Raw genomic sequence first — 56,922 nt, forward strand, 5'->3', positions numbered from 1 at the left:
ATTACCTAATTTCTTAGAAAAGTGCCCGCCGTTTCCCAAAGTCATTTTCATTTTGTTTTTATACAACATTGATGTTGTTGCAGCTTCTGGATATAAAAACTCATCTACTATGTTTGTTGGTAAAACTAAATTTGCTCCAACATATCCAGTTTGGACACTTGGGTAAGTAATTCCTTGAACGTCGTTGTGTGTTAAAACTAATTCGGTGTAAGCAGTTGATATTTTATAATCATTATGACTTACAGCAATACGAGCATATTCGTTACTTATAAAAATCAAAAAATCTTCAAAAAATTCTGAATCAACACCTTTCAATTCTTTTGCAAACTGTTTTTGCTTTTCATAAGAAGCCTTAATGTCTTCATTATTTTTAATTGCTTCTTCTGCATAAACTACTTCCGCAATAATTAACTCTTCTTTATTCCTCCATCTACTAATTGTAAAAAGTTCTCCATCCATTTGGACAGAGTTAGTGTCTAAAAATAATCGTGAAGTTTCTGCAATTGCTGTTACTCGTGCTTGGTCAAGTTTAGATGTTTGAATAGCTGAATAAAATAAGACTTCGTGAGGCTTATTTGCTCTTCCAAATTTGCTAAGTTTTTTAATAACATCTGGATTTTTTATATATCCTAAATCTTCAATAGATTTAAAAAGTGGTGTTCCATTATTCGCTCTTGCTCTCTCAATAGAACTTTCTTGTTGAAGTTTAGCTAAAGGGATAGGTATTTTGCTGATTGAATTTTTAAGTATTTCAATCAGTTTTTCATATTCAACACTTTCTAAGTTTTTTGAATATTCTTGTAGTTTTTTAAATGCTTCTATGTAGTTCATTTTAATTATGCACAACTAGTTTATAAGCAGAATAAACTTACTATTATACTCCTTTTTTGGCAGGATAAGCAGAAGTTTTAGCAATTTTATTCTTTTTTCATTTTTGCGAACTAAATATACTAAAAAATCCCAAGCTACTAGCTTGGGATTTTGTTGAATGAATTCTCTATTAGAAAATGCATTAGTTAAAGGTTAAAATAAAACGATATTGATTGTTGTACAATTACTTTACATCAATTACGAATTCGTTTCTAGGAATTCTAACTTTTTTCATTGGTTTAATCCAGTCCTTTTCATCGTCGGCATAACCAATGTACATTAGTGATACACTTTTTAAGCCCATTTTATCTAATTCTAAAACTTCATCAACTACTTTATTGTCAAATCCTTCAGCAGGACAAGTGTCTACTTTTAGCTCTGCAGCTTGTGCTAAAGCTAACCCTAAAGCAATATAAGTTTGTCTTGATGTGTGTGCAAAATTAACTTCGTCAGGAAGATCTAAATATACTTTTTTAAGCATGTCCGTATAGCTACTAAATCTACCTCTAGGCAATCCTCTTTCGTCTGTAGTATAGTCGAACACTTTGTCTATTCTTTCCTCTGTATAGTTGTCCCAAGCAGCAAAAACTAATACATGCGAACAGTCTTTCATAGAATCAGGGTTTAAAGCTCCTTGTACTAGCTTTTCTTTAACCTCCTGATTTGATATTGAAATAACTCTAAATTGTTGTAACCCCGATGAGGTTGGTGCTAATCTAGCAGCTTCAATAATTTTTTCAATATTTTCTTCACTTACTTTTTTATTTGGATCAAAAGCTTTTACAGCATGTCTCCAGTTAAGATTTTCTATTAATGACATTATATTAATATTTAATTATTTGTTGTATTTAATTTTACTTCAATATTTCCTCTTGTAGCATTTGAGTAAGGACAAACTTGATGAGCTTTTTCGGTTAAGGCTTTTGCTTCTTCTAAAGAAACATCAGGAATATTTACATCTAATGCTACTGCAAGTCCAAAACCACCATTTTCTATTTGACCAATACTTACTGTTGCTTTAACAGTAGTTGTACCAGTATTAATTTTAGATTTTTTGATGACTAAGTTTAACGCACTATCAAAACAAGCTGAATATCCTGCTGCAAAAAGCATTTCAGGATTTGGATAATCGTCATTAGCTCCTCCCAGCGCTTTAGGATGTCTAACATCAAGTTCTAAAACTCCGTTTTCACTTTTTACATGTCCGTTTCTTCCGCCAGTTGCTTTGGCGCTGATATTATAAATTGGTTTTATTTTTTCCATTAATCTGATTTAATATATGTTCTATTATATTTTTGAGTTCTGTTAATTTGTCAACAGAAATATTTAGAGAAGTCATAATTTGACCAGGAACACATTCTGCTTTTTCTTGGATATTTTCCCCCAGTTCTGTTAAATTAATTTTCACAACGCGTTCGTCCGTTATCTCTCTTTTTCTTTCTATAAGTTTTTTATGCTCTAACCTTTTAAGCAAAGGAGTAAGGGTACCACTGTCCAAATTAAGTTTAGAACCTATTTCTGATACACTTTGATCACCTTCTTCCCATAAAACTAACATTACTAAATATTGAGGATATGTTAAATCTAGCTTTTTTAGTATGGGACGGTATAAACTAATTACTTCTTTCGCTAGCGTATAAACCGGAAAGCATACTTGATTGGTTAATTTTAATTGTTCTGACATAATTGACTTATAAATAAAGGCACAAATATATTGCACAATTAAATTGTGTGCAATTTAATTATTGTAAAATTATGTGAAAATTATTTTAAGAATGTTAATTCGCTTGTTTTACTGAATGATTAACTGTTTAATGCGGTATTGAAATTTTGATATTCGTAGGTTATTGTTTGGGTGTAAAGTTGTGTAGCTAATTTTTCATCTATAGGATTTTCTTTCTGATATTCAATTGTCCTAAAAAGTACTATTATTTAATGTGTTTTTTTATGTCATATTCAAATTTGAGAACTTTTAAATTCCACAAAGTCAAAGTTTGCGTTGCGGTAATTTTATTATTTACGCTACTTACGACTAACTTGTCTTTAAATGACTTGATAAATTTTGTCCATAATTGACCTTTTGAATCCCTAAGCAAAAAATAAAATCCACTATCCCCAATTTTTTGTCCGGATGAATCCAAAATGAGTTCACCTTTCTCACCAACTTTAGGAGATAAAATTACAGAGGCATTGCCATTTGGTAAAGGAAAAACGGCTTTGATGCAAGTTTCTTTATTTGGTAAAGAACAAGTTTCATAAACTCCTGAATAAACTACTTGACCTGTCGACTTAAAGGTTCTAAGCCAGATAGTTCTTTTGACTTCATTAGTTTTTGAATCAATTAGTTTAATTATTTCGTTAGTTAGCTCTAATCCATTTTCTAAGTTTTGAGTAGGAACATTCAGTTGTTCAATTCTATTACTGAAAATCATTCTGACCAAGGAGCCAAAAACTTTGAATATTGGATTCCATTTTGCTTTAAGGAGTAGGTCGTAATTTGAAGTGTTTTCATAGAAGTCTATTACATCTGGAGATAGTCTTTGAAAATCAGTATTTGGTAGCCTTAAATGTTTGATTGAATCTAATAATCCCTTATCCTTTTTTTGACTCTCGACAACCAAGTTTTCATTTTTTGCTAATTGGTCAATAAATTTAATCCCGATTCCACGAGTTTCTCCAAATGGTCCTATAAGCCATTTGAATTTTAAAGTGTCAATTTTTTTTCCGAAAAGGATAACCCATTGTTGAGTAATCCAATCTTGTATGTTCTGATTTTTTTTGGCTATCCCCATTATTGCCTATATTATATGTTAGGAATAAAGTTGGATTGACCTTTCCACTTTCCAAATTCTGATAAAGGTTTAAACCTAAGAGTGGTAAACTCAAAATGGAAATCCTTTCTTTTTCTTTCTTTCATTGCGTCCGAATGCCTTTTCGGTTTTTCAACTTGACTATGACCACGAACCATATTAGTCATTTCTTTTTCAGTCTTCCAAATTGAAAAGGTCGATACTGTGTTGGGAAATTTAACTGAAGCCAATGAGAGAGTTGTTTCTGGGTGATCTCTAACAAGTTTTTCAACCGGTCTGCCCCAATGTATAAATCTAGGAACTGCAAAAGGTTTCATTCTTGCTATTGTAACAGCAACTACAGGAGAGTTCGGACTATCTAATTCGTCTTTATGATTTGGTATTTTGAACCCACTAAACTTTCCCCATTCTCTAACAAAAGATAAACGTACATGCCAACCTTTTGCCAGGATTCTTCCAAAACTGTTTTGTTCTAAATAGTTTTTAAGTGCAGCTTCATTTTCCCATTGCATAAAAACTGCTACTTGTCCAATTAAAAACCTAGAGGGAGAAAAGATTGGTGAACCTAGTGTCATTGCTGTCATATATTCCGAATGAATTAGTCCTTTTGTGTTTTTGGAGATAGGATTCGAGAATATTCTTTTTACCGCATCAAAAAAGGGAAGTTCGACTAAATGATAAGAGAATATGCTCACTTTGATTTTAATTGAATTATTAGTTCTATGTGGTTCGTCTAATTACACACAACGTATTTGTGTATGATTTTTTGCGGGAAAAGGACGTGAGTTCTTTTCCGTTGTTTCGGAAAGATAATTAATAAGATTGAATTTCCGGCGAGGAAATTCAGCCGCAATTAATTATACACCTTGTTAGCAACTGGTTTATATTCCTTCGTATTTAGCTCCAACAAATTTCAATTTCTTTATCCCTCCATTTAAACAATCCGCAAAATTCGTTTTCCATATTTTTAACTCAATAAATGAGTCATTCTTTTCTACAATTCTATAGGTTCCAATTCGAAAGTTCATTTTAAATCTTAAAAAAAAGATTTTTAGTCTTGATTTTTCTTCCATTATCTTTTCTCCATTAATAAATTCCATATAATCAAATCGGTCTATATTTTCTCCGACTATCTTTTGGATATTATTTTTGTTTAAATAATAGATGTTTTTGGTTGTCAACAGTATTTTTCGTCTTCTGTTAAATTTTATTAGAGCGACTTCTAATTCATTATTTTCAAGATTAAAATCCTCTGTTATTAAATTATTTGAATTATCGAAAAATGTTATTCCTTTAGAATTTCGATAATATTTAATTTTCAACAGTATTTGTTTTCGAATATCTTCTTTACTCTTTCTGATTTTCAAAGGATTTTTTAGTTTGGATACTTGTTGCTAACGGTCAAGTGTATGAGCAGTAGCTGATTTTAAGCACTAATTGTTCAGTTTGCAATATACTTAAATTAAAACAATAGCGGTTCAAGTTTACACTTAAACCGCTATTGCTTATACACATTGTTCTCTGCTGGCTTTCTTCCGTTTCGCTTGTCAGTCAGCGTTGGGAAAACCATACTCTTTGCCAAGTTTTGGCTTGTGTGTCGGCTGGTGCGACTTGGCAATGTGTATGGTTTTTAGCGTTGGCTAAATTATTTCAAGTTTTCATTAAAATATCTTTCCAATTTGTCAAAAGGTATCATATCCAACTTATCATACAAATCGGTATGTACCCCATTTGGAATAATCATTAGTTCTTTTGGCTCGGAAGCATTTTTATAGGCATCTTCACTAAAATATTTAGAGTGTGCATTTTCACCTGCGATTACCAACATTGGTCTTGGCGAAATTTCTTTAATGTAGGTCAAAATCGGCATATTCATAAAAGACAGGCTATTGGTAGCTGTCCAAGCACCGTTTGAGTTCAAAGAGCGTTCGTGAAAACCCCTGTCAGTTTTGTAATAATCATAATATTCTTTTACAAACTGGGGTGATTCTTCGTTGGTCTGTGCCAATCCGTTCTCGGGATACTTGGGTGTTCCGTTTTTAGCATCTTCCCAACGTTGCAAGCTCATTTGTTCTAACATTTTGGTACGTTGTTCGGGTGTTGTTGAACCAAAATAACCTTCTGCATTTACTCTCGACATATCGTACATACTCGTTGTGGCTACTGCTTTTACCCTTTTATCAGCCGCTGTGGCATTCAGCGCAAAACCGCCAAAACCGCAAATCCCAATAATACCCAATTTGTTTCTGTCAATATTATCTTGTAAACCTAAAAAGTCGATTGCTGCACTAAAATCTTCAGTGTTGATGTCAGGTGATGCTACGTTCCGTGGTTCGCCACCGCTTTCGCCTGTATAGGACGGGTCAAATGCCAAGGCTACAAAACCACGTTCTGCCATTTGATTCGCATATAAACCGGAGGATTGCTCTTTTACCGCTCCGAAAGGCCCGCTAATCGCCAATGCAGGTAAATTATTCCCACCATTTTTTGGAATATACAAATCGCCTGTAAGTTCAATCCCATATCGGTTTTTAAAAGTTACTTTTTGACGTGTTACTTTATCACTTAACTCAAAAGTGTAGTGTTCTGATGTATTGCTCATTGCTTCTGTTTTTTGTGTTTGTTCATCTTGCTTGACTTCTGATTTTTGCTGACAAGCTCCCAATAGTATCAGGGAAAAAGTCATTGCTATTAATTGTATTTTCATTTTACTCTTTTTTATACTGCTCATCCGTTACGGCTTCTTGCCAATCTACAATTCCTTTTTCCGTGTTGGGTACGATGTACAATTGTTGTAAACCCACATCAGGACTTGCTCCGTGCCAATGCCTTACATTTGGCGGACATTTCACTACATCCCCTTTTTTGATGACTTCAATGGGCTGCCCTTCAATTTGGTGATAGCCAACACCATCTGTAATAATCAAAATTTGACCCGCTGGATGCGAATGCCAATTGCTTCTTGCTCCGGGTTCAAAATACACGTTCCCTACTGCCGTAGTAAATGTAGTATCTGGTGCTACTAATCCAATATTGTAAGCGTTTCCAGTAAAAAAATCTGCTGAACCTTTTTCGCCTTTAGGGAAAATAACGTCCAATTGGTTTTTGTCTGTTTTCATATTTTCTTGATTTTTTTCGGTGTTTGAATTGCAAGCGGTTATCAGAAATAAACTTCCTGTGAGTATTGCAATCGTTTTGATGTACTTGTTCATATCTTTTAATTTTTGGTTATTGTTCCAATTCAATAGTTACGGTAATTTTTCCGTTTGTTTTGAAATACTTTATTCCGTTTGTGACTTTCCCCAAGGAAATCAATCCGTTGGAATAGCTGAAATCCTTATAAAACAGAGCGATATTTCCCCACGGTGCATACAGTGTAATATCGCCTTCGGACGGTTTGAAACCTTTGGGTGCATCTTCGGTGGAAAGTTTTTTGGACGGATAAAATATCTTTTCCGTATTGGCGTAATCGTCCATTTCCACAGTAAGTGGGAGCATTGTGGTAAAATCCCTGCTCGTAGGATTGTCGTACATAATTGCCGTTGCCGTATTTTCTCCTATCGTTATTTTTAGTTTCATAGATTCCTGTTTTGGTTTATCCAATTCTTTATCCTTATTACAAGCGTACAGTTGCGTACAACCCAACAAAATAATAATTGTATAAATCAGCTTCTTCATACTTATTCAATGCTTTTTATGATTTTAGCAGGGACACCGCCTACAATTGCATTGTTGGGAACATCTTTTGAAACGACTGCACCCGAAGCAACAACAGCATTTTCGCCAATGGTTACGCCTTGTAAAATTGTGGCATTTGCACCAATCCAAGCGTTCTTTTTGATGTGGATAGGTTTCGGCACGAGTGAGTGTCTGTTTTTGGGTTCTAAAGGGTGTCCTTCGGACAGCAAACTGACTTTTGGTGCAATCAGTACATTATCTTCAATGGTAATGCCACCTAAATCCAAAAACACACAATCGAAATTGATAAAAACGTTCTTGCCGATTTTGGTGTGCTTACCATAATTGATGTAAAGTGGTGTGAATACGGCTGTACTTTTGTCAATTTCAGAATCTGTGATTTGACTAAATAATTTTCTGACTTCATTTGGGTCAGTCGAATTGTTCATTTGCACGAGCAGTTTTTTCGTGTCGTATGAAGCATTTCTTAATTCCTGTCGTTGATTGTCGCTGGACGGAATAATTTCTCCGTTTCTCAATCGCTCAAAAATATCTGACTTATCCATCTTTGTATTTTTTATAATACAAAGGTCGGGCGATTTTAATAGGTGCTGTTAAAGATTTTCAAACCAATGGTTATGAAATTCAAACTTTTTCCAACCGAACGGAAGATGGACTTACTCCTGCTTGTTTTTTGAAGAAATTATTAAAGTACGTTGGGTACTCAAATCCCAAAGCGTATGCGATTTCCGAAACATTCCAATCGGTGTTTTGCAAGATTGCTTTGGCTTCATTGGTAATACGTTCCGAGATGTGGGTTGTAGTGGTTTTTCCCGTAACTTCCTTTACGGCACGGTTCAGGTAATTGACGTGTACCGAAAGGTCTTTTGCATAATCTTTAGCGGTTCTTAATAGAAGTGGCCTGTCGGGACTTTCCACAGGGAATTGCCTTTCCAAGAGCTCCATAAAAACATTGGTCAATCGTTCTGCTCCGTTTTTGTCCTGGTTGTAATTTTCAGACGGTTTTAATTTTAATGATTCGTGCAAAATCAAGTCGATATAATTGCGAATCAGGTCGTCTTTATGTTCGTAATCAGATTGTTGTTCTTCAATCATTTTTTGGAAAATACTGTTTAAAAACTGTCGCTGATGTTCCGAAATATCCAAAATCGGTGTGCCGCCCATTTTAAACAAAGGCGATTTTTGCAAGGTTTCCGAATGTTTCCCCGAAGTGTAAAAGTCTTCCGAAAATAGAATGGTGTAGCCCACATACTGGGTAGAAAGTGTTTCCCAAGAGTAGGGAATGTTTGGGTTTCCGAAGAACAAAATGGTTCCTTCGGCATCAAAACTTCTGTCGGCATAATGAATACGACTTTTGCCTGTGGTCAAACAGATTTTATAAAAATCCTTTCGGCTATATACTTTTGTAGCATTACCATCTTCTTCAATCTGAAAGACATTGAAGCCTTTTAGTTTTAACTCGCTGTTGTATGTTGATAAGATTCTTGACATAGCGCAAAGTTAAGAAATTCAAACAAATCTATATTCTGTTTAAGTGATTGTTCTCTTTCGTGCGTTGGCGAGAAACAGCTCTTTTGTTTTTTTTGAAGCGTTGGCTTTTGTGTCGGCAAAAACCAAATGTGCTGTTTGTGCGGTGGGTTTTTCAGCTTGCAGAGAACGGTTTTGGCTATGGTTTCGTTGCGTGAAAATCCGCGAGGATTTTCCGCCGTAAACCGAAGATAGCAAATTTGCGAGGACTTTCCGATAGGAAAGTCAGAAGCAATGAACTATAGCCAGTGTTGTATGCAGTTTTTTTAATTTCCATTTTTTGATTTTGGTCCAACAATTTGAATTTCGTCAGAATCCGTTTCAGGTTTTTCCAAAACACTTTTTAAGTCTCTAATAACTTTGTCAGTTTTTTCTAAATCCACAATTTTTGGAAGTCCAATGTCAATGACGTTTGTCGTATTAGAGACTCTAAATCCGTTTCTGAATTTTTCTTTGATAAATCGATGTCCATTATCGATTGATAAAATTCTTATGAAGGTTTTATTGTCCGATTCAAAACGGAATATTCCTTGAGGATGAATATCAGTCAGAATTACTTTATATCCGATTTCTTCAGAGTTTTGAGTTTTAAATTTAAAAATCAAAGTGTTTTTATTTTTGACAAACTCAATATTATACTCATTTTCTTTGTCAGTCAAATTCTTATAAGATTCAATTAGAGAATCCATTTTCATTTGATTTGTATTTTGGCTTTTTGCATTTTCGATAATCATTGTTATAAATGCAAAACACAACAAAATTTTTACTGTTTTCATATCAATTACTTACGTTTCTCAAATTGCATACAACGGTTTGGCTATGCGCAGTGTCCCGGAGGGCATTGCGTATAGGTGTTGTTGTATGCCGTTTTTATTTATACATTTTCAATGCGTATTCCACATTTTCGTTATTCAATTCTTTTAATTTTTTTAGAGCAGTATTTGATTTCTCCGAATCAATTGATTTTAATGCGTGTACACATTTTCTTAAAATCGACTCTAATTCATCATCGTACGGTCTGAAAGTTTCCTTATCTAAAGCGATATTGACAATTGGTTCTACGAATCGGTCATCCTTGAGACTTTCTAGATAAATGGTGTTCACTATGTCTTCGTGTTGACTATGCCACTTTCCAGAAAGAGCCTTTTCAATCAAGTCATATTGACTCGAATCAATGTCTTTTGTTTTTTTGAAATCCAGAGATTTAATCAAGTCTTCCTCGCTCTGTTTATCAACTGCTATTTTAAGTGACTTATTCATTATGTTTTAATTCTGACTAACGGTTAAATTTAGTATAATTTTCCTACACAAAATTTAACTCGTTAGCTTAAGAAATTAATAGAGTTTCTTTATGTGGAGAATGGCATACAACTCGTTATATGCCAAACCTTAGTTGTTTTATCCGGAGAATAGTATGGGATATATAAAGTTTTAGCAATTTTATTCTTTTTTTATTTAGCAGCCTAAATATAGCAAAAAAAAGGAGCCTACAGGTTTAGGCTAATAAATTACTAGGTAAAAAGTTAATGTAATATATTCGTACTATAATAAACAAAAAAGCCCTCTTAAAAAGAGGGCTTAAAAATATATTGTAGAAAAAATATTAAGCGAATAAACTATCAATTTTTTCTTTTTCTTCTTGTGCTAAAGCAGCATCAACTAAGATACGTCCACTATGCTCATCAATTGTAATTTTCTTACGGTTAGCAATTTCTAACTGCACCTGTGGTGGAATTGTAAAGAAAGAACCTCCAGCAGCACCACGCTCAATAGCTACAACAGCCAATCCGTTACGTACTTTGGTTCTAATTCTTTTATAAGCAGATAATAAGTGATCGTCGATAGACTGAGAAAACTCTTCTGATTTTTCCTTTAATAACTGCTCTTCTTTTTCAGTTTCTTTTAAAATAGCATCTAATTCACCTTTTTTGTGAGTTAAATGGTTTTCTTGTTGTGCTAATTTCTCTTTAGTATTCTCGATAACCTCGTTCTTTTGAACGATTTTAGCTTTGAATTCTTTAATTCTTTTTTCTGATAATTGAATTTCTAATTCTTGATATTCAATTTCTTTAGTTAAAGAATCAAACTCACGGTTATTACGAACGTTCTTTTGTTGTTCTTCGTACTTCTTAATTAATGTTTTAGATTCGTCAATAGCTAATTTTTTATTGCTAATATCGGTTTCTAAATTTTTAACATCTTCAGCTAAATTAGAAAGTCTCTTGTTTAATCCGGCAACTTCATCTTCTAAATCTTCAACTTCTAAAGGTAATTCACCGCGAACGTTTCTAATTTCGTCAATTCTAGAATCGATTAACTGTAAATCATATAACGCTCTTAATTTTTCTTCTACCGTTACTTCTTTTTTTGCCATCTGTTAAATATAGTGTATTGGATTTGTACTCTTTTCGCTTAAAATAATTGCAAAAGTACTAAATTTTTTGCTAAGATAATCAACTAAAAGATTTTTTGTAAATTGTTCGCTTTCATAATGTCCTACATCTGCAAGTAATATTCTTTTTTCTGCTTTAAAAAACTCATGGTATTTAAAATCAGCACTTATGTAAGCATCTGCACCAGCTCGCATTGCGTTTTTAATAGCAAAACTTCCTGAACCTCCTAATACAGCTACCTTTTTAATAGGTTTGTCAAGTAGTTCAGAATGTCTAACACAGTCTGTTTTAAACGTTTCTTTTACAAATAATAAAAAGTCTTTTTCGTCCATTGCTGATGGAAGTTCTCCAATCATACCCATACCTACGTGTTGGTTTTGATTGTCTAAGGTTATAACTTCATAGGCAACTTCTTCATACGGATGATTTTTAAAGAGAGCTGAAAGTATTTTTCCTTCTAAAAAAGAATCAAAAGTTACAGTAATGCATGTTTCTTCTTCAAACATCAATTTCCCTTTTTCGCCTACTGTTGGATTGGAATTTTCGTTTCCTTTATAACTTCCCTTTCCTTCTACATTAAAAGAGCAGTTGTCATAATTACCAATATTACCAGCACCTTCTTCAAATAATTTATTACGAAGGTTGTCAGCATTTTGAGAAGGAACATACGTTGTTAGTTTTTTGATGATTCCTTTTTTAGGAATTAAGGTTTTCATGTTTTTTAACCCTAAAACTTCTCCCATTTTTGCTGAGACACCATTATTTACATTGTCTAATGCAGTATGAGTAGCATAAATAGCAATGTTATTTTGAATAGCTTTTAATACAACGCGTTCTACATAATTGTTGCCGTTAATCTTTTTTAGTCCGCTAAATACAATGGGATGAAAACTTACAATAAGGTTACAGTTTTTAGCAATTGCTTCGTCTATAGTTTCTTCAAGGGTATCTAGCGTAACTAAAACTCCTGTAACTTTAGTACTGTAATTACCTATTAATAAACCAACATTGTCAAAATCTTCGGCATACGAGAGTGGTGCCAGTTGTTCAATATAGTTGGTGACGTCTTTTATTTGCATTTGGGTACGTTTTCAAAATATTACTATAGCAAAGTTACAAAGTAGAAAAATGAAAATAAAAGTATCCTGTACATTAATGCTTAAATTATTACTTTTGGTGTAATGAAGCTACTTCGATTTTTATTATTTCCGTTTGCTGTTTTGTACGATGCTATTACGAGAATTCGTAATTGGTTTTTTAATCTAGGTGTTTTAAAATCAACTTCTTTTGATATCCCAGTAATTGCTGTTGGAAATTTAAGTGTTGGTGGAACAGGAAAATCTCCGCAGATTGAATATTTGATACGCTTATTAAAGGATGATTATAAAATAGTGGTGTTAAGTCGTGGTTATAAACGTAAAACAGAAGGGTTTCAATTGGTAAATGATACGCATACAGCTGAAGATGTTGGAGATGAACCGCTGCAATTTTATAAGAAATTTAAAAATGATATTACAGTGGCTGTGGATGCTGATAGAACAAACGGAATTCAGCAGTTGTTACAGAAAGATATTCCGCCACAAGTAGTATTGTTAGATGATGCTTATCAGCACAGAAAAGTAACTGCAAGTAGTTATATTTTACTAACTAAGTATAATGACTTATATGTTGATGATTTTGTATTGCCAACAGGGAATTTACGTGAAAGTAGGAGAGGAGCTAAACGAGCGAGTGTAATTGTGGTTACTAAATGTTCTGAGAATTTATCGAAGGCAGAGCAAGAAAAGATAGTACGAAAGATAAAACCGAAGTCGTATCAAAAAGTGTTCTTTACAACGATTGCTTACGATGAAAATTTAAAAGGAACAGAAGAACTAGCAATTTCAGACTTGAAAGGTAAAGAAGTGTTGTTAGTGACAGGAATTGCGAACCCTAAACCATTATTAAAATTCTTGGAAGAAAAGGAAGTACGTTTTATACATTTAAATTTTCCAGATCATCACAATTTTACTCAGCAAGACATTTCAACTATTAAGAAAGCTTTTGATGAGTTACCATCTGAACAAAAAATCATTTTGACTACTGAAAAGGATTATATGCGATTGGAGGGTAAAATTGATAATCTTAATTATATTTCTATAAAAAGTAAGTTTTTAAGTGAAGAAAAAGCTTTTGATTCTTTGGTGTTAGAAGAAATAAGAAGAGTAAAAACAAAGTAATTTTATTTACTTGTTAATAGGCTTCTAAAAGCTTTGGTATATATTTTTCTTGAATTTTCTTTTTCTTCTTTTGGTATTGGTAAAGTAAATTTCATAATTCTATTAGCATCATATCTTTCAAGGCTAGTACCTTTAGTCTCATCTATAAAGCAAATACTGTGTTTGTTGTGATTTTTGTTTAACGATACGTTTTTCATATAACTAAAGGTTTTAATAATATAGTATTCGTTCATGAGAACTAAGCCATATTTAAAACATTGAATCTCTCTTAGAGGACAGTCTAAAGCGTGTTTTAAGGGAGATATTGAAAATCTGTACGAGAATATTCCCCAGAAAATAGAAATCATTAATAAGTTGTAACCTACAGCTAAAGCAAACTCACCATCATTTTTTAAGTTATAACCCCAAAGTATTAAGGAAATGGAAATGAAGAAAATGCACAGAACAATTATAGTATGTTTATTCTTTCTTTTTGTTAGGTTTTCTTGAATAAAAAGAATCCATTCACTTTTGGTATATTTAAAATTTAATATAGGTTTTATTCTTTTGTGTTTAATATCATAAATGAAACGTCTTTTGTTAGAATCTATAATGTATTTGATTAAAAGAGAAGAGAATAAACCATAGAAAAAAGCAAAAATAAAATAGTCGGTTCTAGGGTTTTGAACCCCTATATAGCCAATCAAGGCTAAGTAAGTGGTTCCAAAAGGTATAATTATAATTAATTTAACAAGAGTAATAAGAGTACCGTCAACATAATTTCGATTCATTTTTATAGCATTTTTTAATGATATAAAGTATTATGGCAGTTATACATGCTTTTCATCAAAAGCATCTTTTGCTTCTGTTCGTAGTTGTTTTATGTCTTGCTCTTCTTTACGTGGACAAATAACCAATACATCATCTTTTTCAACTACAATAAAATCTTGTAACCCTTGAACCACTACTTTCTTACCGTTTTGAGTGCTAATCATATTTCCGTTAGCGTCTTTAAAAATAGTATTAGCACCAACAGTTGCGTTTTGATACTTGTCTTTACTTAATTTATCGTATAAAGATCCCCAAGTACCTAGATCGTTCCAGCCAAAATCTACAGGGAGCACATGTACTTTTTCAGAACGTTCCATAATTCCGAAGTCAATAGAAATGTCTTCACACTTTTCATAGTTGTTCTTTATAAAATCGTCTTCAAGATCAGTGTTGTATACATTATTTCCATTGTCTAAAATGTTAACCATTTTAGGGAGGTACTTTTTAAAAGTATCTAAAATACTTGAAACTGACCAAACAAAAATGCCGGCGTTCCACAGATAATCACCACTCGCTAAAAATTCTGTAGCTTTTTCTAGGTTAGGTTTTTCGGTAAAGGTTTTTACTTTTTTTATTTCAGAAGAGTTTTCTTCAAACTGAATATAACCATACCCTGTATTAGGATGATTTGGTTGAATTCCTAAAGTCATTAACATGTCTTCTTTAGCACAAGCCTTAAAAGAAGTCTCAATATTCTTAATAAATTCAGTTTCGTTTTCTATCCAATGATCCGATGGAGCAACTAACATCACTGCATTTTCGTTCTGTTGACGGATTTTTAAAGCAGCATATAAAATACAAGGAGCAGTGTTACGCATTGTAGGTTCAAGTAGTAGCTGTTTGTTGCTAATTTCAGGAAGTTGTTCTAATACTAATTGTTTGTAACGCTTATTAGTGGCAATTAAAATATTTTCTACTGGAATTAATTGATTAATTCTGTTGAAGGTTTTTTGTAACAAAGACTCTCCAGTTCCTAATAAATCATGAAATTGCTTAGGGTACTTTTCAGTACTTACAGGCCAAAGGCGAGAACCTACGCCACCCGCCATAATTACTGCGTAATAATTAGTATTCATACAAGTATTATTTGTTTAAAGCTACTAGTTTCACTTCTGCATTTTGGTTGAATAAATATACACGCTTGTTTTCTAAATTTAAACATTCATAGCGTGTTCTTCGTTTACTTCCTTTTTTGTATAAGGTGTCTTTAAATTGAAAAACACTACCATTAGGAACTTCAAAGATAAAATTCTTTCCGTTTTCAGATTGACCTCTTCGTAAAGCTAGTGATAAATTCACGTCAGTATCGGTACTAGCTTTCGGATTTTTTAGGTAGTTGGCTAAATATGGTAGTATATCTTTCGGATAGATTTCTGGTTGTAAAAAAGGGAGCATTAAATGTTGGAATACTGTTTTCCATTCTTTACCGTGGGGTTGTACTCTTCCAAATTTTTGATAAGTAACATGGTGAGCAATTTCATGAACTAACGTCAATAAAAACTGATAAGGGTTCAAGTTGTTATTCACTGTAATTTGCATGTGCCCATTTGGTAAGCGACGAAAATCACCGTGTTTAGTTTGACGTTCACTCACTATTTTTAAATTGATTTTGTGCTCAATAATTAAATATTCAACTAATGGAATAGCTTCTTCAGGGATGTATTTAACTAGTGTTTTTTTCAAATGTAATACTTGAATTTAAGGGGTAGAACTAGAAACTTGTAAAACTTTACCGTTGTAATACTTATTGCCAGTTAAAGCAAAATCAAAAATGTAGTTAGCCATTTCTTTTGCTGATAAAGGTGCTTCATAACCAGGGAAAGCTTCCTCCAGCATTTCTGTTTGTACAGCACCTAAGGCTAAGACGTTAAAAGCTATTTGTTGTTCTTTATATTCTTCGGCTAGTAATTCAGATAAAGTAATTACTGCACCTTTGGCAGAGCTGTAGGCAGCTAATCCAGGGAACTTCATGCTTCCTTGAATTCCTCCCATGCTACTTACAGTTATTACATGACTTCCTTTTTGCATAAACGGTAAAAGGTTTCTAGTTAATTCAGCAACTGCAAAAACATTTACTCTATATACCTCTTCAAAATCTTGTGTTGTTAATTGTTCAAAAGGTTTATTAATCAATTTTCCTGCGTTATTGATGAGAATATCTACCTTTTTCCATTCGGTAGTAACAAAACTAACCGCTTTTTCTATATCTATTTCGTTAGATAAATCAACAGAAATAGTTGTGATGTTTGAATGATTTATTTGCTCTAAAGGTTTTGTATTTCTAGATAATGCTAATACTTGATGTCCTTGATTAGCAAATTGCTGTGCTAATTCAAAACCAATACCTCTACTGGTTCCTGTAATAACAACGTTCTTCATGTAACTGTTAAAATTTAAAAAGGCAAGCTACATAAAAATCACTACATTTATTACTTAATCATTCTTAAATTATCATGAAAAAAATATTTTTTTTAGTGCTGTTTTTAACGATGTCGATTGTTTCATTTGCTCAGAATGCCTATATATTCTGCGGAAAGTTAATTGATACAGAAAAAGGTAAAATAAATAAAGAGCAAACCATTGTAGTAAATGGAAATAAAATTATTGATGTATTAAAAGGATATGTGAGCCCTGAAAATTCAGAAGATGTTGTTATAGACTTAAAAGATAAGGTAGTAATGCCAGGGTTAATTGATATGCACGTGCATATTGAAAGTGAACATAGTCCGAAATCAAGGTTGGAAAAATATATTTTAAATGAAGCTGATAGAGCGTATAATTCTGTAAAGTTTGCAGAAACAACCTTATTAAATGGTTTTACGACAGTAAGAGATTTGGGAGGAACTGGAGTGAATATTTCATTAGCAAAGGCAATTAAAGCTGGAAAAATAACTGGTCCACGAGTGTTTACAGCAGGGAAATCTTTAGCTACTACAGGTGGGCATGCAGATCCAACAAACGGTAGTAGTAGAGAATTAATAGGTAATCCAGGTCCGAAAGAAGGGGTTGTGAATTCGATTGAAGATGCTAAAAAAGCAGTACGTCAACGTTATAAAAATGGAGCTGACTGTATAAAAATTACAGCAACAGGAGGTGTGTTAAGTGTGGCTAAAAGTGGCGATAATCCACAATTTAATATTGATGAAATAAAAGCGATTTGTGAAACTGCAAAAGATTATGGGATGCACGTGGCAGCTCATGCTCATGGAGATGAAGGAATGCAAAGGGCTATTATAGGAGGAGTGAAAACTATTGAGCACGGAACTTATATGAGTGATGAAACAATGGAGTTGATGAAAAAATATGATGCATATTTAGTACCAACTATTACAGCAGGAAAAGAGGTTGAAGAGAAAGCAAAAGTAAAAGGATTTTACCCAGAAATTGTAGTGCCTAAAGCATTAGCCGTTGGTCCGCAAATACAAGGAACTTTTAGTAGGGCTTACAAAAGAGGAGTAAAAATAGCTTTTGGTACTGATGCTGGAGTATTTAAACACGGTAAGAATGGAAAAGAATTTGGATATATGGTAGAAGCAGGGATGCCAGCTATGGAGACCATTCAATCTGCTACAGTAACTAATGCTGCATTGTTAGATATGAAAAATGAGTTAGGTCAGATTAAAAAAGGTTTTTTTGCAGACATCGTCGCAGTAGACGAAGATCCAACTCAAAATATTCATACAATGGAAAACGTAGTTTTTGTAATGAAAAATGGAGTGATTTATAAAAAATAAGAGAAAATAAAAAATCCCATTTCTTAACTGTTTAGGAAACGGGATTTTTGTTTTTATGAAGAGATTTACTGTTTGATTAATTCAATTTCAAACAATTTTCCCCAATGCTTTCCTGTAACAAACAAACGATTGTTTTCAGCATCATAAGCAATTCCGTTTAAAACCTCGTCTTGATCTAAAGTTTGTTCTTTTAAAATGATATTACGTAAATCATCCAAACCAATTAATCCCTCAACAACTCCACTATTAGGATCTATGATAGCGATGGTAGATTTAACTTTTCCGTCAGTTTTCCAGTAATTAGAAAAGATTTTACCGTTTATATATTCTATTTCATTTAGTTTGTCTAAAGCTCTATCATGAGTGTATACTTGAATGTTTCTTTTTTCTTGTTGATTTTCAGGGTTTAAAAACCAAATTTTATTAGTTCCGTCAGTTTTTATTAACTCAGAGTCACTGTGTGTTAGTCCCCAACCTTCATTACTATTATCATAATTAAAAGAACCAAGTTGTTTAAAGGTTTCTAAATCATAGATGAAACCTTTACGAGCTTGCCATGTTAACCAATATATCTTATTGTTAAAAATGGTCATTCCTTCTCCAAAGTATTTAGCGTCTAAATCAATTTTTTGCAAAACTTTTCCAGTTTTGATCTCCACTTTACGTAAAGTAGATTGACCTCTACGTCCTGTACTTTCATATAAATATCCGTCTTTGTATTCTAAACCTTGAGTGTAGGCTTCTTTATCATGCGGATAGGTGTTAAGAAGTTTGTAAGAATATACAACAGGTGCTTTTTGTGCTAAAACCTCGATAGAATTGTTTAGTTTTTTAGATTTATTCGGATAAAAAGCCAAGGCAGTAACCTCGTGTTTACCTACGCCAAAATCAGCTGTATTAATTATTACACTAGATTCGTTTTTATTAACACGTTTGTTGTTTATATATAATTGAACAGAATCTATTTGATCACCGTTTAATTGTTCAAATTTTATAGCTGCTTTTTGACCTAAAGTTGTTTTCTTTGTAGTGTCAAGTTTGAATTTGTAATTGGTTTCGCTACAAGAAGTTACGAGTAAAGTAGCTATTCCTAAAGTTAAGAGTGTATAAAAACGCATATGTTTAAGAGTTATTTTCTGTATTTTAAATCTTGTTCTACAAATTAAAGCAAATTATTTGTTTGCAAATTAAAAAAAAGGGTTAAATTTGCACCCTCAAATAGCCATTGCAGGTTTTTGAATTATGAATGATTATAAAGATTTACCAACTTTATATTTTTCAACAAAAATAAAAGATTAAAATTTACAAGAGATGAAAAAAGGTATACATCCAGAAAATTATAGAATGGTAGCGTTTAAAGATATGTCTAACGGAGATGTTTTTTTAACGCGTTCAACTGCTAACACAAAAGAAACTTTAGATGTTGATGGTGTTGAATATCCATTAATCAAATTAGAAATTTCAAGAACTTCACATCCTTTCTACACTGGTAAGTCTAAGTTAGTAGATACTGCAGGGCGTATTGATAAGTTCAAAAACAAATACGCAAAATTCAAAAAGTAATTTTACGTGTTTAATAATATACGAGAAGCTCTGGCTATGTGTCAGGGCTTTTTTTATAGTTAAAATTGTATTTTTGTTCTCAAAAAAAAAGAAATGAGAGATACTATCTTATCTGTAGTTTTAGCCATTAATATTCTGTGTGGGGTATTAGTATACTTTATGCCAGATATGGGAAATGTAATATTGTTAACAATAGCAACCGCTATTACTTTATTAGCAATATATGACGCTTTTATTCAAAAGAAACACTCGTTAATGAGGGTATTTCCTGTCATTGCTCGTTTACGATGGGTTTTTGAAGAAGAGCGTGAAAAAATTCAACAGTACTTTATTGAAGATGATTTAAACGGAAAACCTATTAACCGTGAAAAGAGAAGTATTGTTTATCAGCGTTCAAAGGAAGAGATAGAAACTGTCCCTTTTGGTACTCAGCATAATGTATATGCAAAAGGGTATGAGTTTGTAAAACATTCATTGTTTCCTAAAGACCATCATAATATTGGTGGAGATAGGGTTTTAATAGGATCTGATAAGTGTTCTCAAAAATACGACGCTTCAATAGTAAATATTTCTGCTATGTCTTTTGGTTCATTAAGTAAGAATGCCATTATGGCGTTGAACCAAGGAGCTAAAATGGGGAACTTTGCACATAATACAGGTGAAGGAGGAATATCACCTTACCATTTACAAGGAGGAGATCTAATTTTTCAAGTAGGAACAGGGTATTTTGGAGCAGGAAAAAGTATAGATGGTAAACGTGTTTTTGATCCAGAAGTTTTTCAGCAAAATGCTGTAAGACCAGAAGTGAAAATGGTTGAAATAAAGCTTTCTCAAGGAGCTAAGCCAGGTCATGGAGGAATTTTACCGGCAAAGAAAAACACAAAAGAAATTGCAGCAATTCGTGCAATAGAACCTTTTACACGTGTTGATTCACCTCCAGGACACTCAGCTTTTTCTAGTTTTGAAGAAATGATCAACTTTATTCAACAAGTTAGAGATTTATCAGGAGGAAAACCAGTCGGGATTAAGTTTTGTGTAGGAGATAACGAAGAGATAGAGGCTATGATTAAAGCATTCGCTGATGCTAATAATTACCCTGACTTTATAGCTGTTGATGGAGGAGAAGGAGGAACTGGTTCTGCACCTTTAGAATTTTCAAATTACATTGGAACTCCATTGTTAGAAGGGCTTTCTTTTGTAAACAAAACATTGAAAAAATACGGGTTAAAAGGACAAATAAAGATTATAGCAAGTGGAAAGGCTATTGATGCTTTTGATATTATTAAATACTTAGCTTTAGGAGCTGACGCTATTGGAATGGCGCGTAGTTTTATGTTGAGTTTAGGTTGTATTCAAGCTCGTGAATGTAACATGGATACTTGTCCAGTAGGAGTAGCAACTCAAGAGAAAGATTTGGTAAAAGCTTTAGTTGTTGAGTATAAAAATGTACGTGTAAAGAATTACCATAAAAAAACCATTAGCGCAGTTAAAGAGATGACAGCAGCTATGGGTAAAGAATCTATCACAGAAATTGAGTCAAAACACATTTTTAGGAGGGATAGAAATGGAGAAATTACTTCGTTAGATAAGATTTATTTTCCAGAAGAAGATATGTTAATGTATTAAAAACAGTTTGTTGGAGTTTAATTCTCAAACATATCAGTTAGAACGTTACCCTAAAACGTTTGATAAAAGTTTGCGTGCTTGGAGTAACGCCGAATTGTTAGTCTTAGATTCTATTGTTAATAGAAACACAGAAACGGTACATATTTTTAATGATCGTTTTGGGGTGTGGAATTGTGCTTTACACGACAAGAAAGTTACTACGATTTGGACGTACGCTAGTCAGCAAAAAGCAATTCGTCAAAATTTAGAATTGAACAAGTTGTCTGTAGAAGTTGATTATAAAACTCCTTTAGATGATTTAGAGAGTGTTGATTTAGCACTGATTAAAATTCCAAAGTCGATAGAATTGTTTGAGTTGTTCTTACAGCAAATTCATAAAGCTTCGCATGAAAAAACTGAAGTAGTATGTGGGTTTATGACTAAATATTTTTCAGCTTCTTTTATAAAGGTTGCTGAACAGTATTTTGAAGAGGTAACGCAATCAAAAGCTTGGAAAAAAGCGCGATTATTGATATTAAAATCACCCAAGAAAAAACTACAAAAGAAAGAGCTTGTTAATACAATTGCATGGAAAAATCATGTCTTGCAACAATATTACGGAGTGTTTTCTTCTGGAAGTATTGATGTTGGTACCCAATTCTTTTTAGAAAACTTACAATTAAAACCTAATGAGTTAAAAGTATTAGACGTTGCTTCAGGAAATGGTATTATCGCTTATGAGGTAACGAGTCAAAATCCACTAGCAGAAGTAACTTTAGTAGATGATTTTAACTTGGCCATAGAATCGTCTAAAATTAACTTAGAAGGGAAAAAAGCACAGTTTGTGTGTGATGACACTTTAGAAAAATTAGATAAGAACTCGTTTGATTTGGTAGTGTCGAATCCGCCTTTTCATTTCGAACATGAGAATAACATTGAAGTGGCACTCAATCTTTTTAGGGGTGTAGAAAGTTGCTTGAAAGTAAATGGTAGGTTTTTGTTAGTTGCTAATTTACATTTGAATTATAGTACGCACCTAACAAAGCTTTTTACTTCGGTAAGAGTGTTACAACAAAATAAAAAGTTTCAAATAATAGAATGTATAAAAAAACGCTAAGAATTTTCTTAGCGTTTTTTGTTTGATTTGTAAACTTTAATACTACCAATAATATGATAGGCCAAAAAATAAATCAGTTGAGTTGATGCTAAAATTAAAACTGTCGAATTTGCTATTTGAAAAATCGGAATCTTCTCGGTCTATTTTAGAATAACCTAAACTACCTATATTAGCTTCTAAGGCAATATTTTTGTTTAAAAAATAAGTCATTCCAGGTCTCATTCCTATAAAATATTGGTTGGTGCTTCTTTCGTATGGATCAGGAGTAATATTGTTTGAATAGTCAGAATAACTATAACTAAATTCTCCTTGTAAGGAAATAGTTAATTTCTTTCCAAGTGGAAAGTGTTTTTTGATGTAAGGAAAGATTTGGTACGAGTTACCTTTTCCAATTTCACTCCCTGATTCACTTTTTGAATACCCATATCCTACACCTAAACCTATAATTAAGTTGTCGTTAATAGTGTATCCTACCTTGGGAGAGAAGTTAAAGTTAAAATATTTAGAAGTTTCAGGAGAACCTTCAAATTCATTATTACTTTTTCCAATTGAAAAATTTCCAGCAGTATACCACGTACCTTTTTCAATAGTTAATTTTTCTTTTTTTTCTTGCCCATAAGCAAATGACAATGCAAAAAGCATTGTGCATAATAGTAATTTCTTCATAATTAATTTTTCTTTTAAAGTAGCCGAAAGTACTGCTTATAATTTAACTGAATGTTAGCTTAATGAAAAATCATAGGAAAATTCCTCCTCAATAATCTGTTCTGTACAATTTTTTAAATCGTTTACAAATTCATCAATTTGAGTTTTTGTTACGTTAGGCATACAAATCACATGAGAAATATTTCCTTCAGTAGCTAACTGCCATTTATCTTTAATACTTTGTGGAGTTTTTGGTAATACGACAGTAATTGCATTAGGGTTTCTCCAAGCATTTACTCCAATTTTTTGTAACTCAGCTTCACAGTATTCAGCCACAGCTAAACTATGTTGGTAACGTTGTTGTAAACCCTCAACACCTAATTGCTTTAAGGCATACCATAAAAATAAAGGAGAATGTCCGTTACGAGAACCTGTAATGGTAGTATCAAATGATCCTATATAAGAAATGCCTTTGGCGATTCTGTCTCTGTTTGATCGTTTAGCCATTAATACTCCAGTCGGTATTGGTGAACCGATAAATTTATGACCACTGATAGAAATACTATCTGCACCATCCATAAAATCGAAAGGAAGACGAGGTTGCATAAATGGTCCAAATGATCCTGCTAAAGCAGCATCACAATGAATATAGTGGTCTTGAATCGCTAGGTTACTTAAAATTCCTTTAATTCTTCCGATATCGTCTTTAGCTTCTTTCATGGTTGTGCCAAAAGTAGCCAAAACGATTACTGGTTTATGACGATTCATACGAACAGTATTTTCAAAATCTTCATAATCCATTTCACCATTTTCTTGCGATTTAATTACAATGCTTGGAATATTTAGTAGGTGAATGTTTTTACGTACACTATAATGTGTAGATTCAGAATAGTACACCATAGCTTTAGGAAACAGTTCACGGGCAATATACAAACCATATAAATTACTTTCAGAACCACCATTAGTTACATAACCCCAAAAATCTTTCGGATTAGCTCTAAATAACTTAGCGAAAAAAGCTATAACTTCACGTTCCATTTCATGGGTTTGTACGCGGTAAGTACCTTGTTCAAAAGGATCACCAAGGTTGTTAATTGGGTATTGAAAGAACTTATTTAGTTCAGAATAGTCAAAATCTTTTGATACTGGATACCCTAAAAAAGTATCACGAGCAGTGCTTAATTCTTGCTCTAGTTTATGTAGTTTTTCTTGATTTTCTACTGATAGTTTTTGTTCGCTTTCCATGGGTGAAATTTTAAGCGGGCAAAAGTAAATGAAACAATAGTATTTGTCATTTAAAAGATTAAAAGTTAGATTATTTTTCTAATTAAATTGTTTTAGCCGTTAAATAATCTATTTGTTGTTTGTAAAGCTAGTTTTTAGTGAAGGATTTTAATCTGAGTTGTTAGTTAAGCATAAAAAAAGCTCATCAATTTGATGAGCTTTATAACTTGTAATTTAAATTTGGATAGACCTTAATTAGCAGCCTTATCAACAACAACACGATTTTCACGATTAGCAACTTCCCATGCAGTATGGAAAACTAAGCGAGCTCTGTTTTCTAACATTTCATAGTTAATTTTGTCAGGTGTATCGGTTGGTCTATGATAATCAGCATGTGTTCCATTAAAATAAAAAATAATAGGAATGTTGTGCTTAGCAAAATTATAATGGTCTGAACGATAATAAAAACGGTTAGGGTCGTTATCATCGTTATATTTGTAATCTAAGTCAATGTTTGTATATTTTTTGTTCATTGCTTCTGAAATATTGTGCAATTCAGTACTCAATTTATCAGAACCAATTAAATATACATAATTAGGATTTCCTTTGTGGCGGTCATCAACTCTACCAATCATATCAATGTTTAGATTGGAAACCGTATTTGCTAATGGGAAAATTGGATTTTCAGTATAATACTTAGAGCCTAACAATCCTTTTTCTTCTCCTGTTACGTGTAAGAATAAAATAGAGCGTTTAGGACCTTTACCAGCATCAGCTGCTTGTTTAAAAGCTTCCGCAATTTCTAAAATAGCCACTGTTCCAGAACCATCGTCATCAGCACCATTGTATATTTCACCATCTTTAATACCTTCATGATCTAAGTGAGCAGAAATAACAATTATTTCGTCTGGTTTTTCAGTTCCTTTGATGTAAGCAAGAACGTTTTCAGAATCTTTTAAAGTCATTCCTCTACGGTTGTTACTTAAGTATTCAGAAGGTACTTCTTGAAAATAATCATCACCACCTAATGGAGAAGCAATTCCTTGACTTACGTAGAAATCTTTTAAATATTTTACCGCTTTCTTTTGTCCAGGTTCACCAGTATTTCTTCCTTCAAACTCATCAGAAGCATAAATAAATAAATGTTTTCCTAAATCTTTAGCAGTAATGGTTTTGGCATATTTAGCAGCAAGATCAGTAGTAGTATCATTGTCGGTACTAGCTGTTTCTTTACTAGAACCACATGCTACCAATGCAATTGCACCTACCATGTAAAGTAATTTTTTCATCAATAATTAAGGTTTGTTTAGTTTGATTAGTATCCAAATGTAATAAAATGTTACAGGGATTCAAATTTAATTTTTCTTAATAACGAATTGTTCTAACGTTTTGTTAAAACTTATAAGTTCTTTAGGAAAAAGTTCTTCAAAAGCATTTTGCTCAATCAATTCTTGCGAAGTACCTGTATATAATTGACTTTCTGAAAGTAAAATAAACTCATCTGCTAACTGAATAGCTAGATTTACTTCATGTGTAGAAATGATGATAGTTTTACCAGTATTTTTTACTAATTTTTTTAAGAGAGAAAATACTTTGAATGTGTGGTGTATGTCTAGGTGAGCTGTTGGTTCATCCAAAATAATGATTTCGGTATCTTGGGCTAAAGCTCGAGCAATTAGTACCCGTTGTAATTGACCGTCACTTAACTCGTAAAAACGTTTGTCTTTTATATGTGTAATTTCAGTTTGTTCAATTGCCCAGAGAATCTTTTTTAAGTGTTCTTGTGTGAGTTTGTCAATCCAATTAGTGTAGGGTTGTCGTCCCAAAGCAACTAATTCAAAAACGGTTAACTGACTTAAAGGTAAACGTTCGGTTAGTACTAAACTTAAACAAGTAGAAAGCTCTTGGTTTGAATAAGAAGAAAGTTCTTTTTGATTGATTTTTACAACACCTTTTAAAGGTTTTTGAACTTTAGAAATAGTACGAAGCAAGGTTGATTTTCCAATTCCATTTTTTCCTAACAAAGCAACAAATTTCCCTTTTTCAATAGCTAAATCAATATTTGAAGCAATAAGAGTTTCTTGCTTTTTTGATTTATAACCTATTGAAAGGTTTTCTGTTTGTAAGACGGTATTTTGTTGTTGTTGCTTGATGTTTACTTATTTAATTGTTTATAACCTTAGTTTTATACATATATTTTCTTCTTTCTAATTAAAAGCCAAATAACTACAGGTGCTCCAAATAACGATGTTATTGCATTAATAGGTAAGGTAAATTCGCTTGTAGGTAATTGCGCTATACTGTCGCAAATTAACAGAATAATTGCTCCAATTAAAGCAACTGCAGGTAATAATATTTTATGGTTTGAAGTAGAAAAAATCATTTTAGCAATATGCGGAACAGCTAGTCCAACAAAAGCAATAGGACCTGAAAAAGCAGTGATTACTCCTGTAAGAATACTTGTAATTAGTAAAATAATATTTCTACTTTTTTTGATGTTGATTCCTAAGCTTTTTGCATAGTTTTCACCCAATAAAAAGCTGTTTAAAGGTTTAATAATTGAAAATGTTCCCAGAATTCCTACTAGGTAAATAATTCCAAAAACAGAAAGTTCGGTCCAAGTTAAGTTTCCTAAGCTTCCAAAGCTCCAAAATAAATATTGTTGTATTTGTTCAGCCTCACTAAAAAAAGCCAGTACGCTAATAACTGCGGATGTTAACGAACCAAACATTAATCCAATAATTAATATAGACATGGTGTTACGAACTCTATTTGCAGCTATAATAACAGCGGATAATACTAAAAAAGATCCTGCGCTAGCAGCAATGGCTAATGCCCAGTTAGAGTAAATAGCAACAAGAAAAAATCCTCCAAAAACACTAGAACCTAAAATAAGCAATGCTACACCAAGGCTTGCCCCAGAAGAGATTCCTAAAACAAAAGGACCAGCAAGCGGATTTCTAAATAAGGTTTGCATTAATAAGCCACTTATAGAAAGTCCTGATCCTACTAATATTGCGGTAATAGCTTTTGGTAGTCGGTAGCTTATAATAATGGTTTCCCAACTACTTTTTAATGTAACACCTCCTGACAATAAGTTGAAAATTTCTTTTAAAGGGATAGAAACAGATCCTAAACTAATGTTTGTAATAAATAAAACAAGCAATATTACAAACAAGAGTATAAAATGTGTTGTGTATGTTTTTGATAAGTTCAATTAGTTTATTGATTTTAAAAATGAAACTAATTGCTGAATAGCTAATCCTCTATGGCTAATGTTGTTTTTTTCTTCAGCTGTCATTTCTGCAAATGATTTATTGTATCCTTCAGGTTGAAAAATAGGATCATATCCAAAACCTTGCTCTCCTTGTTTTTTTGATAGAATTTCTCCTTTACAAACTCCGTCAAATAAAAATTGTTCCCCGTTTAAGTTTAAACAAATTGAGGTTCTAAACTGAGCATCTCTATTAGTTTGGTTATGTAATTCATTTAAGAGTTTTTGCATGTTGTTTTCTGCATTGGTAGGTTCACCTGCATATCGTGCAGAATATACTCCAGGAGCCCCGTTTAAAGCAGAAACTTCTAAACCTGTGTCATCAGCAAAACAGTTGTAACCGGATTTTTCGCTAATGTGATTGGCTTTAATTTGAGCATTTCCTTCTAAGGTTGTAGCTGTTTCTTCAATATCATCAAAACAATTAATATCTTTTAAAGAAAGTAACTCAATAGTAGTAGGAAGCATTTTTTGTACTTCAGCAAGCTTATTTAGGTTGTTAGTAGCAAAAACTAATTTCATGTATTGGTAATTAACTAAAGCAAATGTATTCAATTTTTATCATCTTTACTTGTGTTTTTCTTATTTGTAGAAGGAATACTGTTGCTTAAAGCGTTAACATAGAGAAATAAAAAAAGAGGCTTTCAAGCCTCTTTTTTTATCCTTTTATCTTTGCTAATTCTTGTTTTTTAGCGTCTATTTCGTTTTCAATTTTTAGTAAACGAGTTTCAATTTGACTAATAATAGCTTCTTTTCGCTCTATACTTTCTTTAGAAGTAGAAGCATCTTTTTTAGCTTCTTCTAATTTAGACTTCATTTTAGCTAAACCTTCTTTTCCGCTGATTAAAATTTCTTCATTAATGCTAATGTCATCTTCAAGATCGCTTATTAATGTGTTTTTCTCTTTGCTAATGTTTTGCTCCTTAGCTTTAATTTGATTGCTTAATTGTTTCAATTTTTCTTCTTCTAAACGTAACGTTTCTTGCTCTTTTAAGTAAGCTAATTCTCTAGCTTTTCTTTCTTCATCTAACTTTTTACGAGCTTCTTCAAGTTTTTGCTTTTGTAAAAGAATTTCTTTTTGCTCACTACTAATATTATCGTCATAAGCAACCTCAGTGTTTTGAGTTGTGTTTTCAACTTTTTCTACAGGTTGTTCTTTTTTAAGTTTTCTTGCTAGTTTTCTTTCAAGAGTAGCTAGATCTTTTTTATGTAAATCAATTTGAGAATTTAACTTGGTAAGTCTTTGTTGCATATTCGCAACGATTTTTTCTTTTCTTTCTACTTCTTGTTTTGTAGCCTTCTTGCTGTTTTTAAAACGCTCTAAGTTACCTTTTACACGTTTTAAAGCTGTAACGCCGCTCATTAAAATCTCTTCATTAGCACTAATTTGGCTTTGTTTGTTTTTAACTTGAGCTTTTAAAGTTTTAATATCGTCTTGGGCTGAAATTTGTTGTACACTAATAAGGGATACAAAAAAGATTGAAACTAATAATCTTAATGCTTTCATTTTAATAAGTTTTATTTTTCGGGGCGCAAAAATATAGCTTATTACTAAAAGAACATTGTTTTGTTGAAGGTTTTTTAAGAATGAAAAAAAATGCTATTCATGATGGTAAGGTTCGTTACGTAAAATGGTAAAACCACGGTAAATTTGCTCCACAATAAATAAACGAATCATTTGGTGAGAAAACGTCATTTTAGATAACGATAACTTTCCTTGCGATTTTTGATAAACAGCTTCTGAAAAACCATAAGGACCTCCAATAACTAACACCAGTTGTTTAATACCAGAGTTCATTTTCTTTTGTAAATATTTTGAAAACTCTACAGAAGTATGTTGTTTTCCTTTATCGTCTAATAAAACTAACTGATCTGTAGGCTGAAGCTTTGCTAAGATAAGCTCTCCTTCTTTTTCTTTTTGTTGAGACTCACTTAGGTTTTTAACGTTTTTAATGTCAGGAATAATTTCCAACTCAAACTTTACGTAATGTTTTAATCGGTTTTGATATTCGTCAATTAATTGCTGCAACTGTTTATTGTCAGTTTTGCCTATAGCGATTAGTTTTATTTTCATACGGCAAAATTACGAATGTTTTATAAACTCTTAAAGGGATAGGTTTAAGTGTAGAAAAGAGTTATTAATTATACAGGTTGTTGTGTGTGGTTATTATTCTAATTAACTATTGCTATAATTCTCAATGGCGCACCACTACCATTTTTAATTTTCATTGGTAATGCAATTATTTTAAATCCAATACTAGGTAGTTTATCTAGATTGGTTAGATTTTCAAAAGCTGGTATGTTTTGAGTGAGTAATATAACATGACTTTCAAAATATTTAGATTGACCATAATCGATACTTGGTGTATCAATTCCAATAGCATTGATGTTTCGTTGTTCAACTAACCATTTTGCTGCTTCTTTAGACAATCCAGGAAAGTGTAGTTTTTCAACCGCATCTTCACCTCGTTCAGCCGTTCCCATATATTTAACTTTATCAGGATAGTATTTAGAAAACCCTGTTTCTAATAAAATAATACTTCCATTAGGGATTTTGATTTTCTCTTTATTTTCCCACGCTAAAAAATCATCAATTTTTATTAAGTAGTCAGGATTGTTAAGTGTTTTTGAAGAAACATCAATTTTAATAGCAGACCCAATTAATTTTTCGAGAGGAATTTCATCTACAGTTTGGCCTTTTTCAGCAAAATGGATAGGTGCATCTATATGGGTTCCGCCATGCTCTGCAGTACTAAAATTATTTGCGGAATAATAAAACCCTTTATCTGTTTGTCCTTTAAAAACAGTGTCTAATTTAAACTCTTTTGCTGTAACCCAATATATAGTCTCATTAGAATATACATGAGATAAATCTATAATTTTGCCTTCTGAGAAGTTTGTTTGGTCTGATTTATTAGATTCTGGCGTTTTGGTCTGTTTCTCATTACATGCCAACAGTAAAAAAAGGAATAACTGAATTAAATAAAATGGTTTTTTCATTTTTTTAAATTTAAAACTCTAGATGATTTTTAATCACGCACAACATGTTTGTATATGGTTAGGTGCATGTTTAAACACTAAATTTAGCAAATACAAATCAAACTAAAAATCCGATAGGATTTTCAGAAGTAGGCGAGGACAAGCAATTACTTATAGCCATTGTTACCTGCTGTGCTTTATTCATTATTATACTTTTGCTTTTAAAAAGAAATCATCTAATGCTTCCTTTAGTTTTTTATTTTCCATAGACAAAGCTTTTTTTCTAATGTCATTCGGTTTGAAATATGAAACCTTATATTTTGAAGCGGACGAAGAGATGTATTCTAGTTTTTCGATTGCATCATCTGTAAAATCACCTGTTGACCAAAATTCAAATTCAATTTTTTTCTTTTTCCAAGTTTCCTGTTTTTCAGCCCATTTTTTAAATGCTGGAATTTTTTCTCCTAGCCATTTATCTATCGTTTTCAAGTCTATTTTAGAACGCTTTGCTTTACATTCCGCTATAACTATTTTGTCACTGTAGATAGCTAAAACGTCCATTTCGTGGCGAGAATCATTTTCATAAACTTCACGTCCTAAATCAATACTATTATTACTGTCTATAGAATGGATGTGACCAATGACAAACTCAAAAAGTGCTCCTCTTATGTTATTAGCTAAACCTTCATTGTATTTTTTAAGTTCTTTAATTAAATCTAAATATTTTTCAGGTGAGGATTTCAAGCTTGCACCTGCATTGTTTAGAACACTAATTAATTCCTTAAGCGTGTTAGCATATTTTTGACCAAATAATTCTTTAATAAAACCAATTGCTATCCCGTGAAATTTTAATGCAGTTAATGCCTCCTTGCTCAAATCATCTACTATTAGAAAAGGGATAATTCTTGAAGCATTATTAAAACTTTGAATATGTTTTATTTTTTCAATAAAGAATGAAACATCTTTTTCATTTATTGAAGTTCCAATAATAATATCAGCTAATACAAATCCAGGTTTACTTCCTTGCATTAATCCTGTAATATTTGAGACACCTTTAAAAGCCCATCTAAACTTCCCAAATTCTGCATATTTTTCAGCAGTGTTGTATAAAATCAATCCTATATTTTTATTTAAAGTACCAAAGTCGGTCAGAATATTTTCTTTGATTGCCTCAATTGTTTTATAGGTTAATGAATTTAAATTGGTTCTTTTTAGTTTTGGGGAAATATAATAATATTCACTGTTGTAGTTGAGTATATTAGATTTAATAAATTTTTGAATTATTTTTTTGAAAGGTAAATGTCCTTTTAATGCTACTATTGGGTAATTAGTATAACATTCCAAGAACTTTTGATTAATAATACCTCCGTGTAATTCTAGAGCATTTAAGGTATACCAATATTTTTTGCCGTTTTCGAACATTGCTTTGTTCAATGAGTCAAATAAAAGTCCGTCGTCAATATGTTTTTCTAAATAGCACAAGGATAAATTACTAATGAAGTATCCTTTAATTTTAAGTATATTCTTATTACGAGCAACCCTTTGGCTAGCTGTATTGTAATTGATATTTTCTGATTTTTCTATTAGACTAGATAATTCATTTGACATCAAAGGCCCTCTTGTATCTAATATCTTTTCTATTGATGTCATATCACACTGTATATAGACAAACTCTTTAGAGTTAAGAGTGTTCTCATTTTTTTTTTGAGTTAGCCCAATGAATACGTTATTTTTTCTTGAAAAATCGAAAAAAAAGCTGTCATATCAATATTTAGAATAGTTTTTTTCGCATTGCAGGCAACGTTTATGTATAAGAATAGTGCGGTTTTGCGTCCGAGGATTTTCCGCAGGAAAATCAGAGTGACCAAATGCGCGCTGCCTTTGGGTTTTGTACTAAACTACGCATTATTTTTATACAGTGTTAGCAAACGTTTTTTAAATTTCAGTTAGGTGTTCAGGTATTTTGTTGTCAAAAATAAATTCATTTAGGTCAGTCGGATAATCTTGGTTATGAATAATGAACGTCAAATCATCTTCAAAAAGTAATTTAAGTCCGAAACTCATTGTATTTGCATCTTTCCGAACAAGTTCTTTCCAATCCAATAATTTTTTATTGAGATATTTATCAAAATCAGCGTAATGATTTTTTATCGAGTCAATAGGGAATTCAAATCCGTCTTCCATATCAGAGTATAATTGTTTATCCAATTCCTTGATTTCATAAACTTTGGTCATTTCGTCGGTTGTCACTATTCTAATCCATTTGTCAAATTTTAGAAATGTCGAATTGATTTTATCAATCAACTCTCCATTTAAATAAAATGATTGGATTTTACCTTCTAGAAGTCTTTGTCCGATTACAGAATTTAATATGTCAGTTCCCTTTTTCAAAATGTTTGCTAACTTGTTTATATAGACGTATAATACATCGTTATACAACCATTTTGGTAGGTTTATGATTGTATTTTATGTTTGTTTATACTTTTACGAACTTACTAATAATAATTTAATTTTCTTACGGAATCCCATAACCTCCCTTAAGTAACCTATCTATACGGAGGGCCCGCAACCCAACCTACAATAGATTTACGAACTCCTTTGGTAATGGGAGTTACGCGATGCATCATAAATGACGGAAAAACAATGATGGTTCCTTTTTTTCTAGGAGCACTTACAATTTTCTGATTAAACATAAACTGTAAATCACCACCTTCATACTCATCGGGGTCAGATAACTGCATAGAAATACTCAACTTTCTATCAGAAATTTCACCCGCACCAAAATCCAAATGCCAGTCAAAGAAATCTCCTTTTGTGTAGCTAGCCAATTGCAAATTGTTGTGAAAACCTAACAAATCAAACCAATACCGTTCGTTATTACATTGAATAGCTAAACCTGCCAATCGGTTGTATATCCATTCGTTTTCTGGGTTGTTTTCAATAAACACCACAGCACTTTTTCGAAGTTCATCATCATAGGTGTCGGTTCCGCTAAGCGTTGCTTTAATTTTTTGATTGTCATCCCATAGGTTAAGGATTCTTTCTGTTTCATGCGGAAGAAATAACCCATTATAATGCACAAATTCAGCAAAATTATGTTTCAACGGAAGACCAAAAGGGTAGTTTATAGCCATAGTATATAAGTAGTTAAAAGCGAAGAAAAAGTAAGTTTCTCGTTATAAAAATTAGGTTTTTAACAGCAAAGTATAAAAAAAACAGTCAATAACCATAAAAAGCATTCCGTAAAAGCAAGTATTTTAACCAAGAGTGTCAAGTAGTAAGTAATAGCTTTCAGTTTTTTAAAATAATGGCAACCCTTTTAGCCAAAAGAACAAGGTTCATTTTAATAATTATAAAGCTGTTAAGTATTAGAATAAAACTGTAGAAGTTGTAGAACTTTGTTAGCAAAGGAGTGATAAAAATTATCAAACAATAAACTAATAACTCAAAACGGAGAACTAAAAATAGTTGTATTTTTACGTCAATAATTCAAAACTATGATTTCAAAAGAACAATTTAATAAAGAGTTAGATTTAATTATAGCCAATGCTATTAGAGAAGATATAGGAGACGGAGATCATACCTCATTATCATGTATTCCTGCCGATGCAAAAGGTAAAGCAAAGCTATTGGTAAAAGACGAAGGAGTAATTGCTGGGGTAGAATTTGCTAAAATGGTGTTTAATTATGTTGACCCAGAATTAGAAGTAGAAACCTTAATAAAAGATGGAGAAAAAGTAAAGTATGGAGATATTGTTTTTTATGTTTCAGGAAAATCACAATCTATATTAATGGCAGAACGTTTGGTGTTAAATGCCATGCAACGTATGAGTGCTATAGCAACCAAGACTAAGTTTTTTGCAGACCTGTTAGAAGGAACAAAAACTAAGGTGTTAGACACTCGTAAAACAACACCAGGAATCCGTGCTTTAGAAAAATGGGCAGTAAAAATAGGAGGTGGAGAAAATCATCGATTTGCCTTATACGATATGGTAATGATTAAAGACAATCATATTGATTTTGCAGGTGGAATTACACAAGCAATAACCAAGACTAAGAAATACCTAGCGGAGAAAGGACTAGATATTAAAATTATTGTGGAAGCACGCAGTTTAGAAGAAATTGAAGAAATTTTACAAAACGAAGGGGTGTATAGAATTTTGATAGATAATTTTAACTATGAAGATACCCGAAAGGCGGTAGCAATGATAGGAGATACTTGTTTAACAGAATCTTCTGGAGGAATTAACGAAAAGACTATTAGAGCGTATGCAGAGTGTGGTGTTGATTTTATTTCGTCTGGAGCCTTAACACATTCAGTATATAATATGGATTTAAGCTTAAAAGCAGTCGATTAATATAACTTACTTACTACATCATGAAAAAACAACTATTACTCATAGCAACGCTAGTAGTAGCTATGTCGTGTAAAACAGAGCAAACTAAAAAAGAAACCACTTCAAACATGGTAGAAAACCCATTATTAGTAAAAAGCAGTTTACCTTATGGTGCACCTGATTTTACTAAAATAAAAAACGAACACTTTATGCCTGCAATTTTAAAAGGTATGGAAGTTCAAAATGAAGAAATTGCTAAAATTATAGCAAATACAGAAGCTCCAACATTTGAAAATACAATTATAGCTTTTGAAGAAAGTAGCAAAACGTTAGATAATGTTGAGGCAGTTTTTTATGCTTTAGCAGGAGCACATACGAACGATACAATTAAAGACAATCAAAAAGAATTAGCTCCAAAGTTTTCTAAACACAACGATGAAATTTTATTAAACACCAAGTTGTTTGAAAAAATAAAAGCGGTACACGATAATTTAGACAACTTAGATTTAGATGCAGAGTCTAAACACTTGGTAAAAGAACAATATAAAAAGTTTGTAAAAGCAGGTGCTAACTTATCTGAAGAAAAGAAAAACGAGTTAAAAGAAATTAATGCAGAGTTAGCAAGCTTATCTAACGACTTCGGAAAAAAGTTATTAGATGCTAGTAAAAAAGGAGGTTTAACGGTTACCAATAAAGAACAGTTAAAAGGACTTTCTGAAGAAACAATTAAAGGATTAGAGAAAGACGGAAAGTACGAAATTCAATTAATCAATACCACGCAACAACCTTTATTACAAACTTTAGAGAATAGAGAAATTCGTAAACAATTGTTCGAAAAATCTATTCACAGAGCAGATGCGGGTGAGTACGATACAAGCGATTTAGTAAAGAAAATGGCTTCGTTACGTGCTAAGAAAGCACAAATTTTAGGTTTTGACAACTTTGCTAGCTGGAGCTTACAAGGAACAATGGCTTCTACACCAGATAAAGTTTTTGAAATGTTCAACGGATTAATTCCTGGTTCATTAGAAAAAGTAGCTGCTGAAACAAAAGAAATTCAAGCAGAAATTAACAAAGAAGGAAACGACTTTACTTTAGCTCCATACGATTGGAATCATTTTGCTGAAAAAGTACGTAAGTCTAAGTACAACTTAAATGAAGATGAGGTAAAACCATACTTTGAGTTAACCAATGTGTTAGAAAAAGGAGTGTTTTATGCTGCAACAAAATTATACGGAATTACCTTTAAAAAACGTACCGACATTCCTACCTATCACCCAGATGTGGTAGTGTATGAAATTTTTGAAGAAGATGGTAGTAAGTTAGGATTGTTCTACGGAGATTTCTTTGCAAGAGATAGTAAAAGAGGAGGAGCGTGGATGAGTGCTTTTGTAAAGCAATCTAAATTAAGAGGTCAAAAGCCAGTAATCTACAACGTTTGTAACTATCCAAAACCAGCAGAAGGAGAACCAGCATTAATTAGTTTTGATAATGTAGAAACTACCTTCCATGAGTTCGGACATGCGTTACACGGTTTATTCGGAAATCAAAAATATGCATCAATTTCAGGAACAAGTACAGCAAGAGATTTTGTAGAGTTCCCATCGCAGTTTAACGAAAACTGGGCAACACATCCAGAGGTATTAAACAACTATGCATTGCATTATAAAACAGGAGAAGTAATTCCTGATGCATTATTACAAAAAATTAAAGATGCAGGAACGTTCAATCAAGGATATTCAATTATTGAAAACTTAGCATCTTCTAATTTAGATATGCAATGGCACACTATTTCAGCAGATACTACAATTGAAGATGTAGCTAAATTTGAAGAAGAAGCTTTGGCTAAAATGAAGTTAAAGATTGATGAGGTACCACCAAGATATCGTTCAACGTATTTTGCACATATTTTTAGTGGAGGATACGGTGCAGGATATTACTCGTATTTATGGACAGAAATGTTAAGTCACGATGCGTACGATTGGTTTAAAAACAACGGATTGTTAACTAGAGAAAACGGTCAGAAGTTTAGAGAGCAAATCTTATCGAAAGGAAACACGATGGATTATGCAGAAATGTATAGAGTTTTTGCAGGAAGAGATCCACAGGCAGAACCAATGCTAAAAGCAAGAGGGTTACAATAAATGAATGATTTCTTTGACAACGAAACATTTACAAAGGTTGATTTTACAGTAACAAAAATCAACAAAGGAGAATATGACAGCTGTACGTTCGAGAACTGCAATTTCGAGAACGTACATGCTTCAAATATTGAATTTTTAGAGTGTGAGTTTATCAACTGTAATTTTAGTAATACAGTGGTAAACCACACTTTTTTTAAAGATTGCACTTTTGAAAATTGTAAAATGGTTGGGGTAAAGTTTAATGAATGCAACAACTTTTTGCTAGAAATGAGCTTTCATAACTGCCAGCTAAACTTATCTTCTTTTTACCAATTAAAAATTCCTACTACAAAATTTATAAGTTGTAATTTGCAAGAAGTAGATTTTGTTGAAGCTGACCTAAGTAGAGGTCTCTTTAAAGATTGTGATTTAAAAGGAGCAATTTTTGATCAGACGAATTTAGAAAAAACAGATTTTACAACTGCTACTAATTTTGCAATCGATCCTGAAAATAATAGGGTTAAAAAAGCAAAATTTTCTAATGAAAATATTGCAGGACTATTGTATAAATATGATATTGTGGTGGAGTAAGGAAGTAAAAAAAAAATAGCTAAACCCAAATATGACAAAACCAATAGAAGATAACCTAGAAAAAATCCCAGTAATTAACTGGCTTGTGGCCTTCGGAAAAAAAATTAAAATTCCGGGGTTAGAAGGAATGTCTTTGTATGATGTACTTGAAATGTATGTTATTGGTATTGTAAAAGGAGCATTAACTACAAGGGCAGGAGGTATTGCTTTTAGTTTCTTTATGGCAATCTTTCCATTCTTATTATTCATTTTAACACTCATTCCCTACATTCCAATTGAAGGGTTTCAAGAAGGACTACTTTCATTGATGCAAGAAGCATTGCCTCCAAAAACTTTTGAGGCGGTAGATCTTGTAATAAAAGATATTATTAACAATCAATACGGTGGATTATTGTCATTCGGTTTCTTAGCCTCTATTTTTTTAATGACCAATGGTGTAAATGCAATATTTGGTGGGTTTGAATATTCTTATCATGTAACCGAAGTAAGAAATGTTTTAAGAGCCTATTTTATTTCGTTAGCAGTATCGTTGCTAATGTCATTTTTCTTAATCGTAACGGTAACACTCATTATCTTTTATCAAATAGCCTTAACAAGAATTCACAAAATTGGATGGTTAAACACAGGAGATTTAGACTTGTTTTACTACGGAAGAGGTTTCTTGTTTTTAGTAATGATTTTTACCATTGTATCTTTACTCTTTAGGTACGGAACCAAACAAGGTAAAGATGTGAAATTCTTTTCTCCAGGTGCTATTTTAACTACAGTAGTATCTATGTTTACCTTTTACTTATTTGGAATTTATGTAGTAAAGTTTGCTCAATACAATCAGCTATATGGCTCAATTGGTACCCTGTTAATTTTAATGTTGTTCGTGTGGTTAAATGCTATTATTTTACTCTTAGGTTTTGAGTTAAACGCCACGATTTATCGTTTAAAACGTAAAAATAAAGCGACCGCTAAATAACATTATTCTTCATATTTTTTCGGATATTTGCAGGCTAAATAGAACAATAAACAATTATCAATAAACAATAATCATAAACTGATTACTGGTAATTGATAAATGATAATTAAAAGAATATGAAACCAGGAATCCCAAAAGGAACAAGAGATTTTTCATCAACAGAAGTAGCAAAAAGAAACTATATTTTCAATACAATTAAACATTCGTTTGAAAATTTCGGATTTCAACCTATTGAAACACCAAGTTTTGAAAACTCTTCTACATTGATGGGGAAATATGGTGAAGAAGGGGATAGATTGATTTTTAAAATCTTGAATTCTGGTGATTATTTAAAGAAAGTAGATGAAAACTTATTGGCAGATAAAGACAGTCAAAAAGTTACTTCAAAAATTTCTGAAAAAGCATTGCGTTACGATTTAACAGTTCCGTTTGCACGTTACGTAGTACAACACCAAAACGAAATTACATTTCCATTTAAACGTTACCAAATTCAACCAGTTTGGAGAGCAGATAGACCACAAAAAGGACGTTTCCGTGAGTTTTATCAATGTGATGCCGATGTGGTAGGAAGTACTTCATTATGGCAAGAAGTTGAGTTTGTACAATTATATGATGCTGTTTTTAGTAAGTTAGGATTAAAAGGTACGACTATCAAAATCAATAACCGAAAAATCTTATCAGGAATTGCTGAGGTAATTGGTGCATCAGACAAGTTGATTGATTTTACAGTGGCTTTAGATAAGTTAGATAAAATAGGAAAAGACGGTGTAGTTAAGGAGATGTTGGAGAAAGGAATTTCTGCTGAAGCTATTGAAAAAGTTGATCCGTTATTTAATTTTTCTGGAAGTAATCAAGATAAGTTAGCTTCTTTAGAGGCTATGTTACAAGGTTCGGAAGAAGGGTTACAAGGAGTGGCTGATTTGAGAACCGTAGTTAATAAAGTAGAAAGTTTAGGGCTAGATTCAGCAAGCTTAGAATTAGATGTAACCTTAGCTAGAGGATTGAACTATTACACAGGGGCTATTTATGAAGTAGCAGCTCCAGAAGGTGTAAAAATGGGTTCTATTGGTGGTGGTGGTCGTTATGACGACTTAACAGGTATTTTTGGTTTAAAAGATGTTTCTGGAGTAGGAATTTCTTTTGGATTAGATAGAATTTACTTGGTAATGGAAGAGTTAGGACTGTTTGAAGCAGTAGAATTACCAAAGCCTAAAGTATTGTTTTTAAATTTTGAAGAAAGCGAGAGTTTAGAAAAGGTAAAAATTATAAAAACATTACGTAGTAATGACATAAAGGCAGAGATGTACCCTGATATTGCAACAAGCAATAATCAACAAAAAAAGCAGTGGAAATATGCTATAAACAGAGAAATTGAGTTTGTAGTAACTACTGTTGAAAACGGTACACTTGTTGTTAAAGATATGGTGGCAGGAGAGCAAACTACTTGTTCTTTAGACGAATTGATAAATAAAGTGCAGTAAATTACCAACAATGTTGTAAATTTGCGCCCTACTAATTTTTAGATAGAAATGTTTGAAGTGAACAGCAACAAAATGAATGACGATAGAATAGACGAAATAGGAGAGAACCACATAGGTACATCGGCAAAAACACCTTTACGTGCAGATGCTTTCGATATTTCTGACAAAGAAAAAATTGAAAAAATTCAAGAAAGTGTTAGAGAAATTCTTGAAACTTTAGGAATGGATTTAACAGACGATAGTATGAAAGGTACTCCTAAAAGAGTAGCTAAAGCTTTCGTAAATGAGTTGTTTATGGGGTTAAATCCAGAAAACAAACCAGAAGCATCAACATTTGACAATACGTACAAGTATGGTGAAATGTTAGTTGAAAAAAATATCATTGTGTACTCAACTTGTGAGCATCATTTATTACCAATTATTGGTAGAGCGCATGTTGCGTATATTTCTAATGGTAAAGTAATAGGTTTATCTAAAATGAATCGTATTGTAGAGTATTATGCTAAGCGTCCGCAAGTACAAGAGCGCTTAACGATGCAGGTAGTACAAGCAATGCAAGAAGCATTAGGAACGCAGGATGTTGCTTGTGTTATCGATGCAAAACACTTATGTGTTAACTCAAGAGGTATTAAAGATATTGAAAGTAGTACAGTTACTGCTGAGTTTGGTGGAGCATTTAAAAACAAAGAAACCAAGCGTGAATTCTTAGATTACATAAAATTAAATACTGATTTTCAATAGAAAATAAAGTTTAAATAAATAAAAAAGCTCATTCAAAAGAATGAGCTTTTTTTGTTTAGGATTTTACCTTAAGTCTTTTATATCCAATTAAAAAGAAGAATAAACTAAAGATAATTTTTATGCTTAAGTAAAAATATTTATCTGTTGTATTCCAAGAGAAAAGCAACTTGTATAGCTCTTTATTTTCTAAGAATTGAACAATACCATCAAATAGTATAACCAAACCAAAAACAAAATAAAAATAAGGCATTACTTTACTCATTACTGAACAGGGATTTTAATTTCGTATAGTTTTCTACTACGGTTGTTTAAGTGATTTTCACGTAACCAAGAATTATGTAGTTTCAAATCTTTGTAGGTAGTTCCGAACTTTTTAGCAAATAAGGCAATATTGGTAATAGCAGTATCAACTTTTACAGTGTAGGTTTCAGGTAAAGTGTATAAATCTCCTTTATCGAATGTAAAACCGTATTTTTCAGGATTCGTGATGATTTCTTTTAAAGCTAAAATTCTGAATACATAACGCTCAGTTTCATCAGGTAATAAAGCATCGTAATAGCTAGTAACTCCTTGAGCTTCTAGTCTTTTAGAAACACCATAATTCCCTGCGTTATAAGCTGCAGCAGCAAGTGTCCAAGAACCAAAACGCTCTTTTGATTTTTTTAAATATTCAGCAGCTACTTCTGTAGATTTTTCAATATGATAACGCTCGTCTACATTATTGTTGATTTCTAATCCATATTCTCTACCTGTTTGTTTCATAAAGTGCCACATACCTGCAGCTCCTACATTAGATGTTTCATCGATAAAACCACTTTCAGCTAAGGCTAAAAATTTAAAATCGTCAGGTAACCCATGTTTTTTTAATAATGGTTCTAAAATAGGGAAGTACTTGTTGGCGCGTTTTATTAGTAGTAACCCATTAGACTGCCAATAGGTATTTACTAATAATTCACGATCCATTCGTTCTTTAATGTCTGGTTTTTCTAACGGAACACGTTCTCCTGCTAAATTTAAATCATCAGGTAACTTTAAAGCTTTAACTTCATAGGTTTCAGCTACATTTTTAATAGTTGGTTCGTTAGACTTACTAATAGTATTGGTAAATAATATTCCTACGAATACTATAGTTATAATTGATAAAAAGCGGATTGATTTATTCATTTTTTCTTTAGTTTTTGTTGAAATTGGGGTGTGGTATTTAATCCATCAAAAAACATTCCTTTTTTAGTATTTCAGAAATTGTTTTTGCTTTGTTCAAAATCATTACATGCGTACCATTCTCAATTTCAATAGAGTTCTTAATATGTTTTATAGGGAAAACTTCATCTTTTTTTCCATGAATATGAATTATATCTTTTAATGGTTCTTTTTGCTGCCAATGTAACACATTGTATATAGCCCATTGTAAATAATCTTTATCTCTTATAGATAAATATATTTTATAAAGTTCTGCTCGTTTTTTTAAATAATCATTGAAAAAGTAATGTTCGTAACTTTCAATGTTTGCTATAATTTTTGAAGGGAAAAGTTTATAGGCTTTTGTTATTTGAGCTAGTTTTAGCCGTCTTGGTAACTCTTTATTACTTTTAATGCTAGAGATGATAATCACCTTTTTACAATCGATAATTTTACTCATTTCTTGCACGATAATTCCACCAAAAGAAACTCCTACTAAGATAGGGTTTTTATGTTGAATTTTAGCACATAAACGTAGCGCATATTCTTCAATGCTTTCGTTAATAGAGGTTGGTAGCATCCAATCTAAAAAGTGCAGTTCAAAATGTTCTTCAGGTAAAGAAATACGCTCAAATATTTTGGTATTGGCAGCTAAACCAGGGACAAAATACAAGTGAGTTTTAGGCATTATTCAATAAACTTTTTGTCTAATAAAATACCGTCAATATATTCGTGTACGTCAATAAGCTCATCAGGAATATCTTTCCATAAACGAATTAAGATTTGTTTTCCATCATGAACTATATAAGTACTAGATAAATCTGGAATTTTAGGGTTGCTATAAACATCTTTAAAACTAGCAAAATCCTTTTTGTTAAGCTTATTGTTTAACTCTTGCAGTTGTTTTTCTGATAGTGTAAATTTTTGTGTTCCTTTTACTAATACGTATTCAATTCCGTTGTAAAGAACATTTCCTTCTTTATCAATAGAAACAGAATATACGGGACAGTCACCAAAACAAGGAGTTTTGATAATTCTTAAAAGGTTATTTTTTTCTTCGGAAATAATGTTAGTTAATTTTTCTTCTGAGTTGGCATCAACTAATCTAAACTCTCCGCTTTCCTGTAGTTTATCAATCCAAAAATCACGCTTGCCTTCAGGAACTTCAACAATGCCTATTTTTGAAGCATCAGTTTCATAAGCCATTTTACTCCAAGTTAAGCCGCTATTTTTTATAAGTGATTTTACATCATCAATACTTTTAGCGTTTTTAAGAACAATAATTAACTCATTTTGAGAAGCTATAGGTTTTGTAACTTCTTCTTCAATAATTGTTTCTTTTTCTATTGGCTCTGCTAATTTGGGTTCAGAACTTTTTTTAGGAATACCACAAGAGATTCCTAAGGCTAAAAAAGAGTATAATAGGTACTTCATAAATGAGTTTTTTGATTGTGTGAACTAGTTGACAAGTTAAGCAATAACTCCAGCATCCACAAAATCAAAACGAACTAAACCATCTTCATCTATTTTTGTTAACGTAACAGTATGTAATGTATTTACCAATTCAGGATTCCAAGGAGCCTTAACTTTTACATAGTTTTCTGTAAAACCGTGGATATATCCTTCTTTATTTTCACTTTCAAATAAAACTGTTAAGGTATTACCTAACTGACTTTCATAAAAAGCTCTACGTTTTTTAACAGATAATCCGCGTAGCATTTTACTACGTTTTGCACGTGTTTTCTTAGGTACCACACCGTCCATTTCAACAGCTTCTGTGTTTGGTCTTTCAGAATAAGTGAAAACGTGTAAGTAAGAAATATCTAAGTCTGCTAAATAGTTGTAGGTTTCTAAAAATAATTCATCTGTTTCACCGGGGAAACCAACAATAACATCTACACCAATACAAGCATTAGGCATAACCTCTTTAATTTTTGCTGCTCGATCGGTATAAACTTTACGTAAATAACGACGTTTCATTTTCTTTAAAAGCGTGTCGCTACCTGACTGTAATGGAATATGAAAATGTGGAACAAATATGTTTGAGTTTGAAACAAAATCAATCGTTTCATCTTTTAATAAATTAGGCTCAATTGAAGAGATTCGTAAACGATTAATTCCCTCAACTTTATCAAGTGCTTGTACCAACTCTAAAAAAGTATGTTCGTGCTTTTTGTTACCGAATTCTCCTTTTCCATAGTCACCAATATTTACTCCTGTTAAAACGATTTCTTTAATACCTTTCTCAGAAATTTCTTTAGCATTTTTCAATACGTTTTCTAACGTATCACTACGTGAAATTCCACGTGCTAACGGAATGGTACAATAAGTACACTTATAATCACATCCATCTTGTACTTTTAAGAAAGCACGAGTACGATCTCCAATAGAATATGAACCTACATAAAAATCAGCATCTTCAATCTCACAAGAATGTACTTCCCCAATATCATTTTTGGTTAAGTCGTTAATATAGCTAGTTACATTAAACTTTTCAGTAGCACCCAATACTAAGTCTACACCATCAACAGCAGCTAATTCTTCAGGTTTTAATTGCGCATAACATCCTACACCAATAACAAAAGCCTCTTCATTTTTCTTTAAGGCAGACTTTACAATACTTTTAAAACGTTTATCAGCATTGTCTGTTACCGAACAGGTGTTAATTACATATATATCTGCTTTTTCTTCAAACTCAACACGCTCAAACCCTTCATTTACAAAGTTTCTAGCAATGGTTGAAGTTTCCGAAAAATTTAATTTACATCCTAAGGTGTAAAAAGCTACTTTCTTATCTACATTCATCTTTTCTCTGTCCTAAATAAAAAACAAAAGCCTTGTACAAGTCTTTAATTTTTTAGAAGTTCGTATAGTTTATTTAATCTACTACTGCTTAAAGCAGTTTTGGGTTTGCAAAAGTACGATAATATTCATGATTTTTGAAACGAAAAGATTACTTATTCGAAAGCTTCAAGTTGTTGATATAGAACCTTTTTATGAGTTAGAAAGTAACCCTAGAGTATTGCAATATGCAACTGGGGAACCTAAAAATTTAGAAGAAAGTAAAGAGGATTTAAAACAGCTGATAGCACGATACACTAATAAAAAAAATGATTTTTGGATATATGCCATAGAACGTAAATCAGACAATGAATTTGTAGGTACGGTTGCTTTGGTAAAAGATGAAGAGGGAAATGATGAAATAGGATATCGGTTTATAGAACGATACTGGGGTAATGGCTTTGCAACAGAGCTTTGTGAAGGATTAATACAGTACTGTAAATCGGTAGGAATGAAAAAACTTATTGGGTGTGTGGTGGATGAAAATATAGCTTCCGCTAAAATATTAGAACGATTTAACTTTGTTGCGATAGAGAAATTTATAAGTGACGATATTGGCTTACCAGAAACAAAATATGAACTAATTTTATGATAGTAGATAATTTAAAACCTCCGTATTACGCAGTAATTTTTAGCACAACTCTTTCAGATGATACAGAAGGATATTATGAAATGGCTGAAAAAATGGACAATTTAGCTAAAGAACAAGAAGGGTACTTAGGAGTAGAATCAGCGAGAAGTGATGTAGGGATTACGGTTTCTTATTGGGAAAGTTTGGATGCTATCTTAAAATGGAAAAATAACATAGAGCATACTGAAGCTAGAAATATAGGAAGAGAGAGATGGTATAAGAAATATCAACTTCGAATAAGCAAAGTAGAAAGAGAGTATGGATTTGATAAAGGTTAATAGATAAGGTAGTAAATTTATGTACGCAGCACTAAATAAATTTTTAAGTAAGTTTTTTAAGAAAAGCACCATATTTAAGTATGGGTTTAACTTATCTCCAATGTACAAAAGATCTACAGGAAAAATAATATATGTATCTGATGACTTATTGAATGTGAAAGTGAAAATTCCTGTTAGTTATAAAAACAAGAATTATGTTGGATCTATATTTGGTGGAAGTTTATTTTCGGCAACAGATCCAATTTATATGATTCAATTAATTAATATTTTAGGAAATGATTATGTTGTTTGGGATAAAAGTTCATCTATTAAGTTTATAAAACCTGTTTATGAAGATGGTTTTATAGATTTTATTTTTTCTACAGATGAAATTGAAGAAATAAAGAAGAGAATAGAAGTAGAGAAAAAAATAGATTTAATTAAAGAGCTAGAAATAGTAAGTAAAGATAAATCTACTGTTTTTACAAAAATTGATAAAACCATATACATTGCAGATAAAACGTACTATAAAAATAGACGAAAGAATAAATAATTTTTTATTAGTTCTTATAGCTTTATTAGTTATAACTTCTTGTAAAAAAGAAAAAAGTAATTTTACTGATAAACAAGTTTTTCGCTATAACGAGCATTCAAATATTACTTCATTAGATCCTGCTTTTGCAAAAGACCAACGAAATATTTGGGCTGTAAATCAATTGTATAATGGATTGGTAGAGTTGGATGATAGTTTACAAGTACAACCTTCAATAGCTAAGAATTGGACAATTTCTGAAGATGGAAAAACCTATCAGTTTCATTTAAGAAATGATGTATTATTTCATAAACACGAACTGTTTGGAAAAGACTCTACAAGAAATGTAATAGCCAAAGATTTTGAATATTCTTTTAATAGATTGCTCGATAAGAATGTGGCGTCTCCAGGAGGTTGGGTATTACAAAATGTTGCTAATTTCAAAGCAGAGAGTGATTCTGTTTTTACAATCAATTTAAAGCAACCTTTTCCTCCTTTTTTAGGATTGTTAGCCATGAAGTATTGCTCTGTAGTTCCAAAAGAAGCAGTTGATTATTTTGGAAATGAGTTTAGAGCAAACCCGATAGGAACTGGTCCTTTTCATTTTAAACTTTGGGTAGAAAATACCAAGTTGGTATTGAGAAAAAATCCACTATTTTTTGAAGAAGATGAAAAAGGAAATCAACTTCCGTATTTAGAAGCAGTAGCTGTAACTTTTTTACCAGATAAACAAAGTGAGTTTTTACAGTTTATTCAAGGAAATATCGATTTTATGAAAAGTTTAGATGCTTCGTATAAAGATGACATTCTAAACACAGACGGAACCTTAAAAGAGAAATATGTTTCTAAAATCAATATGAAAACAGGGGCGTATTTAAACACAGAATATTTAGGAATTTATTTAGATGGAGAAGAAGAGTACCCAACAAAATCGAAATTGATACGACAAGCTATAAATTTGGGGTTTGATAGGGAGAAGATGATTAAATTTTTGAGAAACGGAATCGGAAGTCCTGCTACAAGCGGATTCATCCCGAAAGGATTGCCTTCATTCAATAATCAACAAGGATATTCATACAAACCTGAAGAAGCAAAGAAGTTGGTAGCACAATACAAAGAAGAGACAGGAGATGAGAATCCGCAAATAGCAATTACAACGAACAGCAACTATTTAGATTTGTGTGAGTTTATTCAACGTGAATTACAAAAAATAGGAATAGTAACTAAAGTAGATGTAATTCCACCTTCAACATTACGTCAAGGGAAAGCAAATGGTAAGTTGCCTATTTTTAGAGCAAGTTGGATTGCAGATTATCCTGATGCTGAAAATTATTTATCACTTTTTTATAGCAAAAATTTTACCCCTAACGGACCTAATTATACACACTTTAAAAACGAACAGTTTGATAAGTTATACGAAGAGTCTATTAAAGAAGTAGATGTGTTAAAACGTCGTAAACTTTATCAACAAATGGATAGTATCATTATAGTAGAAGCTCCTGTGGTTCCATTATATTATGATGAAGTTATTCGTTTTACACAGAAAAATGTACATGGTTTAGGAATTAACCCTATTGATTTATTGAATTTAAAAAGAGTACAGAAAAATTAAGAGCTACTTTTTGCTTCATTCCAGTAGTAGCTATCAGGGTAAATACGTTCTCCAAAAATAGCTGTTCCAACTCGTACAATAGTAGCACCTTCTTCAATAGCAATTTCTAAATCACCACTCATTCCCATGGAGAGTTCTTCCATAGCTACATTAGGAATTTGTAGTGCCTTGATTTTTTCTTGAAGCTGTTTTAAAAGGCGAAAACATTTTCGAACTTCATCGGATTCTGAGCTTAGTAAACCAATGGTCATTAATCCCCTTATATGAATGTTTTTAAACTTAGATATTTCTTTTACAAGCTCAATAGTTTCCTCTGGATTGGCTCCGAATTTGCTTTCTTCAAAAGAGGTGTTTACTTGTATGTATACATCAATTTCTTTTTCTTCAAAAATCAACCGTTGATGTAATTTTTCAGCAACTGATAAACGATCGATAGATTCAATACAACTAGCCCATTTTATAACTTCTTTAATCTTGTTACTTTGTAAATGACCAATAAAATGTACTTCAGGTTGTAAGTGCTTTATTGCATTACACTTTTGCTTTAATTCTTGTATTTTATTTTCACCCACAAGAGTTTCACCTTGTTCTAAAGCAAAATTTATTTTATCAGTATTTACTGTTTTTGTAGCTAGTAACAAACGAACATCTTTTGGGTTTCTGTTAGCTTTCTTACAAGCAAATTGTATTCTTTGATGAATAATGCTAAGGTTGTTTTGAATATTATCCATTTATGAATTGATTGTTCAGTTCTTCTTTTTCAATAATTTTATTTTTTACAGCTCTAAAAGTAATGTCTTTTGCTTCTGCATACGATATATCGTACACACGATTTACTTTTCTAAACTCTTCTGGGAATTGTTGTAATAACGTTTCGTAATAGCTGTCTAATTCTGATTCACTAGGTGCTTCGAATTTAAGTTTTAACTGAAAACGTCTTAAAAGTGCAGTATCTATAACACTAGAGTGATTGGTAGCAGCAATTAATAAAACATCGTTAGGTAATTGATCTATTAATTGAATTACAGTATTAACCAATCGTTTCATCTCGCTAGAGTCTTTACTGTCATAATCACGAGCTTTACCGATGTAATCAAATTCATCTAAAAATAACACAGCACTTTCTCTTGTAGCTTTTTTAAAAACTTCGGAAATATTTTTAGCGGTTTCTCCTAGTTTTGAAGAAACAATACTACTCAAATTAAGTATGATAATTTTTTTATCAAGCTTTTTGGCAATAGCTCTAGCGGTGGTAGTTTTACCACAACCAGTATGTCCGAATAATAAGATTTTATTATCAACGGGGAGTTTGTATTGATTCAAAACAGCTACGTGTTTAAATTCTTTTAGTAGTTGCTGTAGCGTATTTTTGTTTTCATTACTAAGATGAACTTCATCTAGTTCTATAGTTGTTTCTTTCGTTTGAAGAATCAAGTTATGTATAGCCATTTTATAATTTTTTGTCAAAAATAAAAGGTTATAGGTAATAAAGTAAACCTTTTAACATACAGTTAAGAAGTAGGATTGATGCTTTAAAATATTAACTCTTAAATTCATGTTCAGGACAATCAATTCTCAACTCTTTAGAAGCCAATTTAGATTGTAAAAGTTTACAAAAATGTTCGTTGTTTTCATTTTGGTAATAAGAGCAAGTAAAGCACATTCTTTGAATAGTTATAACCCCTGCTTTATTTAGTTGGTATATTACTTTTAAGAGTCCTGCTAGTATATCTTTCTTTTGATCTTCAGGTAATGAACTTAATGGTTGCTCTATATTAAGTGTAAAATTAGCTGATTTCTCTGCTATTTGTTTTCCTTGATTGGTTAAACCAATAATATAACTTCTAGTATCGCTAGGGTTATTAAACTTTTGAACTAATTCTTTTTTTAATAAAACTCTAATACTATCACTAATGGTAGCTTTAGTCATATTGAACTCTTCAGCTAAATAACTCACTTTGCATTTTTCTTCAGAGTGAAATAGTAAAAAAATTAGAATTTGAATTTGGATAGGGCTTAAAGAGTTCTCCTTACTTTCGCTCCAAAGAAGTACTCTGAAAGCCTCAGAAATTCGCTCTAAAGCGACAACTATTTTACTTTCAATTTTTGTGTTTTGCTGATTTAAGTTAAAAGGAGATTTCATTAATTACAGTTTTCCATTTCGTATATAAAATACCCTTTTTTATGTATAGAGTCTTCCCATTCGGGTTTGAGTATTTCAATATGGCAAAATACACATTCTTTTGAAGATATTTCTAGGTTTTCTAGACCTTTAGTTCTTAAATATTCTTTTCCATAATTAAAAATTATGTTAGTGTCTTTATTGTTAGAAGGTGCAATAATATCAAAATGCATTATTTTACCATCTTTCTTAGTTACATAAGTATCCCAAACAGCTACTTCCATTTTATATAATTTAAAATATTAAAAAGCTCTACAAAATTAGGAATCCTAACTTTGTAGAGCGAAAAAATTATCCTTTTACTTCTTCCATTGATGCTCCAAAATTAATATGGAGTACATTACCAGTAGGAGTTACCAAAGCAGGGACAGATTTTACACCAGCATTTTCTGCTTCTAAAATTCGATCTTTGTCTTCACCGAAGTGAACTACTTCAACATTGTCTAAACCAATTAGATTTATAATGTCTTGTTCTGCACTAACACAAACAGGGCAACCTGCGTGATAAAAAATAGATTTACTCATAATTATATATATTTTAAATTCTATTGTAAATATAGTTAGGTTTCCTAACTAATAAAAATTATCAGGAATAAATTTTTTAAAAAAGAAGTACTAATGAAAGAGTTTTGTTTCTTCTGAAGGAGTTATAAAGAATAAAATAACTAATAGTTAATTAAGAAATAAAAATGTTCTGTAATTTTGGAAGTCATAATTGTTTCAGAAAAAAGAACCTATAATTGAAAAAATATAAAAACTGTTTTGAAAAAAATGAAAAGAAAAAGGTTGCTTTAAAACAAATTGTTTTAGGTGTCTTTTTATTATTTAGTTGTAAGATGTTTGCACAATCTGAGATGCAAAGTTTTAAAGCTTTTGGGGTGAATCCAACAATACCTAACGATTCCCTTTTCAAAAACATCGAACAAGCAAAAGATTTTAAGACAAAGTATGCAGCTACCTACAATCTTATTGAATTTCATCAGCAAAAAGGGAATATAGACTCAATTATACATTATGGACATAAATTGTATACTGAAACCTCCAATGAAGAACTTTTACTAAAGAAAGAAGAATATCTATCTAAGGTTTCAAATGCTATTGCAGAAGGAAAATTAGAAAAAGGATTGTTTGATGAGGCATTAAAATGGTTTTTAAAAGGAATTGAACATTCTAAAAAGAATTTTGATGATGAGCTCTATGTTAAAAATAGAATAGGATTAGGGTCTATAAAATATGTAAGAGGAAAAGAAGAAGAAGGACAAAAAATTATTGAAGAAAGCATTGAAAATGCTCCAAATGAAAAACTAAAACACGATGCTTTTTTTGAACTGGGATTCATTTATTACACAAAGAACGAATTAGAAAAAGCAAAAGACAATTATAATAAGGCAAAAGTTTTTTATATATCTGAAGGATACCTTAAAAATGCATTAGAAGTAGACTTATGGTTGAGTAAAGTATTAGGGAAAGAAAATAAAAACGAAGAAGCATTAGACCTTTGTTATAATGTTTTTAACGAATCTCTGTCAAATGGTTTTTTTACACTGTATGCAAAAGCAGGAAATGTATTAGGGGGTATTTATTTAAAGGAGAAAGATTATGATAATGCAAAGAAAATACTATCAACAGTATATATAAACTCTATTCAATGGGGAAATTTAGAAATAGAGAGAAGAGTTGTTTTAGGACTTCAAAATGCTTATTCCGAAACAGGAGATTATAAAAACGCACATGCTTTAATGACACAACTAAATAGTATAAATAATAAAATTTTAGTTAGTCAAAACAAACAGCAGGTTAATGAGCTTGAAGTACAATACAAAACATTAGAGCAGAAACAAGAGATAGAACGACAAAAAACATTAAAAGCAAATATTTTAATAGGTTTTCTTGTCGTTTTAATTCCTGTGTTGGGATTGTTGTATATGTACTATCAAAAGCTTCAAACCCAGAGTAAATTAACCAAAACGTTAGAAGAAGTTAACCAACAAAAAATATCTGCCCTTTTAAAAAACCAAGAGTTAAAATTGGTAAAAGCATCGTTAGAAGGTCAGAATAATGAAAGAAAACGTATTGCAAGAGAACTTCACGATAGTATTGGAGGAAATTTGGCAACTATAAAACTGCAGTTATCAAATGAGACAAAACTGCAAAAAGAAAATATTATTCAACAGGTTGATGATACTTATAATCAAGTAAGAGAATTGTCTCATAACTTAATGCCTAAAAAGTTTAAAGATTCTGCTTTTACGTCAATAGTTTCTGAATATATAGAAAATGTTAAGAACTTGTCTGATGAAGAAATAACACTACAAATTCATCCGAAAGAAGAGATTGATAAGATTGAAGAAAATTTAAAAGTAGAATTGTATAAAATAATTCAAGAGTTGTTAACGAATGCTTTAAAACACGCAAAAGCAACTCAAATTGATATTCAACTTTCAGTATTTAATAATAGTGTAAAATTACTTTTTGAGGACGATGGAGCAGGCTTTGATCAAGAAAAAGTAAAATACGGACTTGGGTTTCAAAATTTAAAAGATAGATTAAAAATTATTAAAGGAGAAATGTTTATAAATGCTTTTCCAGACAAAGGAACTGTTATTGACATTGATGTACCTTTAAATTAGTATACTATGAAGCATAATATTATTCTGGTAGATGACCACAAAATGTTTTTAGACGGATTGTTAAGTATTTTTAATAAGGAAGAAGCTTACAATATTTTGTTAACAGCCAATAGTGGTGAAAATGTTATAAAATTTATAGATACCAATCCTAATGAGCAAATTGATATAGTAGTTAGTGATATTTCTATGCCAGATATAGATGGTATTACATTAAATGATTACATTAAGAAAACTCGTCCAGAAATAAAAACATTAATTGTAAGTATGCATACAGATACAGGTATGATAGATACATTAATAAAAAGTGATGTTGATGGTTATTTATCAAAAAATGCAACCCAATCAGAGTTGTTATTAGCTGTAAAAACAATTCTTAGTAACGATAAGTACTTTTCAGAATCGGTAAAACAAGCTTATATGAATAATGTCTTTAATAAAGGGAAAGACACTATGGTTACACTTACCAAACGAGAGAAGGATGTGCTAAAGCTTATTGCTGAAGAATACACTACACAAGAAATTGCCGACAAACTCTTTTTAAGTAAGCATACTATTGAAAGTTACAGAAAGAATTTAATATCAAAACTCAACGTAAAAAACCTAGCTGGATTAACCAAATATGCAATAAAACTAGGACTTGTAGAGTAATAAATTAGTACACCCCTGAAAACAGGGTGTTAACTTTGGCTAGTTTCAGTCTATTTTAAAAAACACTTTCAACGCATCTTTGTACTGTAATTATTAAGTAATAAAATTATGGTAATTTTTGGATGGCGTGAAGCCAAAATAAACATACAACCAGTACACAATCATAGTTGCAGTTATTGCAATACACCAGAACGTTTATTTATTCAGGTAAATAGATTGTATGCACATATATTTTGGATTCCTGTTTTTCCATTATTCAAAAAAACATATAGTATTTGTGGGCATTGTAAATTAGAGATGAGTAAAAGTCAAATGCCTCCAGATTTACAAAAAAAAGCAAAGGATTTTAAGAAAACCAGTAAAACACCTTGGTGGATGTTTTTGGGGCTTATTATCATAGCTTCATTAATGCTGTTTGTGTTTTCTTCAGCACTTTTAATTCATAAATAATAAAATCAATATAAACCATTTAAATTTTAATTAAACATGATTTACGGAATTTCATTAGTATTTCTAAGTATAGTGGCAGTACCGTCATTAATTTTAGCCAAAAAACCTAATGCTAAAGAGTTATTAGAAAAAATAGAGCCTTACCAAGGATGGATTGGTCTTATTTTTTGTATCTGGGGAATTTGGGGAATAATTTCAGCTATTTTAAACTTAGGTTGGTTAACTACAGCACCAATTTGGTGGGTAACTTTCTTAGCAGGTAGTGTAGTTGAAGCTGTTTTAGGTTTTATGTTAGGATACGGAATGATAAATAAATTACTATTATCTAAAAATGCAGATGCTAAAGAAAAAGCAGAACAGTTGAGAGGGAAGATTGCACCAAAACAAGGAAAGTTTGGGATATTAGGAATTATAGTAGGAGTTTGGATGATAGTTGCTTCATTCTTATTTATATAACCTAAAAAAGAAAGAAAAAGAAAAATATTTATAGCATTGCAAACCGAGGTAAAATGTAAGTAGGGGTGTGGGATTTCTAACAAAAAATCAAAAGCCTTGTTTGCAATGTTTTTTATGAAAAATTGAAAGCTTATTTTTATAAAGCAATAAAGAATAGTCGAAAATGAAAAGGGTAAAAAGTGTTTTAACAATTATTGTAGTATGTATATTGTTTGTAAGTTGTCAGAAAGAAACTCCGCAAAAAGTTGTTGAAAAAACAGTACTAAAAACCAATCTATTGATGGCTAATTATGGTATAGGGTATTTTGAGCAACTTAAAGAATTACAAAAAAATGAATACCTAAAGTACTATGATAATGATGGAGAAGAATATGCAGCAACATTCTCTCAATACCTTCATAAAGTCACCATACCAGACCTTGAAAGAAGTTTAAGAGATATTCAGAATTTAGAGGTAAATGAAGATTCAAAAGAGTTAATAAATGCTTCAATTAAATTATTTGAGTTTTGCATCGGTTTTTATAAAAAAGACTATGCGGAAATTGCCTATATGTACGATGAAGGAAAAACTCAACAAGAAATTAATATGATAATCAATGAGTTTGAAGCTAAAAGCTTCCAAGAGTTTAAAGAGAAAAATTTAAAGTTAGATGAAGCCGCAAAAGTTTATGCTGAGAAAAAAGGAGTAAGCTTGAAGTTTGTTTAAACAATTTTTAAATCAAGCTTAGGATTAACACCAATTACATATTGAGACTTAATAGTTAAGGATTCTTTTTTATTGTTGGAAACATCCTTAATGTATTTAGGAACAGTTAAACCACTTTCATTTATAATAAGTTTCTCGTTTTTATAAATTGTGATATCTGTCATCACCACAATTTCACTAGCTGTAGAAAGTTCTTCTTCTTTTAAAACTGTATGCTTTTCAGTAAAACCTAATTTGTTTAAAGTTTTTTCAAACAACCAATCATTCGATTTCATGGCTTCTTTACTAACCTCAAAAACCTCGTCATGTTCGCGATAATATTTTTGTTGAATGCCAGGTTTACTATTTTCAGAAGAGCCTGTACCAATAGTTAACGTAATTTTCTCAGGAATAAAAACAGTATTAGAATTAGACTGCCTCATTAAGTTATAAAAAACAGAAACTTGTTGCTCACTATCCAATGCGCGTTGCATGGTTTCACTTACAATAATATCTGGAGAAAAGTTTTTAGGGAATTTATATTTTGTAGCGTCTTGATTTATAAAGTTGATATTATTGGTTTCTAAACCTAACTTTTTAATTGTACTTTTCAAAACTTCAAAACTTAGAGGATTTACCTCTAAAAGTGTGTATGTTATATTCCAATCAGCATACTTCAATATAAAAGGAAGTATAAGCGAAGCAAAAGGGCCAGTACCAGCATAAAGAATATGTAGTGAGTCTTTTTGATGGATTTTCTCTTGAATAGCAACCTCAATTCCTCTAATAAACTTATGGGTTCTTACCAAATCATCAAGACAATTAGCTGCCCATAAAGTACCAATCGCTACACCATTTTCAAGTTGAACATTATTTCGATGTTCTACATTATTTATAGCTTCATTTGAAATTCTAAAGAGTAATTGTTTATACTCTTTTAAAGCAGAAGAATAATCAGACGTTTCTTCAAAGAATTGAGAGGTAATATGTAGTAACTCTTTTTTAAAATTTATCATAAGCTATTATAAGAGTAGTTTATTTTGATGTAAGTTTTAATAACTTCTGTTCCATTTCCTTAATAAGTTTTTCTGAAGCAGGCTCATTGTTACGCTTTAGTTCGTTTAAGATAAGACGTATTGTTTCTGGTGAGTCAATTTCTTCTTGTATAGGTTGAAAGCTATCTTTTGGAGCAAGTGCAAAGAACAAAGAATCTGACCACTCGTTTCTTTCTGCGTCGATAATTAAGTGTATGCGATCCTTATTTCCTTTGTTGGCAACAGAATGTACGTAATTTACATTCGTATACCAACATTCTCCAGGTAACATATTTAGTTGTTTATCATTTAAAATAAATTCAACCTTGTTATTTGTAATAATCGGAATATGTAAGCGAAAGTTGCCATCTTCATAACCAAGTTTGTAATCACGATGAGGTTTTATTTCTGCACCAACATTCAAACGAAGCAAGCGAGCAGATAAAATAGGGCATTGAAAAGAGTTAATGACCTCTCTAAAATAATTACAATTATTCATTATGGGAGTTTCCTGGATAGTACCATTATCATTTTGAAAAGCAAAAATGTTAGAAGTGTCACCATTGCTAGTATATAAAGGAATAGCTTTCCACTCACCTTCATATCCAGATTTGTTAAAATGAGGAATCCAATGTTGATTTACAACTAGAGAATAATCATGCAATAGTTTATCTGCATCAAACAGAAAAGGAAGTTTTAAAGATGTAGTAGTTTTAATTTCTTTCACTAGAATGTAAAATTTAGAGATGCAATAGTTTTACAGCAAGTTAAAGTAAAAAAAGCAGACAAAATATTTTTTGAGAATAAGTGCTAACTTTTTAAGTATAAATGAAAGAATATTAAAAATAAAAAAAGCAACCTTTTTGGGGCTGCTCTTTATTTTTAAGAAACTAAATCTTTAATTCGTTTCGTAATTGTTTTTTTAATGTCTTTAGGATAACTTCTATCCCCGTGAAAAACATCAGCCATAGCTTCGCTAAACTGTTGACCGTATTTTTTTAACACAATATTTCGAATACTTTTTTGTTCGTAAAACCACTTAGAAAGCCATAAACCAGTTTTTATTTCAGGAAGTA

The 56,922-nt window shown here is 31.6% G+C and carries 66 protein-coding genes (2 of these 66 running past the window's edge); 20 read left to right on the top strand and 46 right to left on the bottom strand.

The genetic code is table 11. From position 1 onward, the window contains the following. The 16 genes from N534_RS0113140 to N534_RS0113215 all read right to left on the bottom strand — a co-directional run. Positions 1–831 carry the 5' portion of a hypothetical protein gene (locus tag N534_RS0113140; protein ID WP_028892915.1) on the bottom strand. Its footprint begins 51 nt before the window's first position, so only the first 831 of its 882 coding nucleotides appear in the window; it begins with the start codon at positions 829–831; its stop codon lies beyond the left edge, outside the window. Positions 832–1,054: 223 nt separating this feature from the next. Then, the gene (locus N534_RS0113145; protein WP_028892916.1) at positions 1,055–1,690 is read right to left on the bottom strand and encodes a nitroreductase family protein; all 636 of its coding nucleotides are present in this window, start codon (positions 1,688–1,690) and stop codon (positions 1,055–1,057) included. An 11-nt stretch (positions 1,691–1,701) separates the two neighbouring features. After that, a complete protein-coding gene (locus tag N534_RS0113150; protein WP_197017722.1) occupies positions 1,702–2,133 on the bottom strand; it encodes an organic hydroperoxide resistance protein in 432 nt (143 codons plus the stop codon). After that, positions 2,108–2,554 carry a MarR family winged helix-turn-helix transcriptional regulator gene (locus N534_RS0113155; RefSeq protein ID WP_028892918.1) on the bottom strand — a complete coding sequence of 149 codons (447 nt, stop codon included), beginning with the start codon at positions 2,552–2,554 and terminating at the stop codon, positions 2,108–2,110. The genes N534_RS0113150 and N534_RS0113155 overlap by 26 nt, the downstream gene beginning before the upstream one ends. Positions 2,555–2,798: 244 nt before the next feature. Then, on the bottom strand, positions 2,799–3,662 hold the full coding sequence (locus tag N534_RS0113160) for a hypothetical protein (RefSeq protein ID WP_028892919.1): 864 nt from the start codon (positions 3,660–3,662) through the stop codon (positions 2,799–2,801). Between the two features lie 11 nt (positions 3,663–3,673). After that, positions 3,674–4,375: a hypothetical protein gene (locus N534_RS0113165; protein ID WP_028892920.1), complete on the bottom strand. Its 702-nt coding sequence runs from the start codon at positions 4,373–4,375 to the stop codon at positions 3,674–3,676. A 186-nt stretch (positions 4,376–4,561) separates the two neighbouring features. Next, the gene (locus N534_RS0113170) at positions 4,562–5,002 is read right to left on the bottom strand and encodes a hypothetical protein (protein WP_231517328.1); all 441 of its coding nucleotides are present in this window, start codon (positions 5,000–5,002) and stop codon (positions 4,562–4,564) included. A 323-nt stretch (positions 5,003–5,325) separates the two neighbouring features. Beyond that, positions 5,326–6,282 (bottom strand): alpha/beta hydrolase, encoded by a 957-nt coding sequence (locus N534_RS0113175; protein WP_197017724.1) that lies wholly within the window; start codon positions 6,280–6,282, stop codon positions 5,326–5,328. Positions 6,283–6,388: 106 nt separating this feature from the next. Continuing rightward, positions 6,389–6,892, bottom strand: coding sequence for a cupin domain-containing protein (locus N534_RS0113180; RefSeq protein ID WP_038006198.1), 504 nt, complete (start codon positions 6,890–6,892; stop codon positions 6,389–6,391). A 16-nt stretch (positions 6,893–6,908) separates the two neighbouring features. Then, positions 6,909–7,358 carry a cyclophilin-like fold protein gene (locus tag N534_RS14855; protein WP_197017723.1) on the bottom strand — a complete coding sequence of 150 codons (450 nt, stop codon included), beginning with the start codon at positions 7,356–7,358 and terminating at the stop codon, positions 6,909–6,911. Between the two features lie 2 nt (positions 7,359–7,360). Beyond that, positions 7,361–7,924 (bottom strand): sugar O-acetyltransferase, encoded by a 564-nt coding sequence (locus N534_RS0113190; protein ID WP_028892924.1) that lies wholly within the window; start codon positions 7,922–7,924, stop codon positions 7,361–7,363. Positions 7,925–8,003: 79 nt separating this feature from the next. Then, entirely contained in the window at positions 8,004–8,870 is an 867-nt protein-coding gene (locus tag N534_RS0113195) for an AraC family transcriptional regulator (RefSeq protein ID WP_028892925.1), read from the bottom strand. 302 nt (positions 8,871–9,172) lie between these two features. Beyond that, the gene (locus tag N534_RS0113200; protein WP_156025630.1) at positions 9,173–9,595 is read right to left on the bottom strand and encodes a hypothetical protein; all 423 of its coding nucleotides are present in this window, start codon (positions 9,593–9,595) and stop codon (positions 9,173–9,175) included. 181 nt (positions 9,596–9,776) lie between these two features. After that, on the bottom strand, positions 9,777–10,166 hold the full coding sequence (locus N534_RS0113205; RefSeq protein ID WP_028892927.1) for a hypothetical protein: 390 nt from the start codon (positions 10,164–10,166) through the stop codon (positions 9,777–9,779). A 343-nt stretch (positions 10,167–10,509) separates the two neighbouring features. Further along, positions 10,510–11,280 (bottom strand): zinc ribbon domain-containing protein, encoded by a 771-nt coding sequence (locus N534_RS0113210; RefSeq protein ID WP_028892928.1) that lies wholly within the window; start codon positions 11,278–11,280, stop codon positions 10,510–10,512. A gap of 3 nt (positions 11,281–11,283) precedes the next feature. Continuing rightward, positions 11,284–12,378, bottom strand: a complete 1,095-nt coding sequence (locus tag N534_RS0113215) for a Nif3-like dinuclear metal center hexameric protein (protein ID WP_028892929.1) — start codon at positions 12,376–12,378, stop codon at positions 11,284–11,286. Between the two features lie 102 nt (positions 12,379–12,480). Here N534_RS0113215 and lpxK point away from each other — a divergent pair, with 102 nt between their 5' ends. Next, positions 12,481–13,518 carry a tetraacyldisaccharide 4'-kinase gene (gene lpxK / locus N534_RS0113220; protein WP_028892930.1) on the top strand — a complete coding sequence of 346 codons (1,038 nt, stop codon included), beginning with the start codon at positions 12,481–12,483 and terminating at the stop codon, positions 13,516–13,518. 2 nt (positions 13,519–13,520) lie between these two features. Here lpxK and N534_RS0113225 read toward each other — a convergent pair whose 3' ends face one another. Genes N534_RS0113225 through N534_RS0113240 form a run of 4 tightly spaced genes read right to left on the bottom strand, consistent with a single transcriptional unit; the run spans position 13,521 to position 16,707 of the window. Next, positions 13,521–14,288, bottom strand: coding sequence for a hypothetical protein (locus N534_RS0113225; protein ID WP_028892931.1), 768 nt, complete (start codon positions 14,286–14,288; stop codon positions 13,521–13,523). Positions 14,289–14,327: 39 nt separating this feature from the next. After that, entirely contained in the window at positions 14,328–15,404 is a 1,077-nt protein-coding gene (locus tag N534_RS0113230) for a mannose-1-phosphate guanylyltransferase (protein WP_028892932.1), read from the bottom strand. Between the two features lie 7 nt (positions 15,405–15,411). Further along, positions 15,412–16,011, bottom strand: coding sequence for a SprT-like domain-containing protein (locus N534_RS0113235; protein WP_028892933.1), 600 nt, complete (start codon positions 16,009–16,011; stop codon positions 15,412–15,414). A 15-nt stretch (positions 16,012–16,026) separates the two neighbouring features. Beyond that, positions 16,027–16,707, bottom strand: coding sequence for an SDR family oxidoreductase (locus tag N534_RS0113240; RefSeq protein ID WP_028892934.1), 681 nt, complete (start codon positions 16,705–16,707; stop codon positions 16,027–16,029). A gap of 74 nt (positions 16,708–16,781) precedes the next feature. Here N534_RS0113240 and N534_RS0113245 point away from each other — a divergent pair, with 74 nt between their 5' ends. Continuing rightward, complete coding sequence (locus N534_RS0113245; protein ID WP_028892935.1) at positions 16,782–18,062, top strand: amidohydrolase family protein; 1,281 nt, start codon at positions 16,782–16,784, stop codon at positions 18,060–18,062. Between the two features lie 65 nt (positions 18,063–18,127). On the opposite strand, the gene N534_RS0113250 is transcribed toward N534_RS0113245, so the two are convergent. Next, positions 18,128–19,180 (bottom strand): glutaminyl-peptide cyclotransferase, encoded by a 1,053-nt coding sequence (locus tag N534_RS0113250; RefSeq protein WP_028892936.1) that lies wholly within the window; start codon positions 19,178–19,180, stop codon positions 18,128–18,130. A 193-nt stretch (positions 19,181–19,373) separates the two neighbouring features. Here N534_RS0113250 and N534_RS0113255 point away from each other — a divergent pair, with 193 nt between their 5' ends. The 3 genes from N534_RS0113255 (at position 19,374) to N534_RS0113265 (ending at position 22,347) form a co-directional block, all read left to right on the top strand. Next, complete coding sequence (locus N534_RS0113255) at positions 19,374–19,625, top strand: type B 50S ribosomal protein L31 (protein WP_028892937.1); 252 nt, start codon at positions 19,374–19,376, stop codon at positions 19,623–19,625. Between the two features lie 93 nt (positions 19,626–19,718). Continuing rightward, positions 19,719–21,251 carry an FMN-binding glutamate synthase family protein gene (locus N534_RS14860; RefSeq protein WP_038006107.1) on the top strand — a complete coding sequence of 511 codons (1,533 nt, stop codon included), beginning with the start codon at positions 19,719–19,721 and terminating at the stop codon, positions 21,249–21,251. A 10-nt stretch (positions 21,252–21,261) separates the two neighbouring features. Then, entirely contained in the window at positions 21,262–22,347 is a 1,086-nt protein-coding gene (locus N534_RS0113265; protein WP_156025631.1) for a methyltransferase, read from the top strand. 42 nt (positions 22,348–22,389) lie between these two features. On the opposite strand, the gene N534_RS0113270 is transcribed toward N534_RS0113265, so the two are convergent. The 12 genes from N534_RS0113270 to N534_RS0113325 form a co-directional block, all read right to left on the bottom strand. Next, complete coding sequence (locus N534_RS0113270) at positions 22,390–23,013, bottom strand: outer membrane beta-barrel protein (RefSeq protein ID WP_081728323.1); 624 nt, start codon at positions 23,011–23,013, stop codon at positions 22,390–22,392. A gap of 54 nt (positions 23,014–23,067) precedes the next feature. Further along, positions 23,068–24,237 carry a histidine decarboxylase gene (locus tag N534_RS0113275; RefSeq protein WP_038006112.1) on the bottom strand — a complete coding sequence of 390 codons (1,170 nt, stop codon included), beginning with the start codon at positions 24,235–24,237 and terminating at the stop codon, positions 23,068–23,070. Between the two features lie 230 nt (positions 24,238–24,467). Beyond that, a complete protein-coding gene (locus N534_RS0113280) occupies positions 24,468–25,505 on the bottom strand; it encodes a M28 family metallopeptidase (RefSeq protein WP_028892941.1) in 1,038 nt (345 codons plus the stop codon). Between the two features lie 66 nt (positions 25,506–25,571). Further along, on the bottom strand, positions 25,572–26,369 hold the full coding sequence (locus N534_RS0113285; RefSeq protein ID WP_028892942.1) for an ABC transporter ATP-binding protein: 798 nt from the start codon (positions 26,367–26,369) through the stop codon (positions 25,572–25,574). Positions 26,370–26,401: 32 nt separating this feature from the next. Next, positions 26,402–27,382 (bottom strand): FecCD family ABC transporter permease, encoded by a 981-nt coding sequence (locus N534_RS0113290; RefSeq protein WP_369791963.1) that lies wholly within the window; start codon positions 27,380–27,382, stop codon positions 26,402–26,404. A gap of 51 nt (positions 27,383–27,433) precedes the next feature. Next, on the bottom strand, positions 27,434–28,012 hold the full coding sequence (locus N534_RS0113295) for a non-canonical purine NTP diphosphatase (RefSeq protein WP_028892944.1): 579 nt from the start codon (positions 28,010–28,012) through the stop codon (positions 27,434–27,436). Positions 28,013–28,148: 136 nt separating this feature from the next. After that, the gene (locus N534_RS0113300) at positions 28,149–28,997 is read right to left on the bottom strand and encodes a hypothetical protein (RefSeq protein ID WP_028892945.1); all 849 of its coding nucleotides are present in this window, start codon (positions 28,995–28,997) and stop codon (positions 28,149–28,151) included. Positions 28,998–29,090: 93 nt separating this feature from the next. Next, positions 29,091–29,564 carry a 23S rRNA (pseudouridine(1915)-N(3))-methyltransferase RlmH gene (gene rlmH / locus N534_RS0113305; RefSeq protein WP_028892946.1) on the bottom strand — a complete coding sequence of 158 codons (474 nt, stop codon included), beginning with the start codon at positions 29,562–29,564 and terminating at the stop codon, positions 29,091–29,093. A gap of 98 nt (positions 29,565–29,662) precedes the next feature. Next, positions 29,663–30,490: a cyclase family protein gene (locus N534_RS0113310; RefSeq protein ID WP_028892947.1), complete on the bottom strand. Its 828-nt coding sequence runs from the start codon at positions 30,488–30,490 to the stop codon at positions 29,663–29,665. Positions 30,491–30,676: 186 nt separating this feature from the next. Then, complete coding sequence (locus N534_RS0113315; protein ID WP_028892948.1) at positions 30,677–32,119, bottom strand: hypothetical protein; 1,443 nt, start codon at positions 32,117–32,119, stop codon at positions 30,677–30,679. Between the two features lie 285 nt (positions 32,120–32,404). Then, the gene (locus N534_RS0113320; protein WP_156025633.1) at positions 32,405–32,908 is read right to left on the bottom strand and encodes a hypothetical protein; all 504 of its coding nucleotides are present in this window, start codon (positions 32,906–32,908) and stop codon (positions 32,405–32,407) included. Between the two features lie 107 nt (positions 32,909–33,015). Beyond that, a complete protein-coding gene (locus tag N534_RS0113325; protein WP_028892950.1) occupies positions 33,016–33,603 on the bottom strand; it encodes a 2OG-Fe(II) oxygenase in 588 nt (195 codons plus the stop codon). A gap of 363 nt (positions 33,604–33,966) precedes the next feature. Between N534_RS0113325 and nadC the strand changes: the two genes are divergently transcribed. From nadC to folE, 6 genes are all read left to right on the top strand, one after another. Further along, entirely contained in the window at positions 33,967–34,827 is an 861-nt protein-coding gene (nadC, locus tag N534_RS0113330) for a carboxylating nicotinate-nucleotide diphosphorylase (protein WP_028892951.1), read from the top strand. Between the two features lie 20 nt (positions 34,828–34,847). Further along, the gene (locus N534_RS0113335) at positions 34,848–36,950 is read left to right on the top strand and encodes a M3 family metallopeptidase (RefSeq protein WP_028892952.1); all 2,103 of its coding nucleotides are present in this window, start codon (positions 34,848–34,850) and stop codon (positions 36,948–36,950) included. After that, positions 36,951–37,520, top strand: a complete 570-nt coding sequence (locus N534_RS0113340) for a pentapeptide repeat-containing protein (protein WP_028892953.1) — start codon at positions 36,951–36,953, stop codon at positions 37,518–37,520. It begins immediately after the preceding gene. Between the two features lie 31 nt (positions 37,521–37,551). Then, positions 37,552–38,487 (top strand): YihY/virulence factor BrkB family protein, encoded by a 936-nt coding sequence (locus tag N534_RS0113345; RefSeq protein ID WP_028892954.1) that lies wholly within the window; start codon positions 37,552–37,554, stop codon positions 38,485–38,487. Positions 38,488–38,603: 116 nt separating this feature from the next. Continuing rightward, positions 38,604–39,968 carry a histidine--tRNA ligase gene (gene hisS, locus N534_RS0113350; RefSeq protein ID WP_028892955.1) on the top strand — a complete coding sequence of 455 codons (1,365 nt, stop codon included), beginning with the start codon at positions 38,604–38,606 and terminating at the stop codon, positions 39,966–39,968. Between the two features lie 72 nt (positions 39,969–40,040). After that, on the top strand, positions 40,041–40,709 hold the full coding sequence (gene folE, locus N534_RS0113355) for a GTP cyclohydrolase I FolE (protein ID WP_369791964.1): 669 nt from the start codon (positions 40,041–40,043) through the stop codon (positions 40,707–40,709). A 55-nt stretch (positions 40,710–40,764) separates the two neighbouring features. Here folE and N534_RS15535 read toward each other — a convergent pair whose 3' ends face one another. Genes N534_RS15535 through mtaB form a run of 5 tightly spaced genes read right to left on the bottom strand, consistent with a single transcriptional unit; the run spans position 40,765 to position 44,693 of the window. Beyond that, on the bottom strand, positions 40,765–40,971 hold the full coding sequence (locus tag N534_RS15535; RefSeq protein ID WP_028892957.1) for a hypothetical protein: 207 nt from the start codon (positions 40,969–40,971) through the stop codon (positions 40,765–40,767). Next, a complete protein-coding gene (locus N534_RS0113365) occupies positions 40,971–41,873 on the bottom strand; it encodes a lytic transglycosylase domain-containing protein (RefSeq protein WP_028892958.1) in 903 nt (300 codons plus the stop codon). Before N534_RS0113365 ends, N534_RS15535 begins: the two co-directional genes overlap by 1 nt. A gap of 37 nt (positions 41,874–41,910) precedes the next feature. Continuing rightward, complete coding sequence (locus N534_RS0113370; protein WP_028892959.1) at positions 41,911–42,576, bottom strand: alpha/beta hydrolase; 666 nt, start codon at positions 42,574–42,576, stop codon at positions 41,911–41,913. Then, positions 42,576–43,322, bottom strand: coding sequence for a DUF6438 domain-containing protein (locus N534_RS0113375; RefSeq protein ID WP_028892960.1), 747 nt, complete (start codon positions 43,320–43,322; stop codon positions 42,576–42,578). The genes N534_RS0113370 and N534_RS0113375 overlap by 1 nt, the downstream gene beginning before the upstream one ends. 36 nt (positions 43,323–43,358) lie before the next feature. Next, complete coding sequence (gene mtaB, locus N534_RS0113380) at positions 43,359–44,693, bottom strand: tRNA (N(6)-L-threonylcarbamoyladenosine(37)-C(2))-methylthiotransferase MtaB (RefSeq protein WP_028892961.1); 1,335 nt, start codon at positions 44,691–44,693, stop codon at positions 43,359–43,361. Between the two features lie 127 nt (positions 44,694–44,820). Here mtaB and N534_RS14865 point away from each other — a divergent pair, with 127 nt between their 5' ends. The 4 genes from N534_RS14865 to N534_RS0113400 are packed head-to-tail and all read left to right on the top strand — an operon-like array spanning position 44,821 to position 47,761. After that, positions 44,821–45,321, top strand: coding sequence for a GNAT family N-acetyltransferase (locus N534_RS14865; protein ID WP_051435931.1), 501 nt, complete (start codon positions 44,821–44,823; stop codon positions 45,319–45,321). After that, positions 45,318–45,638 carry an antibiotic biosynthesis monooxygenase gene (locus tag N534_RS0113390; RefSeq protein WP_028892962.1) on the top strand — a complete coding sequence of 107 codons (321 nt, stop codon included), beginning with the start codon at positions 45,318–45,320 and terminating at the stop codon, positions 45,636–45,638. The genes N534_RS14865 and N534_RS0113390 overlap by 4 nt, the downstream gene beginning before the upstream one ends. Positions 45,639–45,657: 19 nt before the next feature. Further along, entirely contained in the window at positions 45,658–46,170 is a 513-nt protein-coding gene (locus N534_RS0113395) for a DUF4442 domain-containing protein (RefSeq protein ID WP_028892963.1), read from the top strand. Next, positions 46,127–47,761 (top strand): ABC transporter substrate-binding protein, encoded by a 1,635-nt coding sequence (locus tag N534_RS0113400; RefSeq protein WP_369791965.1) that lies wholly within the window; start codon positions 46,127–46,129, stop codon positions 47,759–47,761. Before N534_RS0113395 ends, N534_RS0113400 begins: the two co-directional genes overlap by 44 nt. Here the strand turns inward: N534_RS0113400 and N534_RS0113405 are convergent. The 5 genes from N534_RS0113405 to N534_RS0113425 all read right to left on the bottom strand — a co-directional run bounded on the left by N534_RS0113405 (position 47,758) and on the right by N534_RS0113425 (position 50,468). Continuing rightward, positions 47,758–48,492, bottom strand: a complete 735-nt coding sequence (locus N534_RS0113405) for a YggS family pyridoxal phosphate-dependent enzyme (RefSeq protein ID WP_028892965.1) — start codon at positions 48,490–48,492, stop codon at positions 47,758–47,760. The two genes, N534_RS0113400 and N534_RS0113405, sit on opposite strands and share 4 nt — an antisense overlap. Next, the gene (locus N534_RS0113410; RefSeq protein WP_028892966.1) at positions 48,485–49,210 is read right to left on the bottom strand and encodes an AAA family ATPase; all 726 of its coding nucleotides are present in this window, start codon (positions 49,208–49,210) and stop codon (positions 48,485–48,487) included. Before N534_RS0113410 ends, N534_RS0113405 begins: the two co-directional genes overlap by 8 nt. 91 nt (positions 49,211–49,301) lie before the next feature. Beyond that, positions 49,302–49,904 (bottom strand): MarR family winged helix-turn-helix transcriptional regulator, encoded by a 603-nt coding sequence (locus N534_RS0113415; RefSeq protein WP_028892967.1) that lies wholly within the window; start codon positions 49,902–49,904, stop codon positions 49,302–49,304. Further along, positions 49,904–50,167: a DUF2024 family protein gene (locus N534_RS0113420; RefSeq protein WP_028892968.1), complete on the bottom strand. Its 264-nt coding sequence runs from the start codon at positions 50,165–50,167 to the stop codon at positions 49,904–49,906. Before N534_RS0113420 ends, N534_RS0113415 begins: the two co-directional genes overlap by 1 nt. A 67-nt stretch (positions 50,168–50,234) precedes the next feature. Further along, a complete protein-coding gene (locus N534_RS0113425) occupies positions 50,235–50,468 on the bottom strand; it encodes a thioredoxin (protein WP_028892969.1) in 234 nt (77 codons plus the stop codon). 215 nt (positions 50,469–50,683) lie between these two features. On the opposite strand from N534_RS0113425, the gene N534_RS0113430 reads away from it, so the two are divergent. The 5 genes from N534_RS0113430 (at position 50,684) to N534_RS0113450 (ending at position 54,833) form a co-directional block, all read left to right on the top strand. Then, complete coding sequence (locus N534_RS0113430; protein WP_028892970.1) at positions 50,684–52,573, top strand: sensor histidine kinase; 1,890 nt, start codon at positions 50,684–50,686, stop codon at positions 52,571–52,573. Between the two features lie 6 nt (positions 52,574–52,579). Beyond that, on the top strand, positions 52,580–53,221 hold the full coding sequence (locus N534_RS0113435; protein ID WP_028892971.1) for a response regulator transcription factor: 642 nt from the start codon (positions 52,580–52,582) through the stop codon (positions 53,219–53,221). Positions 53,222–53,329: 108 nt separating this feature from the next. After that, positions 53,330–53,671, top strand: coding sequence for a zinc-ribbon domain-containing protein (locus N534_RS0113440; protein WP_028892972.1), 342 nt, complete (start codon positions 53,330–53,332; stop codon positions 53,669–53,671). Between the two features lie 36 nt (positions 53,672–53,707). Continuing rightward, positions 53,708–54,127 (top strand): hypothetical protein, encoded by a 420-nt coding sequence (locus N534_RS0113445; protein WP_028892973.1) that lies wholly within the window; start codon positions 53,708–53,710, stop codon positions 54,125–54,127. A 163-nt stretch (positions 54,128–54,290) separates the two neighbouring features. After that, a complete protein-coding gene (locus N534_RS0113450; RefSeq protein WP_028892974.1) occupies positions 54,291–54,833 on the top strand; it encodes a hypothetical protein in 543 nt (180 codons plus the stop codon). Here N534_RS0113450 and N534_RS15150 read toward each other — a convergent pair. From N534_RS15150 to N534_RS0113465, 3 genes are all read right to left on the bottom strand, one after another. Further along, the gene (locus tag N534_RS15150) at positions 54,830–55,828 is read right to left on the bottom strand and encodes a hypothetical protein (protein WP_051435932.1); all 999 of its coding nucleotides are present in this window, start codon (positions 55,826–55,828) and stop codon (positions 54,830–54,832) included. The two genes, N534_RS0113450 and N534_RS15150, sit on opposite strands and share 4 nt — an antisense overlap. Positions 55,829–55,847: 19 nt before the next feature. Continuing rightward, positions 55,848–56,510: an aspartyl/asparaginyl beta-hydroxylase domain-containing protein gene (locus N534_RS0113460; RefSeq protein WP_231517329.1), complete on the bottom strand. Its 663-nt coding sequence runs from the start codon at positions 56,508–56,510 to the stop codon at positions 55,848–55,850. 218 nt (positions 56,511–56,728) lie between these two features. Then, a protein-coding gene (locus N534_RS0113465) for a geranylgeranyl reductase family protein (protein WP_028892976.1) crosses the window boundary here: on the bottom strand, positions 56,729–56,922 show its final stretch. Its footprint extends 949 nt past the window's final position; only the last 194 of its 1,143 coding nucleotides appear in the window; its start codon lies beyond the right edge, outside the window — the gene reads right to left on this strand; its stop codon occupies positions 56,729–56,731.

It is taken from the genome of Tenacibaculum sp. 47A_GOM-205m (genome assembly GCF_000518405.1).
In the GTDB taxonomy this organism is placed as follows: Bacteria; Bacteroidota; Bacteroidia; order Flavobacteriales; family Flavobacteriaceae; genus Polaribacter; species Polaribacter lutimaris.

What these genes read in the sequence shown, in the direction of transcription:
- lpxK (WP_028892930.1), top strand. Translation starts at nt 12,481, where the DNA reads ATGAAGCTACTTCGATTTTTATTATTTCCGTTTGCTGTTTTGTACGAT.
- N534_RS0113230 (WP_028892932.1), bottom strand. Translation starts at nt 15,404, where the DNA reads ATGAATACTAATTATTACGCAGTAATTATGGCGGGTGGCGTAGGTTCT.
- mtaB (WP_028892961.1), bottom strand. Translation starts at nt 44,693, where the DNA reads ATGAATGTAGATAAGAAAGTAGCTTTTTACACCTTAGGATGTAAATTA.
- N534_RS0113300 (WP_028892945.1), bottom strand. Translation starts at nt 28,997, where the DNA reads ATGAAAGCATTAAGATTATTAGTTTCAATCTTTTTTGTATCCCTTATT.
- N534_RS0113145 (WP_028892916.1), bottom strand. Translation starts at nt 1,690, where the DNA reads ATGTCATTAATAGAAAATCTTAACTGGAGACATGCTGTAAAAGCTTTT.
- N534_RS0113370 (WP_028892959.1), bottom strand. Translation starts at nt 42,576, where the DNA reads ATGCCTAAAACTCACTTGTATTTTGTCCCTGGTTTAGCTGCCAATACC.
- N534_RS14855 (WP_197017723.1), bottom strand. Translation starts at nt 7,358, where the DNA reads ATGAAGAAGCTGATTTATACAATTATTATTTTGTTGGGTTGTACGCAA.
- N534_RS0113280 (WP_028892941.1), bottom strand. Translation starts at nt 25,505, where the DNA reads ATGAAAAAATTACTTTACATGGTAGGTGCAATTGCATTGGTAGCATGT.
- N534_RS0113310 (WP_028892947.1), bottom strand. Translation starts at nt 30,490, where the DNA reads ATGAAAAAACCATTTTATTTAATTCAGTTATTCCTTTTTTTACTGTTG.
- N534_RS0113250 (WP_028892936.1), bottom strand. Translation starts at nt 19,180, where the DNA reads ATGCGTTTTTATACACTCTTAACTTTAGGAATAGCTACTTTACTCGTA.
- hisS (WP_028892955.1), top strand. Translation starts at nt 38,604, where the DNA reads ATGAAACCAGGAATCCCAAAAGGAACAAGAGATTTTTCATCAACAGAA.
- N534_RS0113315 (WP_028892948.1), bottom strand. Translation starts at nt 32,119, where the DNA reads ATGACATCAATAGAAAAGATATTAGATACAAGAGGGCCTTTGATGTCA.
- N534_RS0113345 (WP_028892954.1), top strand. Translation starts at nt 37,552, where the DNA reads ATGACAAAACCAATAGAAGATAACCTAGAAAAAATCCCAGTAATTAAC.
- N534_RS0113160 (WP_028892919.1), bottom strand. Translation starts at nt 3,662, where the DNA reads ATGGGGATAGCCAAAAAAAATCAGAACATACAAGATTGGATTACTCAA.
- N534_RS0113335 (WP_028892952.1), top strand. Translation starts at nt 34,848, where the DNA reads ATGAAAAAACAACTATTACTCATAGCAACGCTAGTAGTAGCTATGTCG.
- N534_RS14860 (WP_038006107.1), top strand. Translation starts at nt 19,719, where the DNA reads ATGAGAGATACTATCTTATCTGTAGTTTTAGCCATTAATATTCTGTGT.
- N534_RS0113365 (WP_028892958.1), bottom strand. Translation starts at nt 41,873, where the DNA reads ATGAATAAATCAATCCGCTTTTTATCAATTATAACTATAGTATTCGTA.
- N534_RS0113205 (WP_028892927.1), bottom strand. Translation starts at nt 10,166, where the DNA reads ATGAATAAGTCACTTAAAATAGCAGTTGATAAACAGAGCGAGGAAGAC.
- N534_RS0113410 (WP_028892966.1), bottom strand. Translation starts at nt 49,210, where the DNA reads ATGGCTATACATAACTTGATTCTTCAAACGAAAGAAACAACTATAGAA.
- N534_RS0113440 (WP_028892972.1), top strand. Translation starts at nt 53,330, where the DNA reads ATGGTAATTTTTGGATGGCGTGAAGCCAAAATAAACATACAACCAGTA.
- rlmH (WP_028892946.1), bottom strand. Translation starts at nt 29,564, where the DNA reads ATGAAAATAAAACTAATCGCTATAGGCAAAACTGACAATAAACAGTTG.
- N534_RS0113255 (WP_028892937.1), top strand. Translation starts at nt 19,374, where the DNA reads ATGAAAAAAGGTATACATCCAGAAAATTATAGAATGGTAGCGTTTAAA.
- N534_RS0113225 (WP_028892931.1), bottom strand. Translation starts at nt 14,288, where the DNA reads ATGAATCGAAATTATGTTGACGGTACTCTTATTACTCTTGTTAAATTA.
- N534_RS0113415 (WP_028892967.1), bottom strand. Translation starts at nt 49,904, where the DNA reads ATGAAATCTCCTTTTAACTTAAATCAGCAAAACACAAAAATTGAAAGT.
- N534_RS0113195 (WP_028892925.1), bottom strand. Translation starts at nt 8,870, where the DNA reads ATGTCAAGAATCTTATCAACATACAACAGCGAGTTAAAACTAAAAGGC.
- N534_RS0113215 (WP_028892929.1), bottom strand. Translation starts at nt 12,378, where the DNA reads ATGCAAATAAAAGACGTCACCAACTATATTGAACAACTGGCACCACTC.
- N534_RS0113150 (WP_197017722.1), bottom strand. Translation starts at nt 2,133, where the DNA reads ATGGAAAAAATAAAACCAATTTATAATATCAGCGCCAAAGCAACTGGC.
- N534_RS0113405 (WP_028892965.1), bottom strand. Translation starts at nt 48,492, where the DNA reads ATGGATAATATTCAAAACAACCTTAGCATTATTCATCAAAGAATACAA.
- N534_RS0113325 (WP_028892950.1), bottom strand. Translation starts at nt 33,603, where the DNA reads ATGGCTATAAACTACCCTTTTGGTCTTCCGTTGAAACATAATTTTGCT.
- N534_RS0113275 (WP_038006112.1), bottom strand. Translation starts at nt 24,237, where the DNA reads ATGGAAAGCGAACAAAAACTATCAGTAGAAAATCAAGAAAAACTACAT.
- N534_RS15150 (WP_051435932.1), bottom strand. Translation starts at nt 55,828, where the DNA reads ATGATAAATTTTAAAAAAGAGTTACTACATATTACCTCTCAATTCTTT.
- N534_RS0113340 (WP_028892953.1), top strand. Translation starts at nt 36,951, where the DNA reads ATGAATGATTTCTTTGACAACGAAACATTTACAAAGGTTGATTTTACA.
- N534_RS0113210 (WP_028892928.1), bottom strand. Translation starts at nt 11,280, where the DNA reads ATGGCAAAAAAAGAAGTAACGGTAGAAGAAAAATTAAGAGCGTTATAT.
- N534_RS0113295 (WP_028892944.1), bottom strand. Translation starts at nt 28,012, where the DNA reads ATGAAATTAGTTTTTGCTACTAACAACCTAAATAAGCTTGCTGAAGTA.
- N534_RS0113425 (WP_028892969.1), bottom strand. Translation starts at nt 50,468, where the DNA reads ATGAGTAAATCTATTTTTTATCACGCAGGTTGCCCTGTTTGTGTTAGT.
- N534_RS0113180 (WP_038006198.1), bottom strand. Translation starts at nt 6,892, where the DNA reads ATGAACAAGTACATCAAAACGATTGCAATACTCACAGGAAGTTTATTT.
- N534_RS0113445 (WP_028892973.1), top strand. Translation starts at nt 53,708, where the DNA reads ATGATTTACGGAATTTCATTAGTATTTCTAAGTATAGTGGCAGTACCG.
- N534_RS0113200 (WP_156025630.1), bottom strand. Translation starts at nt 9,595, where the DNA reads ATGGATTCTCTAATTGAATCTTATAAGAATTTGACTGACAAAGAAAAT.
- N534_RS0113435 (WP_028892971.1), top strand. Translation starts at nt 52,580, where the DNA reads ATGAAGCATAATATTATTCTGGTAGATGACCACAAAATGTTTTTAGAC.
- N534_RS0113190 (WP_028892924.1), bottom strand. Translation starts at nt 7,924, where the DNA reads ATGGATAAGTCAGATATTTTTGAGCGATTGAGAAACGGAGAAATTATT.
- N534_RS0113240 (WP_028892934.1), bottom strand. Translation starts at nt 16,707, where the DNA reads ATGAAGAACGTTGTTATTACAGGAACCAGTAGAGGTATTGGTTTTGAA.
- N534_RS0113245 (WP_028892935.1), top strand. Translation starts at nt 16,782, where the DNA reads ATGAAAAAAATATTTTTTTTAGTGCTGTTTTTAACGATGTCGATTGTT.
- N534_RS0113420 (WP_028892968.1), bottom strand. Translation starts at nt 50,167, where the DNA reads ATGGAAGTAGCTGTTTGGGATACTTATGTAACTAAGAAAGATGGTAAA.
- N534_RS0113270 (WP_081728323.1), bottom strand. Translation starts at nt 23,013, where the DNA reads ATGAAGAAATTACTATTATGCACAATGCTTTTTGCATTGTCATTTGCT.
- N534_RS0113390 (WP_028892962.1), top strand. Translation starts at nt 45,318, where the DNA reads ATGATAGTAGATAATTTAAAACCTCCGTATTACGCAGTAATTTTTAGC.
- nadC (WP_028892951.1), top strand. Translation starts at nt 33,967, where the DNA reads ATGATTTCAAAAGAACAATTTAATAAAGAGTTAGATTTAATTATAGCC.
- N534_RS0113450 (WP_028892974.1), top strand. Translation starts at nt 54,291, where the DNA reads ATGAAAAGGGTAAAAAGTGTTTTAACAATTATTGTAGTATGTATATTG.
- N534_RS15535 (WP_028892957.1), bottom strand. Translation starts at nt 40,971, where the DNA reads ATGAGTAAAGTAATGCCTTATTTTTATTTTGTTTTTGGTTTGGTTATA.
- N534_RS0113155 (WP_028892918.1), bottom strand. Translation starts at nt 2,554, where the DNA reads ATGTCAGAACAATTAAAATTAACCAATCAAGTATGCTTTCCGGTTTAT.
- N534_RS0113375 (WP_028892960.1), bottom strand. Translation starts at nt 43,322, where the DNA reads ATGAAGTACCTATTATACTCTTTTTTAGCCTTAGGAATCTCTTGTGGT.
- N534_RS0113175 (WP_197017724.1), bottom strand. Translation starts at nt 6,282, where the DNA reads ATGAGCAATACATCAGAACACTACACTTTTGAGTTAAGTGATAAAGTA.
- N534_RS14865 (WP_051435931.1), top strand. Translation starts at nt 44,821, where the DNA reads ATGATTTTTGAAACGAAAAGATTACTTATTCGAAAGCTTCAAGTTGTT.
- N534_RS0113395 (WP_028892963.1), top strand. Translation starts at nt 45,658, where the DNA reads ATGTACGCAGCACTAAATAAATTTTTAAGTAAGTTTTTTAAGAAAAGC.
- folE (WP_369791964.1), top strand. Translation starts at nt 40,041, where the DNA reads ATGAATGACGATAGAATAGACGAAATAGGAGAGAACCACATAGGTACA.